The organism is Candidatus Binataceae bacterium, from assembly GCA_035500095.1.
In the GTDB taxonomy this organism is placed as follows: Bacteria; Desulfobacterota; Binatia; order Binatales; family Binataceae; genus JAKAVN01.
Window position 1 is genome coordinate 57,672 of sequence record DATJXN010000089.1, and the last position, 57,221, is coordinate 114,892.

53 protein-coding genes and 2 pseudogenes (2 of these 55 cut by a window edge) are annotated in these 57,221 nt (G+C 64.0%); 30 read left to right on the forward strand and 25 right to left on the reverse strand.

Features of this window, described 5'->3' with window-relative positions; translation table 11 throughout:
- The 6 genes from VMI09_08945 to VMI09_08970 all read left to right on the forward strand — a co-directional run.
- Positions 1–1,617, forward strand: partial view of a cytochrome c biogenesis protein CcdA gene (locus VMI09_08945; GenBank protein HTQ24811.1) — the 3' portion only. The gene continues 375 nt to the left of window position 1, outside the view; the window shows 1,617 of its 1,992 coding nt (coding positions 376–1,992); its start codon lies off the left edge, out of view; its stop codon occupies positions 1,615–1,617.
- Positions 1,618–2,003: 386 nt separating this feature from the next.
- Positions 2,004–4,424 carry a DNA topoisomerase (ATP-hydrolyzing) subunit B gene (gene gyrB / locus VMI09_08950; protein ID HTQ24812.1) on the forward strand — a complete coding sequence of 807 codons (2,421 nt, stop codon included), beginning with the start codon at positions 2,004–2,006 and terminating at the stop codon, positions 4,422–4,424.
- 77 nt (positions 4,425–4,501) lie between these two features.
- Complete coding sequence (gene gyrA / locus VMI09_08955) at positions 4,502–7,054, forward strand: DNA gyrase subunit A (protein ID HTQ24813.1); 2,553 nt, start codon at positions 4,502–4,504, stop codon at positions 7,052–7,054.
- 59 nt (positions 7,055–7,113) lie between these two features.
- Positions 7,114–8,001, forward strand: a complete 888-nt coding sequence (locus VMI09_08960) for a MaoC/PaaZ C-terminal domain-containing protein (protein ID HTQ24814.1) — start codon at positions 7,114–7,116, stop codon at positions 7,999–8,001.
- Positions 8,002–8,057: 56 nt separating this feature from the next.
- Positions 8,058–8,939 carry a MaoC family dehydratase N-terminal domain-containing protein gene (locus tag VMI09_08965; protein HTQ24815.1) on the forward strand — a complete coding sequence of 294 codons (882 nt, stop codon included), beginning with the start codon at positions 8,058–8,060 and terminating at the stop codon, positions 8,937–8,939.
- A gap of 123 nt (positions 8,940–9,062) precedes the next feature.
- Positions 9,063–10,172, forward strand: a complete 1,110-nt coding sequence (locus tag VMI09_08970; protein ID HTQ24816.1) for an S-(hydroxymethyl)glutathione dehydrogenase/class III alcohol dehydrogenase — start codon at positions 9,063–9,065, stop codon at positions 10,170–10,172.
- Positions 10,173–10,235: 63 nt separating this feature from the next.
- On the opposite strand, the gene VMI09_08975 is transcribed toward VMI09_08970, so the two are convergent.
- Complete coding sequence (locus VMI09_08975; protein HTQ24817.1) at positions 10,236–10,961, reverse strand: hypothetical protein; 726 nt, start codon at positions 10,959–10,961, stop codon at positions 10,236–10,238.
- A 133-nt stretch (positions 10,962–11,094) separates the two neighbouring features.
- On the opposite strand from VMI09_08975, the gene VMI09_08980 reads away from it, so the two are divergent.
- From VMI09_08980 to VMI09_08990, 3 genes are read left to right on the forward strand one after another with little or no spacing between them, the layout of a single operon-like run.
- A complete protein-coding gene (locus VMI09_08980) occupies positions 11,095–11,247 on the forward strand; it encodes a hypothetical protein (protein ID HTQ24818.1) in 153 nt (50 codons plus the stop codon).
- 6 nt (positions 11,248–11,253) lie between these two features.
- Positions 11,254–11,652: a hypothetical protein gene (locus VMI09_08985; protein ID HTQ24819.1), complete on the forward strand. Its 399-nt coding sequence runs from the start codon at positions 11,254–11,256 to the stop codon at positions 11,650–11,652.
- Between the two features lie 50 nt (positions 11,653–11,702).
- Positions 11,703–12,857: an acyl-CoA dehydrogenase family protein gene (locus VMI09_08990; GenBank protein ID HTQ24820.1), complete on the forward strand. Its 1,155-nt coding sequence runs from the start codon at positions 11,703–11,705 to the stop codon at positions 12,855–12,857.
- Positions 12,858–12,872: 15 nt separating this feature from the next.
- Here VMI09_08990 and VMI09_08995 read toward each other — a convergent pair whose 3' ends face one another.
- Entirely contained in the window at positions 12,873–13,658 is a 786-nt protein-coding gene (locus VMI09_08995; protein ID HTQ24821.1) for a class I SAM-dependent methyltransferase, read from the reverse strand.
- Positions 13,659–13,688: 30 nt separating this feature from the next.
- Here VMI09_08995 and VMI09_09000 point away from each other — a divergent pair, with 30 nt between their 5' ends.
- From VMI09_09000 to VMI09_09020, 5 genes are all read left to right on the forward strand, one after another.
- A complete protein-coding gene (locus VMI09_09000) occupies positions 13,689–14,315 on the forward strand; it encodes an anti-sigma factor (GenBank protein HTQ24822.1) in 627 nt (208 codons plus the stop codon).
- A gap of 28 nt (positions 14,316–14,343) precedes the next feature.
- A complete protein-coding gene (locus VMI09_09005; protein ID HTQ24823.1) occupies positions 14,344–14,499 on the forward strand; it encodes a hypothetical protein in 156 nt (51 codons plus the stop codon).
- Positions 14,496–15,908: a cobyrinate a,c-diamide synthase gene (locus tag VMI09_09010; protein ID HTQ24824.1), complete on the forward strand. Its 1,413-nt coding sequence runs from the start codon at positions 14,496–14,498 to the stop codon at positions 15,906–15,908. Before VMI09_09005 ends, VMI09_09010 begins: the two co-directional genes overlap by 4 nt.
- Before the next feature lie 70 nt (positions 15,909–15,978).
- Complete coding sequence (gene hemQ, locus VMI09_09015; protein HTQ24825.1) at positions 15,979–16,833, forward strand: hydrogen peroxide-dependent heme synthase; 855 nt, start codon at positions 15,979–15,981, stop codon at positions 16,831–16,833.
- 133 nt (positions 16,834–16,966) lie between these two features.
- Positions 16,967–17,398, forward strand: a complete 432-nt coding sequence (locus VMI09_09020) for a PaaI family thioesterase (protein ID HTQ24826.1) — start codon at positions 16,967–16,969, stop codon at positions 17,396–17,398.
- A gap of 183 nt (positions 17,399–17,581) precedes the next feature.
- On the opposite strand, the pseudogene VMI09_09025 reads toward VMI09_09020, so the two are convergent.
- The 6 genes and pseudogenes from VMI09_09025 to VMI09_09050 all read right to left on the reverse strand — a co-directional run bounded on the left by VMI09_09025 (position 17,582) and on the right by VMI09_09050 (position 23,810).
- Positions 17,582–17,779, reverse strand: a pseudogene (locus tag VMI09_09025) (Rdx family protein).
- 32 nt (positions 17,780–17,811) lie between these two features.
- Positions 17,812–18,375, reverse strand: coding sequence for an arginine decarboxylase, pyruvoyl-dependent (locus VMI09_09030; protein ID HTQ24827.1), 564 nt, complete (start codon positions 18,373–18,375; stop codon positions 17,812–17,814).
- A gap of 93 nt (positions 18,376–18,468) precedes the next feature.
- Entirely contained in the window at positions 18,469–20,136 is a 1,668-nt protein-coding gene (locus VMI09_09035) for a methylmalonyl-CoA mutase family protein (protein HTQ24828.1), read from the reverse strand.
- A gap of 21 nt (positions 20,137–20,157) precedes the next feature.
- Positions 20,158–20,658, reverse strand: a complete 501-nt coding sequence (locus tag VMI09_09040; GenBank protein ID HTQ24829.1) for a biotin/lipoyl-containing protein — start codon at positions 20,656–20,658, stop codon at positions 20,158–20,160.
- 10 nt (positions 20,659–20,668) lie between these two features.
- Positions 20,669–22,213, reverse strand: coding sequence for an acetyl-CoA carboxylase biotin carboxylase subunit (gene accC / locus VMI09_09045; GenBank protein ID HTQ24830.1), 1,545 nt, complete (start codon positions 22,211–22,213; stop codon positions 20,669–20,671).
- 46 nt (positions 22,214–22,259) lie between these two features.
- The gene (locus VMI09_09050) at positions 22,260–23,810 is read right to left on the reverse strand and encodes an acyl-CoA carboxylase subunit beta (GenBank protein HTQ24831.1); all 1,551 of its coding nucleotides are present in this window, start codon (positions 23,808–23,810) and stop codon (positions 22,260–22,262) included.
- A gap of 167 nt (positions 23,811–23,977) precedes the next feature.
- Between VMI09_09050 and VMI09_09055 the strand changes: the two genes are divergently transcribed.
- A complete protein-coding gene (locus tag VMI09_09055) occupies positions 23,978–24,352 on the forward strand; it encodes a hypothetical protein (protein ID HTQ24832.1) in 375 nt (124 codons plus the stop codon).
- A 28-nt stretch (positions 24,353–24,380) separates the two neighbouring features.
- Here the strand turns inward: VMI09_09055 and VMI09_09060 are convergent, their stop codons facing one another.
- The 4 genes from VMI09_09060 to VMI09_09075 form a co-directional block, all read right to left on the reverse strand.
- A complete protein-coding gene (locus VMI09_09060; protein HTQ24833.1) occupies positions 24,381–24,929 on the reverse strand; it encodes a DUF192 domain-containing protein in 549 nt (182 codons plus the stop codon).
- Entirely contained in the window at positions 24,929–26,137 is a 1,209-nt protein-coding gene (locus VMI09_09065; protein HTQ24834.1) for a cytochrome P450, read from the reverse strand. Before VMI09_09065 ends, VMI09_09060 begins: the two co-directional genes overlap by 1 nt.
- Before the next feature lie 92 nt (positions 26,138–26,229).
- A complete protein-coding gene (locus tag VMI09_09070) occupies positions 26,230–27,048 on the reverse strand; it encodes an enoyl-CoA hydratase (protein ID HTQ24835.1) in 819 nt (272 codons plus the stop codon).
- A gap of 22 nt (positions 27,049–27,070) precedes the next feature.
- Positions 27,071–27,934, reverse strand: coding sequence for an LLM class F420-dependent oxidoreductase (locus tag VMI09_09075; protein ID HTQ24836.1), 864 nt, complete (start codon positions 27,932–27,934; stop codon positions 27,071–27,073).
- Positions 27,935–28,106: 172 nt separating this feature from the next.
- Here VMI09_09075 and VMI09_09080 point away from each other — a divergent pair, with 172 nt between their 5' ends.
- The 5 genes from VMI09_09080 (at position 28,107) to VMI09_09100 (ending at position 31,939) form a co-directional block, all read left to right on the forward strand.
- Positions 28,107–28,982 (forward strand): TIGR03620 family F420-dependent LLM class oxidoreductase, encoded by an 876-nt coding sequence (locus VMI09_09080; protein ID HTQ24837.1) that lies wholly within the window; start codon positions 28,107–28,109, stop codon positions 28,980–28,982.
- A gap of 5 nt (positions 28,983–28,987) precedes the next feature.
- Positions 28,988–29,302: a hypothetical protein gene (locus VMI09_09085; protein HTQ24838.1), complete on the forward strand. Its 315-nt coding sequence runs from the start codon at positions 28,988–28,990 to the stop codon at positions 29,300–29,302.
- A gap of 98 nt (positions 29,303–29,400) precedes the next feature.
- Positions 29,401–30,045: a glutathione S-transferase family protein gene (locus VMI09_09090; protein ID HTQ24839.1), complete on the forward strand. Its 645-nt coding sequence runs from the start codon at positions 29,401–29,403 to the stop codon at positions 30,043–30,045.
- A 47-nt stretch (positions 30,046–30,092) separates the two neighbouring features.
- Complete coding sequence (locus VMI09_09095; protein ID HTQ24840.1) at positions 30,093–31,112, forward strand: LLM class flavin-dependent oxidoreductase; 1,020 nt, start codon at positions 30,093–30,095, stop codon at positions 31,110–31,112.
- Positions 31,113–31,180: 68 nt separating this feature from the next.
- Positions 31,181–31,939: an SDR family oxidoreductase gene (locus VMI09_09100; protein HTQ24841.1), complete on the forward strand. Its 759-nt coding sequence runs from the start codon at positions 31,181–31,183 to the stop codon at positions 31,937–31,939.
- 14 nt (positions 31,940–31,953) lie between these two features.
- Here VMI09_09100 and VMI09_09105 read toward each other — a convergent pair whose 3' ends face one another.
- Genes VMI09_09105 through VMI09_09125 form a run of 5 tightly spaced genes read right to left on the reverse strand, consistent with a single transcriptional unit; the run spans position 31,954 to position 36,678 of the window.
- Positions 31,954–33,186, reverse strand: a complete 1,233-nt coding sequence (locus VMI09_09105; protein ID HTQ24842.1) for a SpoIID/LytB domain-containing protein — start codon at positions 33,184–33,186, stop codon at positions 31,954–31,956.
- A complete protein-coding gene (locus VMI09_09110) occupies positions 33,183–34,076 on the reverse strand; it encodes a DUF4922 domain-containing protein (GenBank protein ID HTQ24843.1) in 894 nt (297 codons plus the stop codon). The genes VMI09_09105 and VMI09_09110 overlap by 4 nt, the downstream gene beginning before the upstream one ends.
- Complete coding sequence (locus tag VMI09_09115) at positions 34,073–35,356, reverse strand: glycosyltransferase family 2 protein (GenBank protein ID HTQ24844.1); 1,284 nt, start codon at positions 35,354–35,356, stop codon at positions 34,073–34,075. Before VMI09_09115 ends, VMI09_09110 begins: the two co-directional genes overlap by 4 nt.
- On the reverse strand, positions 35,353–36,141 hold the full coding sequence (locus VMI09_09120; GenBank protein HTQ24845.1) for an N-acetylmuramoyl-L-alanine amidase-like domain-containing protein: 789 nt from the start codon (positions 36,139–36,141) through the stop codon (positions 35,353–35,355). The genes VMI09_09115 and VMI09_09120 overlap by 4 nt, the downstream gene beginning before the upstream one ends.
- A 45-nt stretch (positions 36,142–36,186) precedes the next feature.
- Positions 36,187–36,678 (reverse strand): DOMON-like domain-containing protein, encoded by a 492-nt coding sequence (locus tag VMI09_09125; GenBank protein ID HTQ24846.1) that lies wholly within the window; start codon positions 36,676–36,678, stop codon positions 36,187–36,189.
- Between the two features lie 188 nt (positions 36,679–36,866).
- On the opposite strand from VMI09_09125, the gene VMI09_09130 reads away from it, so the two are divergent.
- Positions 36,867–37,316 carry a nitrate reductase associated protein gene (locus tag VMI09_09130; GenBank protein ID HTQ24847.1) on the forward strand — a complete coding sequence of 150 codons (450 nt, stop codon included), beginning with the start codon at positions 36,867–36,869 and terminating at the stop codon, positions 37,314–37,316.
- Between the two features lie 98 nt (positions 37,317–37,414).
- On the opposite strand, the gene VMI09_09135 is transcribed toward VMI09_09130, so the two are convergent.
- The 6 genes and pseudogenes from VMI09_09135 to VMI09_09160 form a co-directional block, all read right to left on the reverse strand.
- Positions 37,415–38,320 (reverse strand): MBL fold metallo-hydrolase, encoded by a 906-nt coding sequence (locus tag VMI09_09135; protein HTQ24848.1) that lies wholly within the window; start codon positions 38,318–38,320, stop codon positions 37,415–37,417.
- Between the two features lie 147 nt (positions 38,321–38,467).
- The gene (locus VMI09_09140; protein HTQ24849.1) at positions 38,468–39,889 is read right to left on the reverse strand and encodes an alpha/beta fold hydrolase; all 1,422 of its coding nucleotides are present in this window, start codon (positions 39,887–39,889) and stop codon (positions 38,468–38,470) included.
- Positions 39,890–40,002: 113 nt separating this feature from the next.
- A pseudogene (locus VMI09_09145) lies at positions 40,003–41,163 on the reverse strand (AMP-binding protein).
- Between the two features lie 470 nt (positions 41,164–41,633).
- Positions 41,634–42,596, reverse strand: coding sequence for an NtaA/DmoA family FMN-dependent monooxygenase (locus VMI09_09150; GenBank protein HTQ24850.1), 963 nt, complete (start codon positions 42,594–42,596; stop codon positions 41,634–41,636).
- A 777-nt stretch (positions 42,597–43,373) separates the two neighbouring features.
- Positions 43,374–44,261: an alpha/beta hydrolase gene (locus tag VMI09_09155; protein ID HTQ24851.1), complete on the reverse strand. Its 888-nt coding sequence runs from the start codon at positions 44,259–44,261 to the stop codon at positions 43,374–43,376.
- A gap of 85 nt (positions 44,262–44,346) precedes the next feature.
- Entirely contained in the window at positions 44,347–45,432 is a 1,086-nt protein-coding gene (locus tag VMI09_09160; GenBank protein ID HTQ24852.1) for a nitronate monooxygenase family protein, read from the reverse strand.
- Positions 45,433–45,692: 260 nt separating this feature from the next.
- Here VMI09_09160 and VMI09_09165 point away from each other — a divergent pair, with 260 nt between their 5' ends.
- The gene (locus VMI09_09165) at positions 45,693–46,544 is read left to right on the forward strand and encodes a polysaccharide deacetylase (GenBank protein ID HTQ24853.1); all 852 of its coding nucleotides are present in this window, start codon (positions 45,693–45,695) and stop codon (positions 46,542–46,544) included.
- Between the two features lie 70 nt (positions 46,545–46,614).
- Here VMI09_09165 and VMI09_09170 read toward each other — a convergent pair whose 3' ends face one another.
- Entirely contained in the window at positions 46,615–47,916 is a 1,302-nt protein-coding gene (locus VMI09_09170; protein HTQ24854.1) for an LssY C-terminal domain-containing protein, read from the reverse strand.
- 137 nt (positions 47,917–48,053) lie between these two features.
- Between VMI09_09170 and katG the strand changes: the two genes are divergently transcribed.
- Both katG and VMI09_09180 read left to right on the forward strand, forming a co-directional pair.
- A complete protein-coding gene (katG, locus tag VMI09_09175) occupies positions 48,054–50,237 on the forward strand; it encodes a catalase/peroxidase HPI (GenBank protein ID HTQ24855.1) in 2,184 nt (727 codons plus the stop codon).
- Between the two features lie 82 nt (positions 50,238–50,319).
- A complete protein-coding gene (locus VMI09_09180; GenBank protein ID HTQ24856.1) occupies positions 50,320–50,505 on the forward strand; it encodes a (4Fe-4S)-binding protein in 186 nt (61 codons plus the stop codon).
- An 18-nt stretch (positions 50,506–50,523) separates the two neighbouring features.
- On the opposite strand, the gene VMI09_09185 is transcribed toward VMI09_09180, so the two are convergent.
- Positions 50,524–51,336, reverse strand: coding sequence for an enoyl-CoA hydratase-related protein (locus VMI09_09185; protein ID HTQ24857.1), 813 nt, complete (start codon positions 51,334–51,336; stop codon positions 50,524–50,526).
- Between the two features lie 271 nt (positions 51,337–51,607).
- On the opposite strand from VMI09_09185, the gene VMI09_09190 reads away from it, so the two are divergent.
- From VMI09_09190 to VMI09_09215, 6 genes are all read left to right on the forward strand, one after another.
- A complete protein-coding gene (locus tag VMI09_09190; protein ID HTQ24858.1) occupies positions 51,608–53,140 on the forward strand; it encodes an NAD(P)/FAD-dependent oxidoreductase in 1,533 nt (510 codons plus the stop codon).
- Between the two features lie 152 nt (positions 53,141–53,292).
- Positions 53,293–54,459 (forward strand): 4Fe-4S dicluster domain-containing protein, encoded by a 1,167-nt coding sequence (locus VMI09_09195; GenBank protein HTQ24859.1) that lies wholly within the window; start codon positions 53,293–53,295, stop codon positions 54,457–54,459.
- 2 nt (positions 54,460–54,461) lie between these two features.
- Entirely contained in the window at positions 54,462–54,923 is a 462-nt protein-coding gene (locus VMI09_09200; protein HTQ24860.1) for a cyclic nucleotide-binding domain-containing protein, read from the forward strand.
- An 11-nt stretch (positions 54,924–54,934) separates the two neighbouring features.
- Entirely contained in the window at positions 54,935–55,804 is an 870-nt protein-coding gene (locus tag VMI09_09205) for an FAD/NAD(P)-binding protein (protein HTQ24861.1), read from the forward strand.
- 1 nt (position 55,805) lies between these two features.
- The gene (locus tag VMI09_09210) at positions 55,806–56,603 is read left to right on the forward strand and encodes a hypothetical protein (protein ID HTQ24862.1); all 798 of its coding nucleotides are present in this window, start codon (positions 55,806–55,808) and stop codon (positions 56,601–56,603) included.
- A protein-coding gene (locus VMI09_09215) for a Ni/Fe hydrogenase subunit alpha (GenBank protein ID HTQ24863.1) crosses the window boundary here: on the forward strand, positions 56,584–57,221 show its start. The gene runs 646 nt beyond the window's last position; 638 of the gene's 1,284 nt are visible here — the first part of the coding sequence; it begins with the start codon at positions 56,584–56,586; its stop codon lies beyond the right edge, outside the window. Before VMI09_09210 ends, VMI09_09215 begins: the two co-directional genes overlap by 20 nt.

The following is a 57,221-nucleotide window of genomic DNA, read 5'->3' on the forward strand; positions in this document are numbered from 1 at the left end:
TATCCGCCGGCCGAGGAGATCGCGCCCGCGTTCTCCGGCGGCGAGAAGCTTTCAGTCTTCAGCGGGACGATGAAATTCACCGCGCCGCTCAGCGCATCGACGGCCTTCAGACCGGATTCAAACGCCGAGGTCGCGGTAACGCTGGAATATCAGCCGTGCAATGACGCCATCTGCATGCCGCCGGCCAAGGTCAGCGCGAGCGCGCCGCTGGGCTCGATGCAACCGGCGGCTGCGGCGGCTCCGCCGCACGCCGCAATTCAGCGCGCCGGCCTGATCGCCGTCGCCTTCGGCGATGGCGGCGGCGATTCCTCCGGCGCTTCGTCCGGCGTCGGCGGGAGCAACGCGCCGGGCTCGGAGCTGGCGAACATTTTTCTCGCGCACGGGATATTGATCGGACTGCTCGCGGTGCTGCTCGGCGGACTCGCGCTGAATCTGACGCCGTGCGTTTATCCGCTGATCGGCGTGACGATCGCCTACTTCGGCAACCAGGGCGGCGGCCCGCGCAAAATCGCGGTGCTCGCGTGCATCTACGTGCTGGGGATAGCGCTTACGTTTTCGCTGGCCGGAGTCGCCGTGGCGCTGTCCGGAGGGCTGTTCGGCGCGGCCCTGCAAAATCCGCTCGTGCTGATCGCGATCGCGGCGATGCTGCTGGTGCTCGCGGCGTCGAGTTTCGGAATGTTCTCGCTCAAACCACCGCAGTGGCTGATGAAGCGTGCAGGGGCGGCGCGGCCCGGCTACCTCGGTTCATTGGTGATGGGCCTCGGGATGGGCGTGGTTGCGGCGCCGTGCATCGGGCCCATCGTGCTTGGGCTTTTGCTGATGGTCGAACGGAGCGCGAGTCCGCTCTTCGGCTTCACGCTCTTCTTCACGCTGGCGATCGGGCTCGGGCTGCCCTATATCGCGCTGGCACTTGCCGCCGGGCATATCAGGAGTCTGCCGCGCTCGGGCGAGTGGCTCGCATGGGTCGAGCAGTTCTTCGGCTTCGTGCTGGTCGGCCTCGCGCTCTACTTTCTCGACCCGGTGATGCGCGGGTGGCCGATGCGGCTGATGCCATACTACGTGGTCGCGGCCGGAATCTACCTCGGTTTCGTGACGCCGGCGGGGCGCCAATGGCGGCCCTTCCTCGTCTTCCGCAGCGTACTCGGCACGTTCTGCGCTGGCGCGCTGATCTGGATGCTGACACTCGCGCCCGCCAAGCCTGCCATGCAACTGGCGTTCGATCCGTATGACGCCTCGGTCCTCCAACAGGCGCTCGCGGCAAACAAGCCGGTGGTAATCGATTTCAGCGCCGATTGGTGCGTGCCGTGCCGCGAGATGGTGCGGACGACGTTCCGGGATCCGGCGGTCATCAAGGCGGCTTCGCACTTCGTGCGCCTTCAGGCCGACATTACGGACAGCAACAACCGCAACACCAAACTCGCGCTGCGATACGAGATAAAGGGCGTGCCCACCACGGTCTTCATCGACAAGCACGGGCGGATCCTCAAACGCGAGGTCGGTTATCTGAATTCCCGTCGTTTTCTGGCTGATTTGCGTGAAGTCGACGAAATGGACGGTCTGCCCGAGGTTCGTGCAATCCCTCCTTCTGGCTACGTGAGGCTCGCGGCTTCATCTTAGGCATTTTTGGCGCGGATCATCGTTGTTTTGCAGAGCATCAGCATGCCCTGGCTGTCGCGCAAACAGAATTTTATTGAGGCTCTGTCACAAATTCGTAACATAGCCGTCATTCCACACCGCTCGGTTTCGCGATTTTGCGCATATTACCTAAGTTTTTAGTTTTTTGACACGATTTTCAAACCATTGTTTGTTTTGGTGCCGGCAATCCGCGGGTTCACGCGCTCTTTTTCTTTACTTCGACCCCTCAGCGGACTAAACTCTCCTTGTTACAACACTTCATCGATACTTGATGAAAATTCCGATGTTTGGGTTCGCGGATCGCTCTCTGGCGAGCGTATACGGCCTCTGGGATGGTGGTGATCGCGGGGTGGTCTGAGCCTTTTTCTATGGCAAACAAACAATCGCAAGACACTTACAGCGCGCAGTCGATCAGAGTCCTCGAAGGTCTGGAGGCCGTGCGCAAGCGCCCTGGCATGTACATCGGCGACACGGCCGAGCGCGGACTCCATCACCTGGTCAACGAGATCGTCGACAATTCGGTCGATGAGGCGCTCGCCGGCTATTGCAACGAGATCAACGTTGTCATCCTGAGCGACAATCAGATCTCGGTCGAGGACAACGGCCGCGGCATTCCCGTCGACATGCATCCGACCGAGAAGCGCTCGGCGCTCGAGGTCGTGCATACGGTGCTGCACGCGGGCGGCAAGTTCGATCGCGGGGTGTACAAGGTTTCAGGCGGGCTGCACGGCGTTGGCGCCTCGGTGGTCAACGCGCTCAGCGAGGAGTTCGAAGTCGAAGTCCGGCGCGACGGCAAGATCTACTCTCAGCGCTACGAGCGCGGCATCCCGCGGAGCAAGGTCGAAGAGCGCGCGGCGCCCAAGGGCGGCAAGCCGAGCGGCACCAAGACCATCTTTTCGCCCGACCCGAAAATTTTTCCCGAGGTCAAATTCAAATACGAGATTATCGCGCGCTACCTGCGCGACATGGCGTATCTCAACGCCGGACTCAAGATCAGTATCCGCGACGAGCGCACCGGCAAGGCCGAGGAGTTCCACTACGAGGGCGGAATCGCGGAATTCGTCGAATCGCTGACGAGCGGAAGCGAGACGCTGCACAAGGTTATCCGCGTTCACGATCAGCGCGACGGGGTCGACATAGATATCGCGCTGCAATGGACGGATGCATTTCACGAAAGCAATTTCGCTTACGCCAACAACATCCACACCATCGAAGGCGGAACGCATCTGTCCGGATTGCGCTCTGCGCTCACGCGCACGATCAACACCTACGCGCAGAAGAACAACCTGTTCAAAAACAAGGAGATGCGCCTCGAAGGCGAGGACGTTCGCGAAGGCCTGGTTTCGGTCATCAGCGTTAAGCTGCCCGAGCCGCAGTTCGAGGGTCAGACCAAGACCAAGCTCGGCAATTCCGAAGTGGAGGGCCTGGTCTCGGGAGTGGCCAACGAAAAGCTTGGCGAGCACCTCGAGAAGAATCCCTCCGACGCGAAGCGAATCGTGAACCGCGCGATCGAGGCCGCCACCGCGCGCGAGGCGGCGCGCAAGGCCAAGGACCTGGTACGGCGCAAGGGCGCGCTCGATTCGGGCTCGCTGCCCGGCAAACTCGCCGATTGCCAGGAGCGCGACCCCGCGCGCAGCGAACTGTTCATCGTCGAGGGCGACTCGGCCGGCGGCTCGGCCAAGCAGGGCCGCGACCGCCGCATCCAGGCGATTCTTCCCCTGCGCGGCAAGATTCTTAATGTCGAGCGCGTGCGGATCGAAAAGATGCTCTCCTCGCAGGAGTTGCGCACGCTGATCATGGCGCTCGGGATGGGCGTGGCGGATGAAAAGGACGTGGGCAGGCTGCGCTACCACACCGTCGTAATCATGACCGACGCCGACGTCGACGGCTCGCATATCCGCACGCTGCTGCTGACTCTGTTTTTCCGCCAGTTCGTCGAGATCATCGAGGGCGGCCATCTCTATATCGCGCAGCCGCCGCTCTTCCGCGCCAAGAAAGGCAAGCAGGAGCGTTACCTCAAGGACGAAATCGCGCTCGAGGACTATCTGACCGACCTCGGCGCCGAGGCGCTGACGCTGCAGGCGGGCAAGGGCAAGGAGATGCGCGAGCTGCATGGCGCGCCGCTCAAGACCATGGTGCGCCGGGCGCTCCAGCGCGAGCGGATGTACGACGGACTCGCGCGGCGCTCCAAGGAGCGGCCGATCGTCGAGGTGCTGGCGCGCCTGCTCGCCGACAAGCGGGCGAGCGACGAGAGCTTTCGCACGGAGAAGGCGCTCAGGGAAATGGCCGAGGCGATAGTCAAGGAACTCAAGAGCAACCTCACTTTTAAAGTCGATCCGGATAGCGACGGCGCTTTCCGCGCGGTCTTCAGCCACGTGCAAAACGGTGCGACCCCGCCGACCGTGGCCGATCTTGCGCTCCTGCGCTCGGGCGAGCTGCGCGAAATCCGCCGGCTCGACGCCGACCTCGAAGCGCTCAAGGAGCCTTACAAGCTCAAGAGCGGCGACGAGGAGCGCACGGTCGAGTCGCTCAAGGCGGCCGCCGACGCGGTGCTCGAGGCGGGACGCAAGGGGGTCGAGGTCCAGCGCTATAAGGGATTGGGCGAGATGAACCCGGAGCAGTTGTGGGAGACCACGATGAATCCCGAGACGCGCACGATGCTGCGCGTCCAAATCGGCTCGCAAGAGGAAGCCGAGGAGATGTTCCAGAAGCTGATGGGCGATCAGGTCGAGCCGCGCCGCCAGTTCATCGAGGAAAACGCGCTCAACGTTCGCAATCTCGACATCTGACGTCTGCTCCGAAGATTCCGGCGCAGCGCCGATCGCGCGCCGCATACGCAATGTCCTTCCGAGAGGCCTTCGATTAAATGGCTGAGACGCCCAACGGAAACGAACCGCTTCGCAACGAACCTGCCCGGCTGAATATCGAAGACGACATGCGGCAGTCCTACCTGGACTACGCGATGTCGGTGAATATCGGGCGCGCGCTGCCCGATCTGCGCGACGGCCTAAAACCCGTCCATCGCAGGATTCTCTACGCGATGTTCCGCGAGGGGCTGCTCAGCACCCGGCGCTACTCCAAGTGCGCCGGCGTCGTGGGCGAGGTGCTCAAGCGCTACCATCCGCACGGCGATATGGCGGTGTACGACGCGCTGGTGCGGATGGCGCAGTCGTTCAGCATGCGCTACCCGCTGATCGACGGCCAAGGCAACTTCGGCTCGATCGACGGCGACCCGCCCGCCGCCTACCGCTATACCGAATGCCGGCTGACGCGGCTGGCCGAGCGGATGCTCGCCGATATCGACAAGGAAACGGTCGATTTCGTCGACAACTTCGACGGCTCGCAGCAGGAGCCCGAGGTGCTGCCGGCCCAGCTGCCGAACCTGCTGATCAACGGCGCCGACGGAATCGCGGTCGGGATGGCGACCAACATCCCGCCGCACAACCTGACCGAGGTCTGCGACGCGCTGCTCAAATTGCTCGAAAATCCGGCGCTAACGCTCGAGCAGGTGCTCGACATCATCCCGGGCCCCGATTTTCCGACCGGCGGGCTGCTGCTCGGACGCCAGGCGATTCGCCAGGCTTACCTGGCCAAGCGCGGATCGCTCACGATCCGCGCGCTCGCGGTGATCGAAACCGACAAGCGCAGCGGGCGGGGCTCGATCATCGTGCGCGAGATTCCCTACCAGGTGAACAAGACCCGGCTCATCGAACGCATCGCCGAGCTGGTCAACGAAAAGCGCATCGACGGCATCAGCGACCTGCGCGACGAGTCCGACCGCGACGGAATGCGCATCGTGATCGAGCTCAAGCGCGACGCCGAGCCGAAAATCGTGCTCAATCAGCTCTACAAGCTGACCCAGATGCAGCAGAGCTACGGCATTATCATGCTCTCGATTCACGAGGGCCGTCCGCGCGAGCTCAGCCTGCTCGAGATGCTTCAGGCCTTTCTGCTTTATCGGCGCCAGGTGCTGACGCGCCGCGCGCAGTACGAAAAGCGCCAGGCCGAAGCGCGGCTGCATATCCTCGACGGCCTGCTGATCGCGCTCAAGAACCTCGACGCCGTCATCAAGCTGATCCGCGCGTCCAAGGACGCCGAGACCGCGCGCAACGGCCTGATGACTCAGTTCTCGCTCACCCAGATTCAGGCGCAGGCGATCCTCGACCTCACCCTGCGCCGCCTGACCTCACTCGAGCGCGACAAGATCCTTGCCGAGCACAAGGAGACCACGGACACGATCGCGCGGCTCGCCAGGCTGCTCGGCGACGAACGCGAGATGAGCGCGCTCATCGCCAGCGAGATCCAGGACATCAGAAAAGAATTCGGAGATGCGCGCCGCACCCAGATCGTCGAGGCCGAAGGCGACTTCTCGGTCGAGGACCTGATCGTCGACGAAGACGTGCTCGTGACCGTCACGCACGGCGGCTATATCAAGCGCACGCCGCTCTCGCTCTATCGCACCCAGCGCCGCGGCGGCCGCGGCAAGATCGGCGCCTCCACCAGCGAAACCGACTTCGTCGAGCACCTGGTGCCGGTCGGCACTCACGACCGGCTGATGTTCTTCACCAGCAAGGGCAAGGTTTACGAGCTCAAGGCCTACGAGGTTCCCGAAGGCGGACGCGCGGCCAAGGGGCGCTCGATCGCCAACCTGCTGAGCCTCGCCGCCGATGAACAGATGGAAGCGTTCATCCCCGCACCCAAGGAAACGGCAGGCAAATACCTCTTCTTCGCCACCCGCCGCGGGATGGTGAAAAAGACCGCGCTCGACGAATACTCCAACGTCCGCTCCAACGGCCTCATCGCGATCAATCTCGAGGAGGGAGACGAACTGGTCGGCGTCCGCATTACTGACGGCAACCAGCAGATCGTGCTCTCCACCCGCGAGGGCCAGGCGATTCGCTTCAAGGAGGAAGAGGTGCGCGCGATGGGCCGCGCAACCTTCGGCGTCACTGGGATGGAGCTCGAATCCTACAGCGTCAAGGACGGCAAGAATGTAGTCCTGGTCTCCGACGAGATCGTCTCGATCGCGACTTCGCGTGAGGACGAAACCCTGCTCACGGTTTCCGGGCTGGGCTTCGGCAAGCGCACCGCCGCCGCCGAGTACCGCCTGACCCATCGCGGCGGCAAGGGCGTCATCACGATGAACGTCACGGACAAGACCGGCAAGGTGATCAGCGTGCGCCAGGTCGGCAGCGACGACCAGGTGGTGCTGATAACCGACGGCGGCAAGGTGATCCGGCTCGACGTGAGCACCGTGCGAATCACCGGGCGCAACGCGCAAGGCGTGCGGCTGGTGAAACTCGAACCGGGCGAGCGCGTGCGCGCGGTCGCGGGATTGGCGGAACCCGAAGAGGACGAAACCGGCGGAACGGCCAACGGCGCCAATGGCGCGGCGGCGGACGACGACGCCGAGGAGTAGGCGCAAACCGGTTCGCCGGCGGTGGACATCGGGCGCGGCGCAGGCGTAAAGATCGCCTCATGCCGCTCGATTCATCGCTGGTCGGAACCGCCTCCGAAGTGGTCGCGGCCGACGTTGACGTCGCGTGGACGATGGCCTACGCCGCAGGCCTCGGCGACGCCCTGTCCTGCTATCTCGACACGACGCGCGAAGACGGCATCGTCGCCCACCCGATGTTTTCGGTCGCAATCGAGTGGCGCGCGATGATCCAGATAATCCAGGTGCTGAGCGAATCCGGATTTCCGCGCGCCGAGATGCTCCGCCGCGTGCATGCGACCGACGAAGTGATCGTCCATCGCCCGATTCGTCCGCCCGAGCGGCTCTTCACGCGCGCGACGCTCGCCGGCATCGAACGGCGCAAGGCCGGCGCCTATCAACTCACCCGGTTCGACACGGTCGACGAAAAAGGAGCGCCGGTCTGCACCACCTGGTACGGCAATCTCTACCGCGGGGTCGATGTCGCGGGGCCCGATCGGCCGCCGCCGGATGCGCCGGCGGCGCTTGCGCCGTCGGGCAACGCAGCCGCCGCGCACGCGAGCTTCGCGATACCGATCTCGCCGCTCGCCGCGCACATTTACGGGGCCTGCGGGCGGCTCGGCAACCCGGTCAACATCCATACCGACATGGCAACTGCGAAGAAGGCCGGACTGCCGGGAACGATTCTGCACGGCACCGCCTCACTTGCGATGGCGGTGTCGCGCGCGATCGCAGCCGAAGCAGATGGCGATCCGGCGCGCGTCGCGCGGATCCATGCCCGGTTCGGCGCGATGGTGCTGATGCCGTCGGCGATCGAAGTGCAGATTTTCGCGCGGGAGCCGAGCGCCGACGGCAAAACGGTCTTCTTCGAGGTGCTGAGCGCCGACGGCGGACGGGCGATTCGCGACGGCTTCGTCGCGCTGCGCGGCTGACGTGCGGGCGCGCGCCGCGATGGACATCCGGCGTCCAAGCTCTGTAGAAATATCCCATGCCACTTGAATCATCGCTGGTTGGAACCAGAGTCGGTCCCGCGACGACCGAAGTCGACGCGCGCTGGACGATGGCTTATGCGGCGGCGCTCGAAGATTACCTCCCCTGCTACCTCGACACGCGACACGCCGACGGCATCGTCACCCATCCGGTCTTCCCGGTCTGCATCGAGTGGCCGGCCGCGATCGCGCTCCACGACAAGATGCGCAGCTCGAAGCTCGCCCACAGCGAGGCGGCGCGCGGCGTTCATGCAACCTACGACGTCACGCTCCATCGCGCGATCCGCCCGCCCGAGCGGCTGACTACGACGCTTACGCTCGCGGCCGTGCAGCGGCTTAAGCCCGGGGCGTACGAGTTGATGCGCTTCGAAACGGTGGACACGCAGGGCCGGCCGGTCTGCACGACCTGGTACGGCACGATCTATCGCGGCGTCGAGGTTGACGGCCCCGACCGTCCTGCCGCCGACGCGCCGGCGCCGCTTAAGGCTCCCGGCGCGGGCGACACGGCCCGCGCGGAAATTCCGCTCGCGATTTCCCCGGGCGCCGCGCACGTTTACACCGAGTGCGCTCGCATCTGGAACCCGGTGCATACCGACAGCTCCGTCGCCGCCGCCGCGGGCCTGCCCGCGATCATTCTGCACGGCACGGCCACGATGGCGATGGCGGTGTCGAAGATCGTCGCCGCCGAAGCCGGTTACAACCCCGAGCGCGTGCGGCGTATCCATGGGCGGTTTGCCGCGATGGTGCTGATGCCGTCGATGGCGACGGTGCGTATCAACTCGCGCACGCCCGCAAGCGGTGGCGAAGCGGTCTCGTTCGATGTTCTGAATGCCGACGGGAGCCGGGCGATTCGCGACGGAATGGTCCTGCTGGGCGAGTAGGACGGCAAGCGCGCGGGGCGCGTTGGCGTTTTGAGATCGCAAGCTCCGCTTGCAGGAGTTCTTCCGAAGATCGCAAACTTCGCCGAGGCCCTCCAGCCGCGTCTCCGGGAAAATGGTGAAAGAATGAAGGTTAAGGCAGCTGTCGCACATAAAGCCGGCGCTCCGCTCGAGATCGAAACTGTCGATCTCGAGGGGCCGAAGCAGGGCGAAGTGCTGGTCGAAATCAAGGCGACCGGCGTATGCCATACCGACGCCTATACGCTATCGGGCAAAGATCCCGAGGGGTTGTTTCCTGCGATTCTCGGCCACGAGGGCGCGGGCGTGGTCGTCGAAGCCGGCGCGGGCGTGACCACGCTGCACCCCGGCGACCATGTCATTCCGCTCTACATCCCGGAGTGCCGGCAATGCCCGTCGTGCCTTTCGGGCAAGACCAATCTCTGCACCGCGATCCGCGAAACCCAGGGGCGCGGCGTGATGCCTGACGGCAAGAGCCGCTTCTCGCTCGGCGGCCGGACGCTTCATCACTACATGGGGACATCCACGTTTGCGAATTTCACGGTCGTGCCCGAGATCGCGCTCGCCAAAGTGCGCGAGGACGCTCCCTTCGATCGCATCTGTTATATCGGATGCGGCGTTACGACCGGCGTCGGCGCCGTGATCAACACCGCCAAGGTTCAGGTCGGCGACACGGTGGTGGTTTTCGGTCTCGGCGGAATCGGGCTCAACGTGGTGCAGGGCGCGCGGATCTCGGGAGCGCGCATGATCGTGGGAGTGGACCTCAATCCGGCGCGGCGCGCGATCGCCGAGAAGTTCGGCCTCACGCACTTCGTCAACCCGGCCGAGGTGCGCGGCGAACTCGTGCCGTACCTGGTCGATCTGACCGGCGGGGGCGCCGACTTCGCCTTCGAGTGCGTCGGCAACGTCAAGCTGATGCGCCAGGCGCTGGAGTGCTGCCATCGCGGATGGGGCACCTGCGTCATAATCGGTGTGGCCGGCGCGGGCGAGGAAATTTCGACCCGTCCCTTTCAGCTCGTTACCGGACGCTCCTGGAAAGGCACCGCGTTCGGCGGCGCCAGAGGGCGGCGCGACGTGCCAAAAATTGTCGACTGGTATATGGAAGGCAAAATCAACATCGACGACCTCATCACGCACACGATGACGCCCGACCGGATCAACGAGGCCTTCGACCTGATGCATCGCGGCGAGTCGATTCGCACGGTGGTAAGGTTCTGACGCTTATCGGGTCGGCGCGCCGGCATGCCTGCGATGCGGCCGCGCATCTATGCGTCGTGCGGTTCAGGTGCGGCTGAGAGTCATCCGCTCCGCGATCGCAGAGGCCAGCGAGGCGGTGGCCCATGCGGCGGCCGGCGCCGCCGCCGCTCCGACGGCGGTCCCGATAAAGACCAACCAATTCACTTCCATCCGTTGCCGCGCGATGCTCAGCGTAAGACCGACCGCGCCCGCGCACGCCGGAATTCCCCACCACGCTATTTCGGCGATCACGATCGATCCCATGACACGGCGCGTCCCCGGCCGCAGCATCGTTCCGGCCACCGCCGCGACCATCACGGCCAGCATGAAGTCGGCGGCGAAAGTGCCGAGCCATAGATGGGGCGGCGGCCACAAGAACATCGGCAGCCCCCTGGAGGCGGTGAATTGCAGCAGGGCGCCTATTCCGAGCGCCGCCAGCGCGGCGATTCCAGCGGCGGCGGCGCCGCGATGCCGAAGAACAAGCGCGACGACGATGGCGAGAAACAAAATCGCCGCGGAGATCGCGAAGGCGCCCGCGTATTCATGCCGGCGCTGCGCTATGTCCCGGTCCGAAGGCGGCGTGTCGTCGCTGGAATTGTCCTGTGCCGCCGACGCATCCACAGAGCTGAGAATGACGCCCGACCCGGTGGAGTGAAGTAACTCTGCCGGCGCGGCGGTTAGACTGTGTGCCAGCGCTGGTGCGCGCCCCAGCACCAGCATCCCCACCGCCATCGCTATTGCTCCAGCTATCGCCGCAAGGCCGCGCATCATACGCCAAATATCCACTAGCACAGAGGCCGTGGCAATCCCTTCCGGGAGGCTCTTGCCAGACCGTTAATGGACTTGCGGGCGGGCCGGGGTATAGTTTTTAGACGCGCCCTTTTGCGGCTGGTGGGAGGCGATCATGGCCTGGATTCGCACGATCTCCGAGCAGGATTTCATGGATCGGGTGACTGACGCCCTTGGCGTCGAACTCGACCCGATGCTCCTGCAACTCGCGCGGCCGGCGCCCGCGGGCGAGGTGCTGACCGAGGTCGTGGCGCCGAGGCGAAGCTGAGGCGCGATGCAACGCAAGCCGCGGCTCGCATATAACGAGATGATCGCAATCGCACTCGCCGCTTGCGCGATTTTTCTCGCCGGATGCTGGAACCGCACGCCGGCGCAACAGGAGTATTTCGACGCGCTCAAGCGCGGCAACTCGGCTCAGGCGAGCCAGCTCTGGCTGCAGATGACGCCCGACCAACGCGCGCAGTTCGAACGCGGCGAGGGCATCCGGCCGAGCGTATCGCACGGCGACGTGCAGCAGGCGATCGATGAGCACTACTCCGAGCAGGACGACGACGGCTCGACGCCCAAGCAGGTCGAACTGGCGCCGCCCGGCGGAGGTCTGCAGGATCTGCCCGCTTATCTCAAGAGTAACGGCGCTGACGGAGCAGAACCGCCCGCGCCGCTCGGACAATAGCCGCCTGCTCGTGGCCGAATCGAATCAGCAACATTGAGGACAGGCTTACGATGGAGTTCGCGTTCAACCCGGACCAGGAGATGCTTCGCCGCACGCTCGCGGACTTTGCCGCGCGCGAGCTTACCCCAGCCTACGCCAGCCGTGACAAGGATGAAGACCTGCCGCGAGCGCTCGTGCGCAAGCTCGGCGAACTGGGACTGCTCGCGCCGATGGCCGAGCAACGCCACGGCGGCCAGGAACTGGATTACGTCTCGCTGGGTATCGCGCACGAGGAGGTCGGCCGCGCGGATTTCAACGCGGCCTACGTGCTGCTGCTCTCGGGGCTGGTCGGCGCGATCGTCGCCGCGCGCGGCGACGATCGCCAGCGCGCCGAGTACCTTCCGCCGATTTGCCGCGGCGACGTGGTAACCGCGCTCGCCGTGAGCGAGCCGAGCGGCGGCTCGGATGCCGCGCATATCCGCCTGCAGGCGCGGCGCGACGGCGACAGCTACGTGCTGAACGGCGAAAAAACTTCGATCTCGCTAGGTTCATGGGCGGACACCGCCCTAGTGATGGCGCGCACTGGGACGCTCGAACAGGGCGCGCACGGCGTGAGCGCGTTTTACGTCGATCTGCGTGCCCCCGGAGTCAGCCGCGCGCGCTTTCGCGATCTTGGGACGCGCGCGATCGGCCGCGGCCAGCTTTTCTTCGACGAGGTGCGGGTGCCGGCGGCCGCGCTTATCGGCGCCGAGGGCGCGGGCTTCGTCCAGGTGATGCAGGGTTTCGACTTCAGCCGCTCGCTCATCGGCCTGATGTGCATCGGGGCCGCCCAGCAAAGCGTTGACGAAACCGTCAGGTACGTAGCCGAGCGCCAGGCCTTCGGCACCGCGCTCGCGCGCTTCGAGGGTGTGTCGTTTCCGTTGGCCGAGGCCGCGGTCAAGTTGCGCGCCGCGCGCCTGCTCTGTTACGAGGCGCTATGGATGCGCGACCTCGGCCAACCGCACGGATGGCTTGCGGCGGGATGCAAATGGTGGGCGCCGGAACTCGCGGTCCAGGTCATCCATCAATGCCTGCTCCTGCACGGCCATCTCGGCTTCAGCCTCGACCTACCGCATCAGCAGCGTTTGCGCGACGTTATCGGGCTCGAAATCGGCGACGGCACCGCGCAGATCATGAAGAGCCTCGTGGCGCGCGAAATCATCGGCAAGACGGCGCGCCCGTACTAGGCGCGTGCCGCGCTGCTAGCGCGGGAGCCGCGCGAGGAAACGCAGCCGCATGTAGTCGGCCGTCCAGCGTCCATTTTCGTCGCACAGCACCGGCCTGAGCATCGCGATAACCTCGTCGCGTGCGGGCGCACGCTCGGGCGCGGGCAGCCAGCCCAGGAACGGCGCCGCGAACGTGTCGAGCCATCCCGCCATGTCGGTCGGCAACGGCGTCGGCCGCGGAATCAATTCAATATATTCGACGGTGAAACCGCCGCGCTCGAGCCGCGCGCGATAGTCGTTGACGGTCGGAAAATACCAGGGGCTCGTGGCCATGCGGTCCACGCCGCGGCGCTGGAGCACCGCGATCAACGCAACCGTAATCGCGGCCACGCATCCGTGACCGCCCATCTCGCCCGCGAAGCGGCCGTCCGGCTTGAGCGCGCGCGCGACGCCCGCGATCACTGCGTCGGGATCGTCCCTCATCCAATGCAGCGCCGCATTGGAAAAGGCCGCATCAAACTCGCGCGCGAAGGTAAGCCGCGCGCCGTCGGCAACGCGCGCGTCGAGTCCCCGCCTTTGCGCCGCCGCGACCATCTCCGCTGAGGCATCGACGCCCACCACGACCGCACCCGCGGCGGCAATTTTCTCGGTCAGCACGCCGTCGCCGCATCCGAGGTCCAGAATGCGCTCGCCGGCAAGCGGCTTGAGCAGATCGAGCACGGGCTGCCCGAGCGCCGGAACGAAATGAGCGTGCTCGGCGTAGCGCTCCGCCTTCCAGCGCTGCGCGGACGGCGAACCTTCGGCTGATTGTGGAATTGCCATGATCTAAACATATACTGGGAGAGTGCCAAAGTGGACACGCCCGAAAACATAGTGCCCGCCGCATCGCCGGCGCGCGGGGTATCTCCGGTATGGCGCGGACTGGCCTTCCTGACCCTCGCAGCCGCGGCGGTGCTGGCGCTGCTGGCGACTAAATACGCGGCGGCGCTGCGCTACGACTCCATCACCGACTCCGCAGAGCGCGCCGCGCTCGACGACCGCATCACCAGCCTCGAGCACGACGTAGTCGCGGCGCACAGCCAGATCGCCTCGCTGCGCCAGCAATTGGAGACGAGCGGCAAGAGCGTGCAGGCGGCGCTTATGCCCGACTCGCGGATCATTCATCTTGCGCCGCTAGGCGCGGTGCCTAACGCCAGCGCCGCGATCGCCGAGACTCCGCTGAAGAGCGAGGCCGTGCTGCTGGTCAGCGGGCTTCCCGCGCCCCCTGCGGGCGAAAGTTATGAGCTTTGGTGGATCGGTGTGCACGGCGAAGCGATCAAGGCCGCGACCTTTCATCCCGATCAGAATGGGGCGGCGATCGCCGACGCGACCCTGCCGCCGGCGTCCGCACACGTAGTAGCGGACGAAATCACGCTCCAGCGGTCGCAGAGCGCCGACAAGCCGGACGGCACGATCTATTTCAGAGGCGCCACCCAATAGCGCTTTTGCGGCGCATCCTCCGAATCCCATGATCGGTGGAGTTGATCACGTCGTGATCGCGGTGCCTGACCTCGCGGAGCATCGCACCGAGCCCACCCTTCACGGCTACGGCGCGGCGCCCACACTGCTTGACGCCGCGCGCACGCGCGCGCGTGCATTCTGCTATAAGCGGCCCGCTCCATGAACTCCCAATCCATACCGCGCCTGCTGATTGCCGCGACCGGCAGCGGCGCGGGCAAGACCACTGCGACGATCGCGCTGATCGGCGCATTGCGGGCGCGCGGAATGCGCGTGGGCGCGTTCAAATGCGGCTCGGACTATCTCGACCCGACGTACCATCGACGCGCCGCTGGCGCCCCCTCGCACAATCTCGACGGCTGGATGATGGATCGCGCCTCGGTGCTCGCGACCTTTGCGCGCGCCGCCGCGGGCGCCGACGTCGCGGTGATCGAAGGGATGATGGGGCTGTTCGACGGCGCGACACCGACCAGCGATGAAGGCTCGTCGGCGGAGATCGCGAAGTGGCTGGCGGCACCCGTGCTGCTCGTGGTTGACGCTTCTGGGATGGCCCGCACGGTGGCGGCGGTAGCGCACGGCTTCGCTCGCTTCGACCCGCATCTGAAACTCGCCGGCCTCATCTGCAATCGTGTCGGCGGCCGCGGCCATCTCGATTTGCTGCGCGCGGCATCGGCCGAAGTTCCGGTGCTCGGCGGATTTTCGAGCGAAGGGCGCTTCGCCTTTCCGGAGCGTCATCTTGGACTGCTCAGCGCTGACGAGAAAACTGTTGCGCAGCAATCGTTCGACGCGTGGGCTGAATTGGCGGAGCGATGGCTCGACCTCGACGCGATCGTGGCGATCGCGAAAAGCGCGCCGCTGCTGAGTGTCCCCCAGATAGCCGAGCTATGGCCGCGAAGCGGCGCGCCGGGGCCGCGATGCCGTATCGCCGTGGCGTGGGACGACGCGTTCCATTTCTACTACGAAGACAATTTGCGCCGCCTTGAAGCGGCAGGTGCGGATCTGGTGCATTTCGCGCCAACGCGCGAGGCCCGGCTGCCGGAAGTTGACGGGCTTTACTTCGGCGGCGGCTATCCCGAGGCGCTCGCCGCCGACCTTTCGGGCAATGAAGCGATGATCGACGCGGTGCGCAGCTTCGCACGGAAGGGCGGGCCGATCTACGCCGAGTGCGGCGGCCTGATGTATCTGAGCGAGAGCATTCGGACGCTGGACGGGCGCTCGTGGCCGATGGTCGGGCTGGTAGCGGGCGAGGCGGTGATGTCCGAGCGCCTGCAAGCGCTCGGCTATGTCGAGGTCGAGACGCGCGTGGAATCGGTCCTCGGACCCGGCGGGCTGCAGATGCGAGGCCATCAGTTCCGCTACTCGACGCTCACACCGATTCCAGAGCGGATGGAATGCGTGTACGCGGTGCGTCCGCGATGGGGCGAGGCGTTCGTCGAAGGCTACCGGACGGGCAACGTGCTCGCTTCCTACGTGCACATCCACTGGGCGTCGAACCCGAAAGCAGCGGAGGGGTTCGTTAACTCCTGCGCCGCCTGGCGCGCGCAAAATCGCAGGCCGCCGCCGGGAGAAAGATAGTCCTGTACCGGCCGATCCGGTGTTTGCGCCCCGCAAGACATCCGGGCCGCGACATTCTAGAATCGCTCTCATGGCTGACGACCGTTCACATGGATCATTGACGCTCGAACACGAGGCGCCCAACACGCTCGAGGGCTGGAGCGTGCTGCATCAGGTGTTCCGCCTGCGGCGCGGCGCGCTCGGCGCGCTCGACGCCGGACGGCGCGAACGAATTCTGCGCCAGGCGGCCGCCGCGATCTCCGCGATGGAGCGGCGCGAAGATGGCGAAAGCGCAGTCTTTTCGGTCCTGGGACATAAGGGCGATCTGCTCGCGATCCATTTCCGCCGGACGTTCGACGACCTGGAGCGCGCGCAGGCGACGCTTGCGGCGCTGGAGCTCAGCGCGTTTCTCGAACAATCCGGATCCTATGTCTCGATGGTTGAGATCGGGCTCTACGAGGCCACAGTCGCCTTGAACGCGCGGCTCGCCGGCGAAGGCCTGCGTCCGCATTCGCCGGAATGGAAGCGGGCGGTCGACGAAGAGATGGCCGCACAGCGCGCGAAGATGGCCTCGCGCCTATGGCCTAAAATTCCCGAACGCCGCTATCTCTGTTTTTATCCGATGAACAAGCGGCGCGCCGGAGCCGACAACTGGTACCAGTTGCCGATCGACGAGCGCCGCCGCCTGATGCATGAGCACGGAATGATCGGCAGACGCTATGCAGGCCAAGTCACGCAGATAATCTCCGGGTCGGTCGGCTTCGACGACTGGGAATGGGGAGTCGATCTCTTCGCGGACGATCCACTGGTGTTCAAGAAACTGGTCTACGAGATGCGCTTCGATGAATCGAGCGCGCGCTATGCCGAGTTCGGCCCGTTCATCGTCTCGATCCGGCTGGACGCCGACGATCTGCAGCGTGCAACTTTCGGCCATACCTCAGCCTGAGGGGCGCCGCGTCGCCGGTTTCAACCTTTCAACGCTTTCACGCACGCCGCCTCGCCGGTGTTATATCGACACGCGCGGCGCGGCCGCATCTTGTTCGGCCGCGCCAATTTTAGCCGCACAAAAGGAGAAGCCCGTGACACCCCAGGAGTTCGCGCAGCATCTGAACCGTCTGTACGCCGGCACGATGATGCAGGACATCGAGATGCTCCATGCGGGAGAGGGGTGCGCGCGCGGACGACTCGAGTTCAAGCCTGATCTGCGGCAACTCACCGGGCTGTTCCATGCCGGAGCGATCATGGCGCTCGCCGATACGACGGCGACGGCGGCGGCGATGTGGGAGGTAAATCCGGGCGGCGAATTTCGTCCCGAGCTTTTCCCGCTCTCGATCCAGGTTTCGAGCAACCTCATCCGCAACACGGATCGCGGCGCTCTCACTGCGGAGGCCGAACTGGTTCATCGCGGCCGGAGCACGATCGTCGCCGACGTCCGCGTGCTCGACGATCAATCGCGGCTGATTGCAAAGGCAACCGTCACGCTGCTCGTGCCGAAGCAGCCTGCGCGCTGAGGTACGACGGAAGGGGCTGCTGACCCAAGGCACCTCCCGAGGCCGTCAGTTGCGGAATCTGTCGGCCATGCGCCGCAGGATCCCGGACCGTCCGCCATCGCCAGGTTCATCGGCGGCGGCGCCCGCCGATGCGCTCCCGGCCGATGCTTCGGCGCCCGGTTTCAAGCGGGCGAAAATCTCTTCGACCTCGCCATCGGTCGGAAAACGGCCGGCCTCCGCCTTGGAAAAAATCACCTGGCCATCCATCACGACGTCGAACTGGCCGGTTTTGCCGGGCCTGACTTCGGCCTCTTCGCCGAAGCGCTTATGGAGCGATGCGGCCAGACTGACCGCGCGTGGCTTGTAGCCTCAAGCCGAACAATAGAGAATCACTGTCGCCATTCGAAAGTCTCCTGCCTCAGTTCACCATCGACTCACTTGCTCTCGGGAAAATCGACGAACACTGCCGCCGCCACCACCGAGGTCCACAAGCCGTCGCGGTCGCCGATCGCCGATTGCGTGGCGTTGCGCGTGGTCACGATTTTGTCCGAGACGCGCCAGACGTCCTTGCGCTCGTCGTAGCTCGAGTTGGGATCGAATTCGACACCCAGGATCGTCGCCAGCATCATCGCCGCCAGATCTTCGGCGTAGTCGCCGGCCTTCTGGTCGGTCTCGCCGAAGCTGTGATGCTCCGAGAGATAGCCGTACTGGCCGGGATTGGCCGGAATTGCCACGCCCACCGAGGCGGCGATGAGGCGATGGGGCTCGTCGGTTGCGTTGTCGCTCATCACGGCAAAAACGATCTGGCCGGGCTTGAGATACTTGAGTCCCTCCTGCGGCGTGATCAGTTTGCAGTAGGGCGGAAAGATCGATTGGACGCGGACCAGGTTGTACTCGGCGATGTTGGCCGCGCGCAGGGCCATCTCGAACGAGTTGAGCTTCTCGCGATGCTTGCCGACCCCTTTGGTCAGGAAAACTCCCTTGGGAAAAGGCCCCATCTACGCGCTCCCTTTAAGCCGCCCCGTTCTGGCTCACTCAATAAGCGTAGCAGCAAGCTTTCGCGCGATACACAAGGGGGGAAGGATAGCGGCCTAAACGACATTCACCGGCTGGTACTCGCCGAACACGCGGCGCATCGCGTCCGAGATTTCGCCGAGCGTCGCCCAGTTGCGCACCGCATCGACTATCGCCGGCATCAGGTTGCCGCCGTCGCGCGCAGCCGCCTCGACCCGACCGAGTGCGTCGCGCGTGGCCGCAGCGTTGCGCTCGGCGCGCAGGCGCGAGAGCCGCTCGCACTGCTTGTGCTCGATCTCGGGATTCACGCGCAGGAGGTCGATCGGAGGCTGCTCGCCCGAGGTGAACTGGTTCAACCCGACTATTATGCGCTGCTTGGATTCGATTTCGCGCTGATACAGGTAGGCGGCCGACTGGATCTCGCGCTGCATATAGCCGCGCTCGATTGCGGCCACGGCGCCGCCGAGGTCGTCGATCTTGCCCAGGTACTCGACCGCCTTCTTTTCGAGCTCGCGCGTGAGGCTCTCGACGTAGTACGAGCCGCCGAGCGGATCGACGGTATCCGCCACGTCGGACTCGTTGGCGATAATCTGCTGCGTGCGGAGCGCGAGCAGCGCTGATTGCTCGGTGGGCAGCGCCAGAGCCTCGTCGCGGGAATTGGTATGGAGCGATTGCGCACCGCCCAGCACTGCGGCCAGCGCCTGCAGCGTCACCCGCACGACGTTGTTGTCGACCTGCTGCGCGGTGAGCGTTGAGCCCGCGGTCTGCGCATGAAACCGCAGCATCATCGAGCGTTCGTCGGTCGCGCCGAAGCGCTCTTTCATGATGCGCGCCCACAGCCGGCGCGCCACGCGGAACTTGGCGATCTCCTCGAAGAAGTTGTTGTGCACATTAAAGAAGAAGGAAAGGCGGCTCGCGAAGGCGTCGATTTTGAGCCCGGCCTTGAGCGCCGCTTCCACGTATGCGATTCCGTCGGCGAGCGTAAACGCCAGTTCCTGCGCCGCGGTCGACCCGGCTTCGCGGATGTGGTAGCCGGAGATCGAGATCGTGTTCCAGTTGGGAACTTCCCTGGTCGCGAACGCGAAAATGTCGGTGATAATCCGCATCGATCCGCGCGGCGGATAGATGTAGGTCCCGCGGGCGACGTACTCCTTGAGCACGTCGTTCTGGATCGTCCCGTTGAGTTTGTCCCAGCCCACGCCGCGCCGCTCCGCCGCAACCAGGTAAAGCGCGAGCAGGATCGACGCGGTCGCATTGATGGTCATCGACGTCGAGATCCTGTCGAGCGGGAGCTGATCGAGCAGCGTCTCCATGTCGGCGAGCGCGCAGATCGAAACGCCGACGCGTCCCACCTCGCCGCGGGCTAATGGATGATCGGAGTCGCGGCCCATCTGGGTCGGCAGATCGAAGGCGACCGAGAGCCCGGTCTGCCCGTGCTCGAAGAGGTAGCGGTAACGGCGGTTGGATTCCTCGGCATCGCCGAAGCCCGCGTACTGGCGCATCGTCCAGAGCCGCCCGCGATACATCGTCGGCTGGACGCCGCGGGTGAATGGGTACTCGCCCGCGAAACCGAGGTCGCGCAGGTAGTCGAAGCCGTTCAGGTCGGTCGGGTCGTACTCGCGTCCGACGTCGATGCCGGAACTGGTGGCGAAATGCTCGCGGCGCTCGCCGCCGCGCTTGAGCGCCGGCTCGACCTTGCGTTGCTCCCAGCGCTTGCGCTCGTCTCCGATACCGCCGTCGGACATGACTGTGGCCTCCGGTCCCGGCTATTCGATGATCGCCAGGACCTCGCCCTTCTCGACCGTCTGCCCCGCCGCGACCCGCACTTCGATCACCTTGCCGGCCTTGGGCGTTCTGATTTCGTTCTCCATTTTCATCGCTTCGACGGTCAGCACGCCGTGCTCGGCCTCGACCTCGTCGCCCGGGTTCACCAGCACGCTGACCACTCGCCCGGGCATCATAGCCTTGAGCTCGACGCGCCCGCTCAAAGCGCGGCCGGTTCTGGCACGCGTGGCGCGCCGCTTCTCGTCGATCAGGTTGATGCGCCATGCGCCGGCGCGCGAGCTTACGATCAGCTCTTCGCCCTCGGGCGTAACGTCGAAGTCGAACGAACGGCTCCCGATCAAGACTGAAAACGAGCCCGCGCCGACGCGCCGCAGATCGAGTTCGAAGCGTTGATCGCCCAGCCGCACCGCGCAGGAATTGGCGTCGATCTCCTCAAAGTCGAATTCGTGTTCGATGTCCTGCAGCGTGGCCAGGTAGCGCATGGTCGTTCTCTTAGCGTCTCAAAACGTCGAGGCGGCCGAGCGTCTTCCATGCCGAGCCGCCGCGAGCCAATCCGCGTGCCGCACCGGCTGCGGCCTCGGAAGCGCGGCCGTTGCCCAGCTTCTGCGCGGCAGCCGCCGCCGCCAGCGCTGCCGCGATGAATTCCGGATCGCCGGCCTGCTCGCCGGCCGGACCCTCCGCCGACAGCTCTGCCGGATGGTATTCCTGGCCGATGAAGTTGGTATCGTATTCGCCGCCGAGGAACACCGGATGGCTCATCAGCCAACGATGGAAATCCAGGTTGGTGGTAAGTTCGCCGGCGATCACGAACTCGCTCAGCGCGCGGCGCGTCCGCGCGATCGCCTCGGCGCGGTCGCGGCCCCATACCACGAGCTTCGAGATCATCGGATCGTAAAACACGGGCACTTCGGCGCCCGCGTAAACGCCCGCGTCGTTGCGCACGCCGGGACCGCTGGGCCATCGCAGCGTGTCGATCCTACCGGGCGCCGGGACGAATCCGGCCGCGGAATCTTCGGCATAGATGCGGCATTCGATCGCCCAACCGCGCTGGCTCAAATCCTCCTGTCTGAAGGGCAGCGGAGCACCGGCGGCGACCTCGATCTGCGCCTTCACCAGGTCCACGCCGGTGACCATTTCGGTGATCGCGTGCTCGACCTGGATGCGCGTGTTCATTTCGAGAAAGTAAAAATTGCGATCGGCGTCGGCCAGGAATTCGATCGTGCCGGCGCCGACATAGCCAACCGCCTGCGCCGCCTTGACCGCGACCTTGCCCATCGTACGGCGCATCGCCGGCGTGATAAACGGCGACGGCGACTCCTCGACGACCTTCTGATGGCGCCGCTGAATCGAACATTCGCGCTCGAACACATGCACGGTGTTGCCCGCGCGATCGGCGAATACCTGGAACTCGATGTGACGCGGGCGGCTCAGATATTTCTCGACGTAGAGGCGGGCGTCGCCGAACGACGACTTCGCTTCGCCGCCCACGGAGCGGATCGCGGAGACCAGCTCGGATTCCTTCTCGACGAAGCGCAGGCCCTTGCCACCGCCGCCGGCCGCTGCCTTGAGCATGACCGGATAGCCGATCCCGGCCGCGGCCGCGCGCACCTCGTCCTCTCCGGCGAGCGTTCCCGGCGAGCCCGGCACGACCGGCACGCCCGCCGCCGCCATCGCCTTGCGCGCCTCGACTTTGTCTCCCATCGCCTTGATCGCCTCGGGCGACGGACCGATGAAAACGAGCCCGGCTTGCGCCACCGCGCTCGCGAAGCCGGCATTTTCGGAGAAGAAGCCATACCCAGGATGGATAGCCTCGGCGCCGGTCTTTTTGGCGGCGTCGAGAATTCGCTCGGTTTTGAGATAGCTTTCGGAGGCTGGCGACGGACCGACGGCGACCGCGTAGTCGGCCTCGCGCACGTGCAGTGCGGCGCGGTCGGCCTCCGAATAGACGGCGACAGTTTCGATTCCCAGGTCGCGGCAGGCGCGGATCACGCGGACGGCTATCTCGCCGCGGTTCGCAATCAGGATTCGCTTGAACATCGTCCAGTAAAGTTTATCGCGTTCGCCGCCCGGCAGGCGAGCGCGTTCACAGCGGGATATTGCCGTGCTTGCGCGGCGGATTGCGGTCGCGCTTGTTCTCGAGCGCTTTGAGCGCGGCGATCAGTCGCGGCCGGGTATCGCGCGGGATCAGCACCTCGTCGATATAGCCCAGTTCGGCGGCCTTGAAAGGATTGGCGAAGGTTTTGCGATATTCCTCGACCAGCCGTGCCTTCTCGGTCACCGGATCCTTGGCTTTTTCGATCTGATTGCGAAAGACGATATTGACCGCGCCGTCCGGGCCCATCACCGCGATCTCGGCGGTCGGATAAGCAAAGTTGAAGTCGCCCCGGATGTGCTTGGACGACATCACGTCGTAGGCGCCGCCGTAGGCCTTGCGCGTGATCACCGTGACCTTGGGCACCGTGGCCTCGCAATAGGCGTAGAGGAGCTTCGCGCCGTGCCGGATAATTCCGCCGAACTCCTGCGCGGTGCCGGGCAGGAAGCCCGGAACGTCGACGAAAGTCACCAGCGGGATGTTGAACGCATCGCAAAAGCGCACGAAACGCGCGGCCTTGACCGACGCATCGATATCGAGGCATCCGGCGAGATAGGCCGGCTGATTCGCGACCACCCCGACCGAGTAGCCGCCAAGGCGCGCGAAACCGATCACCATGTTTTGCGCGAAATCCTTCTGCAGCTCCATCAGGCGGCCGCCGTCGACTACGCGATGGATTATGTCGCGGATGTCGTAAGGCCTGTTCGGGTTCTCGGGGACGATCGCATCGAGCGTCTCGTCGCGCCGATCCGCAGGATCGCTCGAGGCCGCAAAGGGCGCGTCCTCGGCGTTGTTGAGCGGCATGTACGCAAGCAGCTCGCGCACCGCGAGCAGCGCGCTCTGATCGTCGGCCGCCTCCAGATGGCACACACCCGAGCGGATCGAATGCGTGTCCGCGCCGCCCAGGTCCTGCATCGAGACTTCCTCGTGCGTGGTCGCCTTGATCACGTCGGGTCCGGTGATGAACATGTACGAGGTGTCGCGCACCATCACGACGAAGTCGGTCATCGCGGGCGAATACACCGCGCCACCCGCGCAGGGTCCCATGATGCAAGAGATCTGCGGCACCACGCCCGAGGACATCACGTTGCGCAGGAAGATGTCGGCATAGCCGGCGAGCGACACCACACCCTCCTGGATCCGCGCGCCGCCCGAGTCGTTAAGCCCGATCACGGGGCATCCGGTCTTCATCGCGAGATCCATCACCTTGCAGACTTTTTCGGCGAAGGCGCCCGACAGGCTGCCGCCAAAAACGGTGAAGTCCTGCGAAAAGACGCAGACCTGCCGCCCCTCGATAGTGCCGTAACCGGTGACCACGCCGTCGCCGGGGATGCGGCGATCGCCCATCCCGAAGTCGTCGCAGCGATGAGTTTTGAATTTGTCCAGTTCGATGAAGGAGCCGCGGTCGAGCAGGAATTCGGCCCGCTCGCGCGCCGTTAAGCGGCCCGATTCGCGCTGGCGGCGCAGGCGGTCCTCGCCGCCGGCGAGCTCCGCCTGGCGCGAAAGCTCGTGCATCCGTTCGATATTCTCTTTAACGCTCATCTCAAAATCTCGCGCAGCGAGCATGATATGGTGCGCTTGAGGCGGCGCGCAAGCGGATTTGCGCGTCTTCGGACGAGTCCGACACCCGGAGACCGCCTCGCGCAAGGCGGGGCGAACCGCGTCTTTGCGGGCCGTCGCGCGCGTACCATAATGAAGCGAATATAAGCGTGAAAAGGGGCGCACCTGTGATTGACGACACGATGGCGGAGCGGATGGTGGCATGCGGATGGCTCGCCGCGAGCGCCGCCGGCTTCCTCATGATCGCGATGGCGTTTTATGCCCCAGCCGGCGCGTTAAGACTGGTGTACTTCCTGGGAGCCGCCGTGCTCTTTGCGCTCGCTTACGGGATTTACCGGCGAAGCCGCGTTTGCGCGATAGTCGTACTGGCCAACCATTTTCTCGGCGTCGTGGGGCTTGTTTTTCAGCCACACGCCGTACCGCCTGTCCAGATCGCAATTGCGCTCGTGCTCGGCGTGCTCTACGTGCTCGGCGTGATCGGCACGTTCGTCCATCAGGCGCGTCTCAGCCCGGCGGCGGCTTAACCGCCTACCGGCCCGGCAGCTTGACCGCCTACTGGCTGGTGTGTGGATCGAATCCGATGAAACTCATCCCGTCGCCCGCGCGCACGCCGTGTCGCGCGCAAAATCCGCCGTTGACCTCGAGCACGTAGAGCGCCAGCGCGTCGGGGCCCACCGGCCGCTCCGAGTACGGCGTGGCGTTCGCGACGATACCGACTACGGCGCCCGCCGGGTCGGCGAAAATCATGTCGAGCGGGATTTCCGTGTGCTTCATCCAGAATTTCAACCGATCGGGGGCGGGAAAGATGAAAAGCATGCCGGCGTCTGCGTCCAGATGCTGACGATACATCAGGCCGAACTGGCGCTGCCCCGGCGTCACCGCCAGTTCCACGCTCACGGCGGCTTTTCTGGTCCCGTCGGACGCGCTGATTACGACTTTGGGAGCGTCGGCCGCGTCCAGGGCGGCCGTCAAACCAAGCATGAGGAAAGCGAGCGCCAGGATCGCGCCGGGCAAAGCCGGCCACGGCCGGTCAGGCGCGCGGCGTACCGCCGAATCGCCCGACTTCGCTCGCCGGCTCGATTCGCCCATGATGACCCGCATCACAGGCTTATTTCGAGCGGCAGCGAGGCGAGCCCGCGCAAAAAGAACGACCCCTTGTAGGCGAGCGGCGCCTCGGGCGCGGCCGGCCGCATTCGCCTGTAGCGCGCGAGCAGAGCGCCGATCGCGATCGCCCCTTCCATCCGGGCGAGCGGCGCGCCGAGGCAGAAATGGATCCCCTCGCCGAAAGCCAGATGGTCGTTCGGGGAGCGCGCGATATCGAATTTTTCGGGCTCGCTGAATTGCGCCGGGTCGCGGTTCGCGGCCGCGAGCAGGACGAAAATCAGCGAGCCGGCCGTAACCGTGGTGCCCGCGATTTCGGTGTCCTGGCGGATGTATCTCATCGTCGATTGCACCGGACCGTCGTAACGCAGCATCTCTTCGATCGCCGACGGCATCAGTTCAGGCGAGCGGTAAAGGCGCTCGAGTTGGTCCGGATTGCGCGTCAGCGCCAGCATCCCATTGCCAATCAGATTGGTGGTGGTCTCATTGCCGGCGAGGAGCAGGATGACCACGAACGCGATCAGTTCGGCTTCGCTCAGCGCCTCGTCGGAGCCTTCGTGCGCGGCCACGAGCACGCTTACGAGGTCGTCGCCCGGATTGCGGCGGCGCTTTTCGATCTCGGCGATGAAGTACTCGCGCAGCGCCGCGAACGCATCGCGCACCTTCTGCGGCAATGGCATCCCGGGCGGCGTGTTGTCTGACTCGATCACCGTGTCCGACCAGTGCTTGAACATCGGGTAGTGCTCGTGCGGCACGCCCAGCATGTGCGAGATGACCATCACGGGCAGCGGGTTGGCGAGGTCGGCCATCACGTCGAACACGTCCTTGCCGGCGGCGCGGTCGAGCAACAGGTCGGTGAACTCGCGGATTTTGGGCTCCAGTTCCCGGATGCGCCGGGGTGTGAAGGCGCGGCTCACGAGGCGGCGCAGCCGCGTATGGACCGGCGGATCGGAAAACACCACCCGCGGAGCGTCGCCGAAGACGCTGATGCGCTCTTCCAGAAAGGGCGAGCGGGGCGGCACGCTCGAGAAGCGTTGATGGTCGCGCAGCACTGCGACGCAATCGGCATAGCGCGCTAGCAATGCCATCGGCAAAAAAACATTCAGCTGCCGCGGCGGCCCCGTCATCAGCGGCTTGTAGTACGGGTAGGGATTGGCGCGGAACGCCTCGTCCCACGGGTTGAAGTAGATCTGCTCGGCTTCGCTCATGCGGCGGCACACCCTCTGCGCCCGCGACGGACGTGCCGCTCATTGTAGCCTGCGGGCGGACGACGCGAACAGCAGCTTGCCGCAAACGTATCTCAGCGGCCGGCGAAGCGCGGCTGGCGCTTTTCCATGAACGCCCGCACGCCTTCGCGATAGTCCTCGCTATCGAAGCATCGCGAGACCATCTCGGCGATCGTCTTGAGGTCGCGGTCAGCGCCATCCTTGAGCCCTTCCCGGATCGCCGCCTTCGCGGCCGCCATCGTGAGCGGCGCGTTGGCGGCCAACCGTGTCGCATACTGGCGGACCTGGTCCTCCAGTTCCGCCGGCTCGACCAGCTTGTTGAGCAGGCCCATGGCGTAAGCCTCGTCGGCGTCGAAGATACGCGCCGACATCAGGATGTCGCGCGCGTTGGCCGCGCCACACACACTCACCAGCGACATCACGCCGTCGAGCGGATAGGCCAATCCCAGGCGCGCCGCCGGAATCCCCAGGCGCGTGCCGCGCGCTCCGATACGGATGTCGCAGGCAAGCGCGACCTGCAGGCCGCCGCCGATGCAGATGCCGGCAATCATCGCGATAACCGGCTTGGGAGAGTTGGCGATCGCGCTGGTCGCATTGCCCGGCGCTTCGCGATAGATCCGCGCCTGCTCGGCATTGGCGCGCAGGCTCGGAAACTCGGAGATGTCGGCGCCGGAGATGAAGGCCTCGGGCGTGGCGCCGCGCATGATGATCACGCGCACGTCGGGGTCGTCGCTCAGTTCGGCCACGCCCTTGACGATCAGCTGCCAGGTGCGCAGGTTGAGCGCGTTACGCACTTGCGGGCGGTTGAGGATGAGCCATCCGAGCGGCGGCTCGTGGCGCACCAGGAGCGGCTCGGGTTCCGCGGCGACCGTTTTTGCTACCTGCTCGCTCATGTCTCCTACCTTGTGCGGCCGCCTAGAGTCTGGCCAGGACTTCGTTCGCGATCTTGTCGAGTTCGCGCGTGAGACCGTCGGCGTCGAAGGCCGGCGGCGAGATCACGACGCGCGAAACTCCGATGTCCCTGAGCGGCTTGATCGCTTCGAGGTTCGCGCGCGCCGCGCACGAAAGTTCGATCGCCGCCGGGTCGCGGCCGGCATTGCGCGCGGCTTCGCGCATGATCTCGAACAGGGGCGTGAGCTTGTCGGCCTCGCCGAGCGCCGGAAAAAATCCGTCGCCCATCCTGCCCGCGCGTCGCGCCGCGGCGGGCGAATGGCCGCCGACGTGGATCGGCACGCCGCCCGATTGCACCGGCTTGGGGAAACTCTTGAGCTCGTGAAAATGAAAGTGCTTGCCGTGAAAACTGGCGGTATTTTCACGCCACAACTCGCGCATCGCCGCGATCGCCTCGTCGGTGCGCGCGCCGCGCTGATGGAAATCCAGGCCGAGCGCGTCGAACTCCTCCTTGAGCCAGCCGCTGCCGATCCCCAGGATAACGCGGCCGCGCGAGAGAACGTCGAGCGTAGCAGTCTCCTTGGCCACGTAGAGCGGATGGCGCTGCGGAAGAATCAGGATGCCCGTGGCGAGCCGGATGCGGCTCGTGATCGCGGCCGCGTAGGCGAGCGGGAGCAGCGGATCTTGAATCGCGACGTCCTCGCCGCCGGGAAGTTTGCCGCTGCGCGCGTAGGGGTACGGCGTCTTGTAGTCGTGCGGGATAACCACGTGTTCGACCGTCCAGATGGACTCGAAGCCGCGCTCCTCTGCAGTTTTAGCGAGATGCGCCAGCAGTTCAGGCTGGGCGAACGGTCCGGAATTGACGAACATCAGCCCGAGCTTGATCATCGTGATAAACGCCTCACCTTTTCGATGCTTCGATGCATGTCCGGCGAACTTCCGGGCCGTCCAGCTATCCCCATCCTTCTAACCCAGCTTGCGCGTCGAGGTAAACCGCGTGCCAGGCCGAGCGGCGCGTGCGGCTTGTCCGGCGCGTGCGACCGGGTTAAGTAGATTGGTCATGGACATCACCAAATACGGCATCTGGTTTTTTTACGACGGGATGACCGCGGCGCAGAGCGCGGACTTCGCGCGCACGGTCGAAAAACACGGCTATGGCGCGCTCTGGATTCCAGAGGCGGTCGGACGTGAGCCCTTCGCGCACGCCACGTACATGGCGGCGCGCACGGAGCGGCTGGTCTTCGCGACCGGCATCGCCAACATCTATGCGCGAGACGCACAGACCATGGCCGCGGCGGCCAAGACCGTGGGCGAGCTTTCCAACGGCCGTTTTATGCTCGGGATCGGAGTCAGCCACAAGCCGCTCGTCGCTAACCTGCGCGGCCATAGCTACGACAAGCCGTACAGCTACATGCGCGAGTACCTGCCCAAGATGAAGAGCGCGCTATATCGTGCGCCCGAGCCCAAGGAGCGGGTGCCCGTGGTGATCGCCGCGCTGCATCCCAAGATGCTCGCGCTATGCGCCGCCGAGGCGGACGGCACTCATACCTATTTCGTACCGCCCGAGCACACCGCTAAGGCGCGCGCCGCAATCGGTCCCAAGCCGCTCATCTGCGTCGAGCAGGCGGTAGTGCTCGACACCGACGCGGCCAAGGCCCGCGCGACCGCTCGCGAGTATATGAAGACCTACGTGCCGCGCCTGCCCAACTACACCAACGCGCTCAAGGCCCTGGGCTGGGCGGACAAGGATTTCGAGGGCGGATGCAGCGACCGGCTGGTCGACACGATCGTCGCCTGGGGCACGGAGACGCAGATTCGCGACCGCGTCGAGGCGCATCTCAAGGCCGGCGCCAATCACGTGTGCATCCAGCCGCTCAGCACGGCGAATCCTCTGATGCCTGACGAACGGGCGGTCCAGGCGCTGGCCCCGCGCTAGGCGCAATGCGCGCGCTAAGCGGCAGGCGCGCTGCGGGTGCGGCCGCAGCGTTGGTGCTCGCGGCACTCGTCGCGAGCGGATGCGGCCCGTCGGCCGAAGAAAGCGCGCAACAGGCCGAGGCGGCGGCGGCACAGGCCCGGGCCGCGTCGGAACGCGCGCAGGCCCAGGCCGCGCTCGCGCAGCAGGAGGCGGCCGACGCGCAGCGGCGCGCCGACCATGCAGCTCAACTCTTCCAGGCGGCGACAGCCGAGTTCAACGATGCGGCGCGGCGGCTCGATAAGTACCAGCGCGACCAGGAGCAAGAGGGCAACGACCGCTAGATACGACGATGCGGGCGGCAGCCCGGGTCGGCTTGCCCAAGCGGCCGCGCTCTGGGATAAGCGGAGAGGGTCGTAAACAGGACAAGGTGATTGAGAAAATGAAGCTCTACAACATGAATCTCTCGAATTTCGCCTCGAAGTGCCGCATCGCGATCTACGACAAGGGGCTGAATATCGAGATTGCGCCGATCCCGGGCAACAACCTCAAATCGCCCGAATACCTCAAGCTCAATCCGCTCGGCAAAACCCCGGCGCTCGACGCGGACGGGATGATCGTGAATGAATCGGAAGTTATCAACGAATACCTCGAGGAGAAATTTCCCAATCCGCCGCTGCTGCCCAAGACGCCCGAGGGCCGCGCGCGCGTACGGATGCTCACGCGCTTTCACGACCTCTACCTGGAACCGCCGCTGCGCGCGCTATTCGGCCATCTCAACCCCAAAAACCGCGACGAAAAAATCGTCAATGAGCGTCTAACCGAGTTCAATCAGCGACTGGACCAGCTCGAGGCGATACTCCCCGCGAGCGGATTCGCCGCCGGACAGGAATTCACTCTGGCCGACTGCGCGATCGCGCCGACGATGTTCTTCGCAACCAACATGCTGCCGGGGTTCGGCGCCAAGCCGGCGCTCGAGGGACGTCCCAAGTTGGAGGCATGGTGGACCCACGTGCAGACCCGGCCGTCGGTCAAAAAGGTTCTGGCCGAGATGGGCGAGGCGCTTGCCGCAATGATGAAGCGCTAGCGCTTCCCTCGCCGGGTCATCCCCGCGCGAAGGCTGGAAAATCACGCTTGAAGCTGTCGGTTCTCGATCAATCGCCGGTGCCCGCCGGATCGACTCCGGCCGACGCGCTTCGCAATTCTCTCGAACTCGCGCGTCTTACGGACCGCCTCGGTTACGAGCGCTACTGGATCGCCGAGCATCACGCGATCAGCGCGCTTGCAAGTCCGGCGCCGGAAATCCTCATCACGCGCGTCGCGGCTGAAACGTCAGGCATCCGGGTCGGCTCGGGCGGCGTGATGCTGCCGCATTACAGCCCGCTCAAGGTCGCGGAAACTTTCCGCATGCTCCATGCGCTTTACCCGGGCCGCGTCGACCTGGGCGTCGGGCGCGCGCCCGGCGGCACCCCGCTCGACACCTTCGCGCTCCAGCGCTATCGCGGCCAGCAGCTATCGAGCGACGATTTCCCGCAGCAATTGCTCGAGCTGCTCGCCTTCCTGAACCGCGATTTTCCCGCCAAGCATCCGTTCAGCCGGCTGACCGTCTCGCCCGACATGCCGGGATGCCCGGAGGTCTGGCTGCTCGGCTCCAGCCTGTGGAGTGCAGCGGCGGCGGCGCGATTCGGGTTGCGCTACGCGTTCGCGCATTTTATCGATTCCAACCCGACCCGCGCCGCGCTGGAGCACTATTTCGCACATTTTACCCCGTCTAAGGACTTGGCGGCGCCGTATGGGATGGTTTCGCCGGGCGTCGTTTGCGCCGAAACCGACGCGGAAGCGGAGCGTTTGCTCACCAGCGCGCGTCTTTTCCGCCGCCGCATCCGCCAGGGCGACGTGCGTCCGATTCCGACCCCCGAAGAGGCGATCGCAGAGCTGGGAGCGTCGCCCGGACCGCCTTCGGCCGACCTTGGCGACTGGCCGCGCTACTTCGCCGGCACACCAGAGCGGGTCCGCGACCAGCTGATCGACATGGCTGGCGTGCTCCACGTCGAGGAACTCATTATTGTCACCGTCGTGCATGACCATCGCGCCCGTATGCGCTCGTACGAGTTGCTTGCCGAAGCTTTCAATCTCGCTCCGCGCGCGGCATAGGGGCTGAAACGGCTGTCGCGCGAACTCTTCGGGAGTGAGCCGACTTCCAGCGGGGAGAAATCGAATATATGAGCTCAGCCGGCAAAATCGCTATCGTAACCGGCGCGGGAACCGGGATAGGCAAGCAGGCTGCGCTCGCCCTCCTTAGGGAAGGCTACTCGGTAGTGCTCGCGGGGCGGCGCCGCGAGAAGCTCGAGGCGACGGCAGCGGAAAATACGGTTGCCGGCTCGCGAGCCCTCATCGTGCCTGCCGACGTGGGCGATCCCGCTTCGGTTAAAGCCCTGTTCGCGAAAACCAAAGAAACCTTCGGACGCCTCGATTTGCTGTTCAACAACGCAGGCGTCGGCGCGCCCGGCATTCCGCTCGAAGACCTCACCTACGAGCAATGGAAGTCGGTAGTGGATATCAACCTGACCGGCGCCTTCCTTTGCACGCAGGAAGCGTTTCGAATCATGAAGAGCCAGGAGCCCCGCGGCGGACGAATCATCAACAACGGCTCCATTTCAGCCCACGCGCCGCGGCCTAATTCCGCACCTTACACCGCCACCAAACACGGGATGACGGGGCTGACCAAGACAACTTCGCTCGACGGCCGCAAATACGACATCGCCTGTGGTCAGATCGATATCGGCAACGCCGCGACCGAGATGACCGCGCGGATGAAACACGGCGTACCGCAGGCCAACGGAGCGCTCGAGATCGAGCCGACCTTCGATGCCGGGCAGGTCGCGCGCGCGGTGGTCTACATGGCGAGCCTGCCGCTCGACGCCAACGTGCTGTTCATGACTGTGATGGCGACCAAGATGCCCTTGGTCGGCCGCGGCTAGCGTCGCTGCGGAAATCATAGGCTGACGGTGGTCCCGCGATAGTAGTGCGCCAGGATTTCTGTGTAAGTGATGCCCTTGTTCGCCATCACCGCGGCGCCGATCTGACAGAGTCCGACGCCGTGGCCCCATCCCGCTCCGCTCAGGATGATGCGCCCGGGCTCGTTGTCCACCACGAAGGCGGAGCTGTAAAGATGCGTGCGCGAGAGGGCGCGGCGGATTTCAAGCTCCTTGCCGATGATGACGTGATCGCGCTCGCCGGCGACCTTCAGCTTATATATCCTGCCTGACGGCCCGCGCGCGAGCGCCTGAAGATCGCGAATCGGGCCGAGGTCCACGCCGAGCCTGGATTCGATCAGCGCCGCCAGTTCTTCGGGACTGTATGTGACGCGCCAGCGATAGAAATCGCGGGTCTCCTGATCGAATCCGGGCAACACGCGGGCGAGGAGCGCCGAATCGTCCGTGTTACAGTAGGCCGACGGGCTGGAACGTATCCATGCCTCGGAGCTCATCGAGCGGGATTGCGCCGGGCCGTCGTAAACGGATTCGAGATAAGGAACATCTTCGTCTTCCCATGCGGTCGCATAACGTTCGGTCATTCCGCCGCAGGACTTGGAAAATCGCGCGTCGCAAATAGCCCCGTTGTAGCGCAGAAACTGGCCGGCGGTCGCTTGAACCGCCGCGGTCGCGGCAGGCGCGAACGCCTTGGTGATGCCCTGGTAGCGCTGGCAGTGGTCGTCCGCGCATACGTCGAAATCCGGATGGGCTTCGCGGCCGTACCAGCGAAGAATTTCGTGAGAATCGGGACGGCGGCCCGGCCTGGTCCCGGCTTTAGTCCGGGGGCGAGAGGGATTTGCTTTCGGAAACCACAGCCAACTGCGCGAAATCACGGCATGCGCTTTCAGCAGCTCGAGCGGACAGGACGCGCTCATCTCGGACGAGATCACGCTCGTCACATACTCTTCGAGCGGAACCTCGTTAATCACCGTGAGTCCGCCCGCCCGCCGCGCGAGCCGAAAGGCTCCGCGAAACACCTGGCGCTCCCTGCGTTCCCAATGAAAGCCGATCCCGATTGCGACGTCGTCCAGCGCAAACGCGCACGACGATGGATCGGACGGGATCAGCGTAACTTCGGAAGTGAATAGATGACGTCCGGGACTGTATGGCCTACCGGAAGTGTCGGTGAAATTTCCACTCAGATCGATTTCGACCGCGGAGCGCCCCTCGATCAGCCCTACCGATACTTTCAACGACCGCTCTCCAGCATGGCTGCGACCTCGCGAAACTGGCTGTCACGCAAGGTGACCTCGCGAAAGATTGCGGCAATCGCACGCCCGGTGATTTTTTCGAAATCGCGCTTGAGCGGCACGACAAATATCCCGCACAAATCGATCGTCGCCGGACTTACCGTCAGCTCGCCGGTGTAAAAGACCTCGGGCCGATGCTTTCCGCGCGGGAACAGGTACGCAATCCATTCGCCGCGCTCGTGAAAGACCGCGAGGTTGACCAGCGGCTCGCCGGGTTTGCGCGTCACTTCGATAAGCAGCTCGAGCGCGCGATCCATCCGGTCGGTTAGCGCCGATCGCTCCCGTCCACGAAACACCAGCACATTGCGGCCGTAGTTCGGCACCGTTGCACCCGTCAAGCCGGCGGTATCGCTCGCGATGGGAAATAATACGCGCGAGCCCGCCTGAAAATGCATATGGTCGGGCGCGGACGCTCCGCATTCCGGACCATTGTAGACCACGAAATATCCGGGCAGGGCCGCCGCAAGGTCGAGCATATTGCCGAAGCGGTTCGCGAGGCGCTGTGCGCCGTGCTCGCGATGAGCGATCGTCAGATGGCGATCCACGATCGGAAAAGGATTGCAGTAGATCGTGAAGTCCTCGCCGAAACGCAGGCCCTCCTCCTCCGGCGGCAGATTTCGCTGGCATAGAAAGCAGGGGCGCTTGGCGATCGATTCCCGGTCCACGGGCGCAGTCGTGCTGGTAACACGATGCGGGATGTGGCGGATGAAGACGTCGAACCAGTCGATCCGCACCGGCCGGGTCTCAGCCCGCGCGAGACCCTCCATACCCTGCGCGAGCTGCGGCCACGCCCGCTCCTGCCGCCTGAACAGGTCTTCCAGTGCGTCGATCATCTGCGCATCCGAGCCTGGATCTCGACAGTCCGGAGCCAGTCCTTGTAAAAATCGTAACGGTTCGCGACCTCGAGCGGCAGCGCGCTGTCGCTGTTGCCTTCCCAACGCCGGCAGAGATAGACGGAGTCGTAGATCCTGCCGATCTCGTAGTCGCGGCTGATGCGCAGCGCTACCGCGTAGTCCTCTCCGTAGCTGACGTTGGGAAATCCGATTCTCCGCAGGACCGACGTATCGAACGCGCGCGGCGCGCCGAGACCGTTGATGCGAAGCGCGTTGTTTCTGCCGTTCTCGCGGCTCCATTCGCGATGGTCGACAAGGCCGGGCGGAATCTCCTTCAAGGAAAAATCGACCAGCGTGTAGGCGCCGACGACCATCGCATACGGTCCCGCCTCGAGCTCCGCGACGATCCGCCGCAGGACCCCGTCATCGGCGTAGAGATCGTCGGAGTCAAGCTGAACCGCGTATTGCCCGCAGGCTTCCGAGTAGATCGCCTCGTTCCAGCATCCGCCGATTCCGAGGTCGCGGCGCGCGGGAACAATGTGCGTGACTCGCGAATCGCCGACGGTGCGGAGAATTTCGGTTGTCCGGTCCGTCGAATGATTGTCGACGACGATCAGGTTGAATTCGAAATCCGCGCTTTGAGCGAGCGCGCTTCGTACGGCGTCGAGAATGGTGCGCTCGCGATTGCGGACTGGGATGACGACGCTGGCCTTTACCGGAAATGCCCGCGCCGGAGCCGGAGCCTTCTCGAAACGCGGACTGAGCCATGCACCGATGCGTTTAAGATGCGCGGTCGCGATTTGCTCCATTTCAACCTGGTAGTCGCGGTTTCGCGGATCGACGTAGTCGAATTGCGCATGACCCGCCGCCGGCGCATCGGCCACGCTGCAGAGCGGCTCGGGAATCCGCATGACGGCGCGCCTCTCCGAGATCCTGAGCCGCAGGTCGTATAGCCCTCCCCACCTCCAATCCGGCTGGATTCCCGACTCGCGCGCGGCCTCGACCGACACGCCAACCACCGGGCCGAAGTCGAAGCCGTCTCGGATACTCCCGCGCTGATAGTCGATGCGAGGACGGCCCACGGCGTCGCCGTAAACCCACCCGGCGCCGGTCGCGCGGATGACCTGCGCCATGCGGTCGAACATGCGCGGTCCGGGCTCGATCTTAATCCGCGGATTGCCGATAAAAAGGACATCGGATTCGGCGGCATCGACGAGCCTCTGGATACTTGCCGACGAGTAGTCGTCGGGATACGCGATCCCCGGATATGCGATTTTCACCTTGCACCCCGGTTCTTCGCGCCGCGTCTTTTTAGCGAGGAAGGATTTCGCGCACCTGAGTTACCAACCGCAGCGCGCCGCCCCATCCCTTGCGGCCGCATCACGATGACGCCGGCCATCCGATTCGCCTTTAGAAACTCGGCCAATTCCTGCTCTACCACGCCGCCCTGGCTGCGCGACGCGTGACGCATGCGGGGCCGCGCGCCGTCGCGCACGATGATTCCGGCATGAAAGACGTCGAGATTCCTGCGCGTGGACGCGAAAAACATCAGATCGCCGCTCTGCAGATATTTTGCGGCGCGCGCCAATGACCCCTTCGGCATACATTTTACCCGCATCCGCCGCGCGGCAAGTCCAGGCAACACGTTCAGCACCCGTTCGCGGTCGATAACTGGCACGGCCGGCATTGCGATCGGCCTGATTACTCCTTCGCGTACGTTGTTGCGAATCCAGTCAGTCACATAATGGTTTCGCCGTTCCCACTCGATGCGTCCCCGATCGTACCTCATCCTTCGCAGCCATCTGCTGAAGTCGCCGACGCAGGAAGCCAGCGCGAGGGCCAGGACCGTTTCGATGAAGGTGACACAGTCGAATGCGTCCAGCGATGCCGTGAACACTTCGGCCTGCTCGGCCGAGCCAATCAGCGGGTTCGATTTGTACGGATAACCAAGGAACAGGCGGGAGAGAATATCGATTCGTCCGCTGATGGAGGGGTCGTCCTTTCCCTTCGATAGAAGCTGCTGCGCGCGCCGGCGGTTAAGACCTCGTGGATGCGCCTGCTTCATCGAATCGCCATTGTAGCACGCGCTGTCGGTGCTTGAGACCTGGGGCTACGAATCGGGCGGCCCGAGCAGCAGCGCGAAGCCGCCGGCGTCGTGAAAGTCCGGTTTGTCGCCCTGATGGAGCAGCGCCCAGTACGAGAGCCGCCCGTCGTCAGCCTCGATAACCGCCGCGAGGCCGATACGCAGGGGCGCGCTTGGATGAATGGCCGACAGAGGATTGAGCCGCACGCGCGCATCCAGCTCGAGCCGGCTGCCGTCGGAGCGCACGTCAATCCGCGGGCGCATCGTCCCGTCCGCGAGCGGTCCGCCCGCTCGGTAGCCGGAGAAGGCATAGACGGTCCATTCGCCCGACGGGGCGAAATTGAACTCGTGGTATGCCGGTTGCCCTTCGATGGCTATGAAGACTTCGAAGCAGGTGTGACGCCAGAGATCGGTCGCGATGCGCGGGGCGTGCGCCGCGGGAACGCGGATTCGGCCGAGGTCGCCGTCCAGGCGAAAGTCTGTTCGGAGTTCAGCGTCGGCGCCGGCAGATCGGCTCACGCGTACGCTCAGGGCGCGCACGGGATCAGGGCGTGCCGAGGGATGACACAGGAGGTCGATCCGGTGTTCGACGGCCATAAATTACTATGAGAACTTTACACCAATGCGCTGGAATTGGAGTAGTGTTTGCATGGACGTTGAAGGAGAGCGGAGAGCGGCCTGACGGCTGCGACTCCGGCGAGAACTCAATGAGCAGAAATTTCAAATTTGAAAGCCACCTCAACGCGGACCTCTCATGCCCTCCGGTCGCGGCGCGGCAAAAACTGGACGCCCTCGGGATCAAGGTCAGCCGCGACCAATGGCTCGCGCTCGAGATGGGCGAGCGGCGCAAAATCAACGACCTGCCCGCAGAAAGCGACTCCGAGAAGCGGGAGTTTGCCGAATTCGTGAACGAAACTGTGAAACGGCGCTCCGGCACGCCGCCATCCCGACTCACCCTCGAACAACAAACGGCCGCAGTACCGACGAAGGCCATCCCACAAGCGATCGCCGACAAGGCGCGCGAACATGGCTTCCAGCTCGACTCGGCGTCGTGGGCCAGGCTCGATTACGACCAGCGCTACGTGCTGCTCAAGTTTGGCGGCGACGAGCGGCGCCGCAGAAAATTCGCCGCCGCGCTCAAGGAATTTCTCGAATAGCTTTGGCGCCCGCGATCGACCGGATAGCGAATTCGGTCTCGCAATACGACTCGGCCCGCATCTGTGCGATCTGCGAAGCGGCCCCAAGGGACCCGCGCTTACGTGTAATACTGGATGTTGGCCCCTTCCGACTGAAGACGCTTGCCCGCCTTTCGCGCGGCCACGTGCTTGTACACGTTGCTCACGTTCCACTTGTTCAGCCGATCGCTCATCTCGAACAGCCGCTGGCCGATCGGATATGGGTCCAGCCGGGTAACGTCGAATTCCTGCTCGAGGGCTTCCTTTTCACTCATCCCCTTGTGGACGAAGCCTTCGGCCAATTCGATCCAGTTCTCGATGATCTCCGCCTGGCGTTTGAGATAACTCTTATCGCACGGCTCCCCATGCCCCGGAACGATCGTTTCCACGTCGAGCGCTTCGATGCGTTTGAGCGCCCCGAGCCATTCCCACGGATCGGCTTCCTGGATGAAGGTCTTGCACTTCTGGAACACGTTGTCGCCGGTAAAGACGACGCCCTCTTCCGGCAAATAGATTGAAGTTTGTGGCGCCGTGTGACCAGGCATGTGAATGATCTTCACCGTGTGATTTCCGACATGCAGCGTAAGCTCATCGTTGAAAATACGCTTCGGTGGATTGGACGGCGGGAAATCGGGATGGCCCATCAGGAAGACGCTGTCAGGGTCTTCTTTTTTCATCCGTTCGAGGCGCAGCTCGGGTGTGAACATCTGGTTGAGATACTGATCGAAGCAGGCCTGCAGCTTGACGTGGCCGATAACCTCAACGTCCGGAAAGTAGGCGTTGCCCAGCGTGTGGTCGGCATGGGGTTCGGTGTTGACCAGATGGCGGATTGGTCCTCTTTCCTGCAGCATTTCGCGCCATCGCATCGCGTCGATCGGCTGCTGCGGAGAGTCGATCATGACCACGCCGTCGCTGGTATGCAGGAATCCCGGGTTGCAGCCCCAAAAATAAACCTCGGTGAAGACATTCTTGCCGACTCGTCTCATCGTGATCTCCTTGGGCGTCTCTGCGGCTGAAAGCCTTGCCGCGTACTATTGCGCAGCTATGGCATCCGGCGCCAGCGCCACGAACGGTCTCGATGCGTCCGCAACGGCGCTCGCGTCAGGGAGGGAGGGCCAAATCTGGTCGCATCATTACGATGCTGCGGCGCAAGCGCGAGCGGCGGCGCGGGGCTCGGCACTATCAAGGAATGTTGCACGCGCCGTCTGCAGACGTTCGCGCAGTTTCTCGGCCACGATGCCCACGTGAGGCTCGATCAGCATTTCGCGATGAGCTCCGGGAAACGGGAGCGCCAAATCCAGATCGATCACTTCGAGCCCTTCAACCGACTCGTCATCCCAACCGCGCAACGGTTCGAAATGGTATAGCGCCTCGGACGGCTGGCTCTTCAGCCGTAAAAGGGCTACCGGCCCGCGATAGGGTTGAAGGCGATGGCGGCGGCGCGCGGCGCCGGCGACATCGAGCCAATGGGAGTAGCGGATGCGCTGCTGAGCGACTCGACCGCTCAGGCGGTGCGATAGAAACCGCAACCGCAGCGCCCACAAACGAGATAATTCGCGAACGACCTTTGACCAGCCGAAATCCGGCGCCTTGGGATAACGGTTGCCGAAAAGGCGGAACAGACGAAAACGCAAAGGAGCGTCCCATCGTAGCCGCGGATACCCTGGCCCGAAGGTATCCAGCAGCGCGACCAAAGCGACCTTCTCGCCCTCAAGCCTCAACTGCTGTGCGATGGCCAGGGCTACCACTCCGCCAAACGAGGCGCCGCCGAGGAAATAAGGTCCGCGCCCCTGTACTTCCCGTATTGCACGGACGAAATAATCGGCCAACTTGTCAACGCTGCGAAGCGGCGGTTCTGCGGTGTCGAGAACGGGCGGCTGCAGGCCGAAGAAGGGATGCTCGCCGCCAAGGCGACGAGCGAGCGGCATCAACGCAAGCACGCCCGTGCCGGGGGCCGGCACGCAGAAAAAGCCGGGCCCGTCGCCGTGGGGCTGCAGGGTAGCGACCGTCGGCCATGACGGCGACCAATCGGCGTCGCGCAGGATTGCCGCCTGGCGCTCGACGGTGGCCGCGCCGAGCAGGAGCGGCAAGGGCAAGGATTTCCTCGACAGGCCTTCGAGCCGCGTGATCAGCTCCAGAGCGAGCAGCGAATCGCCGCCCAGCTCGAAAAATTCGTTGCGGACACCCATCGGCCAGACACCAAGCACCTCTGACCAGATACGCGCGATCAGCAGCTCGTCGGGGTTGCGCGGTAGCACGAGGTCGTCACCGATGAGTTTCGGTTCGGGAAGGGCGCGACGATCGAGTTTGCCGTTGTCCATCGCCGGCAGCGCGTCGAGCCGCACGAAGGCCGCAGGGACCATCTGCGCCGGAAGCCTCTGCGCAAGACGCCGCCGCAGCTCCGCCGGAGCCGCGTCGCCTACTACGTAGGCGACGAGCCGCGTTTCTCCTGACTGATCGTCGCGGCCCACCACCACCGCCTGGCGCACCGACGGATCAGCCATCAGCTCCGCTTCAACCTCGGCCGTCTCGACGGTGAAGCCGCGAATCTTCAACCTGGATTCGCTCCGTCCCAGATGGACGAGGCATCCGTCGGGCAACATGACGCCGTGGTCGCCGGTGCGGAACTGATGGCGCCCGTCGGCGCATCGCAAGACCACCGCGGCGGTCAGTTCGCGCTTTCTCCAGTATCCGCGAAAAAGATAGGCGCTGCGGATCGCGATTTCACCGGCGTCGCTTCGCGGCCCTTCTCGTCCAGCAGGACTATCTCCGTAGCGGGCAATTCGTAGCCGACCGGAACCACAGGTCCGTCGCAGGACGTGCGGTGATCGGCGAAGAACATCCGCACGATGTTCATCTCGGTCGTACCCAAACTGTTGAGCAGCAGGGTCCGCTCCGAACAACACTGACGGTAAATCTCCAGGTCGGATTGCGCGAGCGTCTCGCCGGCGAGCCTCAGCAAACGCAGGGTGTCCGCGCCTCTGCTCACGGACAGCGCCCCGGCGAATCGCCGGAAGACCTGCGGAGTCGCATGACAAACCGTAATTCTCTCGTCCGCCATCCAGGCAGGCAGATTTGTGAACCCGTGCAGGGTCAAATCGTAAGAGTGCAGCGAAGCCCCGTTCAACAGCGCGCCGAAGATGTTCGACGCCGAAGCCCCAACATCATACGAGCCAAGCAGCGAGAACCGGTCATCCTCGGCGATATGCACACCGTTCGTGTACTTCATGACGTTGTGCAGCACACAGCGATGATTCTGCACGACGCCCTTGGGAACGCCCGTCGATCCGGAAGTATAGAGAATGTAGGCAAGCGCGTCGGGAGCAATCGCCAGTTCCAGGTCATGTTCCGACAAGTGCCCGCCAAGACTATCGACCAGCAAGGGCGTGGCCGCGGCGCCCGCGGCCTCGCGCGCCAACGGAGCATTGAGCCGATTGGTCAAGATCAGGTTTGCCTGGGAATCCTCCAGGAGTGTCTCGAGCCTCGCGACCGGCAGCCGTGGAGTCAAGGGGACCTAAAAACGTCCCGACTTGAGCACCCCGAGCATCGCCGCGATCGCCATCGCTCCCTGCTCGAACAACAACGCAACCGGCCGGCCGTCAGCCGGACCCGCCTCGGGTATCGCTCTCGCGATCCGGTTCGCCAGACGGTTCAGCTCGCTATAGCTCCAGCGCAGGCCTCCATCGGCCATCGCCAGCGCAGAAGTGCGTCGCGCCGCTTGCGCCTCGAAGCGTGCGGAGATCGACTGCTCAATTTCAGCGCGCTCAAACCGCCCGAAGGCATTGCACGGCCCGGGATGCCGCAGTGAGTTAGAAGGTGCGCGGTTCAATCAGGTTGCCGATGCGTTTTTCAAGCCAGGCCGACGATCGAACCGAGCAAATCGATTCTCCTCCCGATATTGCTATGTTCAACCCGAGGCCGCTTCGTATTGCACGAGCGATATTCTCGCGCTTTCGACCAGGAGAATGGGTGAGAGGGCCAACTCCAGTTCGTCAAGCGGCCCGGGCGCACTGCGGGCCTATAGACGCTGCCGGCTTCACCGACTTGCGCCACCTTTTCGAGCATTACCCGGTTCACCTGATCGATCACACTCCGGCATAGCCATAGTCGCGGTGCCACCCTACGCAAGACATTGGCGCACCATGGCGCGGTCATCTTCACGTCATTCAAACCACCTGTAGCCTCGGCCGATTGCTCTCTGGCGGCATCTTCCACCGCGCCTCGCCACGCAACATGGAGGCTGGCACAGTATTCCCCATCGGCGATTCCCTCGTCTGAATGCAGGAAGGACGAGACCGCCTACTTTTCTGGCGCCCTCGCGTAGCGGGCGCCAGGATGCCGATCGGGCAGATGCGATCGTCCCGATCCGAACAGCTTCTCCCGATACGTCCCCTCTCCGTATTCGGTTTGCATGAGCCCGCGCCGTTGCAGCACCGGTACCACGCCCTCGATAAAATCCTTGAAGGTTCCGGGCGTGATCATGTAAGCGAGGTTGAATCCGTCCGCGCCCGCCCGTACCCACTGCATCAGATCGTCGGCGACCTGCTCCGGTGCGCCGATAACTACCGGGCCTCCCCCGCCGATCCCTACCGCCCTGGCCACGTCCCTCACCGTCCACTTCCGGGTCGAGCCGCCCTGGGTGAAACCTTGCAGCAGACTTCGAATCGCATTGGTCTCGATGTACTCGACCGGCTGATCCGGCTCGAACCTGCTGAAGTCGACTCCGGTCCATCCGCCCAGCAGGGCCAGACCGCCTTCGTAGTCGACATATTCGAGGAAGTCGTCGTACTTGCGCCGAGCCTCGGCCTCGGTTGCGCCGGTGATTACTTTCAGGAACATGAAGAAGAGCAGATCCTGCGGGTCTCTGCCCTCTTTTCGCGCCCGCTCGCGCGTATCGCGGATACACTCGGCGACCACCTCCGGCGTCGGGCCGGTCACGAATACGCACTCCGCGTGGCGCGCCGCGAACTGCCGTCCTCGCGCCGACGCCCCGGCCTGGTACAGCACCGGTGTCCGCTGCGGGGACGGCTCCGATAGATGGCATCCGTGAACCTTGAAGTTCCTGCCCTCGTGATGGATGTCGTGAATCCTGGCTGGATCGGCGTAAATCTTTTGCCGCCGATCTTCCAGCACCGCCCCGTCTTCCCAAGCTTGACTCCCAGAGCTTGTAGCAGACTTCGAGGTATTCGTCGGCGAAGTCGTAGCGTTCGTCGTGATCGAGGAGTCCGGTGCGGCCGAAGTTGCGTCCGGAGCTTTCGAGATAGGAGGCGACGACGTTCCACGCCAATCTGCCCTTGGTCAGGTGATCGAGCGTTGAGATCTGCCGCGCGAAGGTGAACGGATGACTCTGCAACACCGAACTCGTGTACGCGAACCCGAGATGCTCCGTCGCCAGGGCCATCGCCGGGATTAGCAGGCTCGGATCGTTCACCGGGATCTGCACTCCGCCTTTGACAGCGACGTCGCGGCTGGCGCGAAAGACGTCGTAGACGCCGATAACGTCGGCGAGGAAGAGCCCGTCGAACTTGCCACGCTCCAGCATCTGCGCGAGATCCACCCACGCCCTGAGATCTCTGTAACGATCCATCTGATCTTCGGGATGCACCCACAGGCCGGGCGACTGATGCACCACGCAATTCATGTGAAACGCGTTGAAGTAGATTCGCTTGCTCACGGTCCACGCGGCCTTTTTTGGCGCCGGCTTTTTGGTGCCGGCCTTGCGCGTTCATTTTGCGGATGGCCATTCCAACCCTGCTTTGCTGATGGAATGGCCGGGAGCTATTCTCGACCGCATGCGCGCAGCTTCCAAAAACTCGCGGCCGCAGGGGACGCGCCGCCCGAAATGTCCTCAATGCGGGTCAACCGCGGCGCGTCCGATCGTTTACGGCTTGCCGGGCAAAGACCTGCTGCAGGCAGCAAACCGTGGCGACGTCGAGCTTGGAGGCTGCTGCATCATTCACAACGCTCCCGCGTGGGAATGCCCCGACTGCAGTCACAGATGGTAGGCCCGGCCCCACTCGACAGCCTCGGCACCGCTGATCATTCACGGAGGTGTCGGCCGAGGAAATCGCTAATGACTCCGCCGATCTGCTCGACGTGAGTCTCAAGCGCGAAGTGGCCGGTATCATAAAGATGCACTTCGGCATTTGGGTTGTCGCGCTTGAATGCTTCGGCGCCGGGAGGGAGAAAGAACGGGTCGTTCTTCCCCCATACCGCCAGCAGCGGGGGCCGTCGGAATCGGAAATACTCCTGGAACTTCGGGTATAGCGCCACGTTGCTCGCATAGTCGAGGAACAGGTCGAGCTGAATCTCGTCGTTCCCGGGCCGCGCGAGCAGCGCCGAGTCGAGCGTGTAGGATTCCGGCGCGACCAGGGCCTCCTCGCTCACGCCGTGAATGTATTGGAACTTGGTCGTCTCGGGTTTGAGGAACTCCCGTAGCGCCGCGCGATTGGTTTCGGTCGGCTCCTTCCAGTACTTCTGGATTGGATTCCAGCCGTCGCTCAATCCTTCCTCATAGGCGTTGCCGTTCTGCGAGACGATCGCCCTCACGCGTTCCGGATGCCTCAGGGCGAGGCGAAGCCCGACCGGCGCGCCGTAGTCGAATATGTAGAGCGCGTAACGCCGCAAGCCGATGGCTTCGGTAAAGCGATCTATCACATCGGTGAGATGTTCGAACGTATATTTGAATTGAGCCCGGTCCGGCGCGTCCGAAAAGCCGAAGCCCGGCAGATCGGGAGCTATGATGTGATAGCGATCGTTGAGCATCGGAATGAGGTCCCTGAACATATGCGACGAAGTAGGGAAACCGTGCAGGAGCAAGAGCGCGGGAGCCTTGCGGTCGCCGGCCTCACGATAGAAAACCTTTACGGCGTCGGCGCTGGCGCTGCGGTAACGAACCTGATAGCTGCTTGTGTTGATCGTGGCCATCGGTGTTTCCTCCCTTGTTAACGGAGCCGGGTAACGACAGACATCAAACGTCCGTTGGGACCACTTAGGGGCAGCGGAGATATGATTACATACGATCCAGCGCCTCAGCGGCCAGCGCGCGGGTCAGCTCACGCGCCACAAGGCCGCGCCGAGCGAGCCGCACGGCCTGACCGGACCAGAGATTCATAAAATCGCGCGAACCTGCCGGCTCGGATTTGGCCCTAAGCGGTGCGATCGCGCTGCTCGCCAGCGGGAACTCCGGCGCGGACGGCGCCATCGGACCGACTTCCAGCATCAGCCGGTTGGCGATGCCTCGCGCGGGGCGACCGGTGAACACATTGGTGACCATCGTGTCGTCATCGGCGGCGCTCATGAGCGCCTCGAGATGTAGCGCAGGAACTTTGGCCTCGGGACAGAACAGATATGCGGTGCCGATCTGAACGGCCGAGGCGCCCAGCGCAAACGCCGCGACGATCCCGCGACCGTCGGCGATTCCCCCGGCCGCGATGACCGGTATCCTGACCGCGTCCGCGATCTGCGGCACAAGCGCGAAGGTTCCGACCTGCCGCCCCATATCGTCCGAGAGAAAGTTCCCGCGATGGCCGCCGGCTTCGAGACCCATCGCGATGACCGCGTGGCAACCATGCGCCTCGAGCCATCGCGCTTCCCGCACCGTCGTCGCCGAACCGATCAGGCGGGCTTTCGTCGCCTTGATACGGCCGAGCAAATCGGGAGCAGGCAGGCCGAAATGAAAGCTGACAACCTCAGGCTTGAACTCCTCCAAGATGGCGCATGATTCGGCGTCGAAGGGTCTGCGGGAGGGAGGAGCAAGTGGAGCATCCGGATCCAATCCGAGCTCAAGATAGTAGGGTCTCAGCTGCTCGCGCCACGCCTCCTCGCGATTCGTATCGGAGGCTGGCATCCTGTGACAGAAGAAATTCAGATTGATCGGCTGTGAGGTGCTGGAACGTATCGTTTCCATGGCCGCGCGGATCTCGGCGCTGCCCAGCTGCGCGCAGGGCAGAGAACCCAATCCGCCGGCCTCGCTTACCGCAATCGCCAGCGCGGCGGTTCCAGGGCCGGCCATCGGCGCCAGCATGATCGGCAATTCGATTCCGAACAGGTCCAGGATGCGCCGGTCAGGCCATGCTTTTCCTTTTGAAGTTCCCATGCTCCTTCTCCGGGGTTCGCTTCGCAGGCGGGAACTTGAGCATCGACATCGAGAATGGATGATCCTATGGACCGGATTTTCAAGGCAAGCACGCCGAAGAAAGACCTCCGTCGCAATCGGTGCTCTTCGCGATCCGTGCGGTTCGCCTGTGCCCGCCCGCGGAGGCCGACGCTGCTCCCAAACATCCTTGCAAATCAAAGCACTCTGCGCGTATGCGTCATGAGTGACAACAACTTCCAGCAACTTCAGGGGAGGATTTTATGGCGCAGGTATGGGGCCGGGTTAAAATCCCCGCCGGAAAGAAGATAGCGGTCAATCTCGGTTGTGATTTCGATGCTCAATCGCTGTGGATTTGCCTCAACCGCATCTCGCCTGCCTACATGTCGCGGGGCGAATTCGGCGCCGAGGTCGGGATGCCGCGCCTGATGCGTCTGTTCGAAAAACACAAGGTGCGCAGCACTTTCTGCATTCCGGGCCATACCATCGATACGTGGCCCGAGCTGTGCCGTGAAATCGCCGCGGCGGGGCACGAAATCGGGCATCACGGATACGCGCATGAGAACCCTCAGCCATTGAAACTGGAGGAGGAAATCAAGGTGATGGAGCTCGGGCTCGCGGCGCTCGCGCGCATCGGCGTCAAACCCCGCACCTACCGGGCGCCGTATTGGGACTTCAGCGAGAATACGCTCGGGCTTCTGGAGCGCTACGGTTTCGACATCGACAGCAGCCTGCTTGCCAACGATTTTCATCCCTATTGGATTCGCCCTGTGGAGGTACATACCGACCGCGGGAACGTGTTCGGTCCGCCAAGCCGCATCCTGGAGATTCCGGGACAATGGTTCCTTACCGATTTTTCGCAGGTCGATTTCATCCCCGGATTCCAGGAGGGGATGCGTCCCGCACATGACCTGCTCGACCGCTGGAAGGCGATCTTCGACTATGCGGTCGCCAACGAGGAGGGCGCCTGCTACGCCTTCGTCGTCCATCCGCAGTCCATCGGACGGGCGCACATGATCACGCGGCTCGAAGAGCTAATCGTCCATATGAAGGAGAGAGGAGCCTGGTTCGCAACGCTGAGCGAAATTGCCGAGGCCACGGAACGCGCGGTCTAGGCTCGGCTCGACGGGAACCCGTCGTACGCCGACGCGAGGAGTGGACGGTGCGATGCCTTCGGGCCAACGCTCAATCGGTTGCCGCGATACTCCCGGTTTTCCCGGCCGCCCATGAAAGAAGCGATGGCGCGGTGCGTGTTCGAGAGAGCACGGCGACCGCGCGCAAACCGTCGGTAAAATATGGATCGCCGGTCAGATTGCGGCGCGGGGCGGTGGAAGGCGCGGCCTCGACGCCGGAGACGAACCCTAGGCGGGCGACACGGCCGGAGGCCCGCAACCCGTCCAGGACATAGTCGCGCGCCTCATCCACGTCGGGATCGATCAGATGGGTCGTGAGGTTCCAGGTTTTGGGCGTGAAGCGCACGCCGATGTCGCGGCTGACCTGGCCGATCCACACCGGTTCGCCGCCGAAGCGAACGTCAGTGGTCCAAAGCCGCAGGTGGAGGCGCTGGTTCAAACGCAGGCGCGCGCGTTGTAGCGCAAAATCCTGCTGGCGTCCGCCGATATAGAGCGGGCTCACCGGGGAATAGCGATAGCGTGACTCCATCAGGAAGGCCCTGGCGGTTTTCCAGGCGGTCGCGAAGGTCAGCGATTCCGTTTCGTCCCATGCGCTCAGGCATTCCTGGATCGACGCGCGGTCTCCGACGATCACGAGATTGAGCGGGTCGCCCTCCATCGTTCCCCGCGCGTTGCTTGTGCATCGCGGCTGCCGCTCGAGCCAAAGCTGCAGCGCCGCCTCGTCGAGTTCGCTGGTCTTGTCCACTCCCGCGGATGCCGGATGAGGAAGTTTTAGCCCGGGCACTTCGACCATGAAGGGGAAGTCGAACGAGTAACTGCGGCCGAGCAGCCGTACCTCGACGCGCTTCATCCCTTCGTCCAACGGAGTGAACAGGAAGCCGTTGACTTTCTTCCCTGGCGAGATCACTCCGGTAAGAAAGCCGACCGCGCGGAATACCTCGTTCATGCGCCGGTTTGCGGCGCGTGCACCCAAGAGCTTGAGCGGCAAAAGTGGCAGGAGCGGCAGGACCAGCCATCCAAGCATTCCGAACGCCATCAACCGCCTGCCCATCGCGAAGTGCGCGAGGTGTGCCGCCTCGAGTGGAGTGTAGTAGTCGGGATCGAGCTGGAGGCGGTCCAGCCACAGGGGTTCTTCCGTGCCATTCGCCACCTCCAGCCAGACCGCCTGGAGACCATAGCGCGCCAGGCGGACTCCGAATATCCGCTCGGTTTCCGGATCACTAGGCACCGCAACAGTCGCCTCGACCCCGCGCTCGCGAAGCGTGTTGGCCCGCTCCACGAACGATCGCTCCTCCGGATGCGGCTGGTAGTCGATGGTCAGCCAGCGAAGTGAAGCGAAGATACGATTTGACATCCCCCTCTCGTCCTTAACCGAGCGTCCAGACTATAGCGCAAATGACGGGCCTCAGACCTCACGCACCTGTCTGTCAGCCGCAACATGCTCTGCCACAGACCCTTTTGAGTCCTATGCACCGCGAAAGCTGACGTACTATGCTCGCGGGAGCATCAAACAAAGCCGATCGCGATCGGAGGCCAACATGGCAAGCGAAAGTAACTGCCCGTTCACGGGCGGCACCCGCGCACACAACCAACCGTGACTGGTGGCCGAACCAGTTGAACCTTCAAGTTCTCTGCCGGAACTCCACCCTGTCCAATCCGATGGGCGAGGAGTTCGACTACGCCAAGGAATTCAAGAGCCTCGACCTCAACGCGGTGATCAAGGACCTTCATGCCTTGATGACGGACTCACAGGATTGGTGGCCAGCCGACTATGGCCACTACGGCCCGCTCTTCATTCGGATGGCGTGGCATGGCGCAGGTACCTATCGCATCGCCGATGGCCGCGGCGGCGCGGGATCCGGCCAACAGCGTTTCGCCCCGATCAATAGCTGGCCGGACAACGCGAACCTCGACAAGGCGCGCCGGCTGCTTTGGCCAATCAAGCAGAAATACGGGCGCAAAATTTCATGGGCCGACCTGATGATTCTCGCGGGCAACGTCGCGCTCGAGTCGATGAGCTTCAAGACGTTCGGCTTTGGCGGCGGGCGCGTGGATGCCTGGGAGGCTGAGGATATCTACTGGGGACCCGAGGGCAAGTGGCTGGCAGACGAGCGCTACAGCGGCGACCGCGATCTTCAGAATCCGCTCGCCGCGGTACAGATGGGCCTGATCTACGTAAATCCCGAAGGGCCGAACGGCAAGCCGGATCCCCTCGCCGCGGCCAGAGATATCCGCGAGACTTTCGGCCGGATGGCGATGAACGACGAAGAAACGGTCGCCCTGATTGCCGGCGGCCATACCTTCGGCAAAACCCACGGCGCCGGCGATGCGACGCTGGTGGGCCCGGAGCCGGAAGCCGCCGGCATCGAGGAGCAAGGCCTTGGCTGGAAGAGCACCTTCGGCACGGGCAAAGGCCGTGACGCGACCACGAGCGGCCTGGAAGTCACGTGGACCACGACGCCTACCAAATGGGGTAACGACTTCTTCTCGAACCTTTTCGGCTACAAGTGGGAACTGACCAAGAGTCCCGCCGGCGCGCATCAGTGGAAACCGAAAGATGACGCAGGTGCCGGCACGATTCCGGATCCGCAGGATCAATCAAAACGGCGCGCGCCATCGATGCTGACCACCGACCTCTCGTTGCGGTTAGACCCCGCTTACGAAAAGATTTCACGGCGCTTCCACGAGCATCCGGATCAGTTCGCGGATACGTTTGCGCGGGCGTGGTTCAAGCTGACGCATCGCGACATGGGCCCGATCGCGCGCTATCTCGGCCCGCTCGTTCCGAAGGAGCAGCTGCCGTGGCAGGACCCCATTCCGGCTGTGAATCATCCTTTGATCGGAGAGCAGGACGTTACCGCTCTGAAGGCGAAAATCCTCGCCTCCGGCCTGTCCGTTTCCCAGCTGGTCTCGACGGCGTGGGCGTCGGCATCGACTTTCCGTGGCTCGGATAAGCGCTGTGGAGCGAACGGCGCCCGCATCCGCCTCGCCCCGCAAAAGGACTGGGAAGTAAACCAGCCGCCCCAGCTGGCGAAGGTGTTGCAGACGCTCGAATCGATCCAGAAGGAGTTCAACGCTTCACAGTCTGGCGGCAAAAAGGTCTCGCTTGCGGACCTGATCGTTCTCGGCGGCTCTGCGGCGATCGAGAAAGCCGCGAAGACGGCTGGGCATGACGTAAAAGTCCCGTTTCGGCAGGGTCGGATGGACGCGTCGCAAAACCAGACCGACGCCGAATCCTTCGCGCCGCTCGAGCCGACCTACGACAGCTTCCGCAACTATCTCCGCGGCGAGCGGCGCCTGTCGGCTGAGGAGCTGCTGGTGGATCGGGCGCAGTTGCTGACGCTGACGGCGCCCGAAATGACGGTCCTCATTGGCGGGCTGCGCGTGCTGGGCGCAAATGCCGGAAAGTCCGCGCACGGCGTCTTCACCAAGCGGCCGGAGACGCTGACCAACGACTTCTTTGTCAATCTTCTCGACATGAACACGCAGTGGCAGCCGTCGGCCGGCTCTGAAGGCGTGTACGAGGGGCGCGACCGCAGAATGAACGAGGTCAAGTGGACCGCTACCCGCGTCGACCTGATCTTCGGTTCGAATTCGCAGCTGCGCGCCCTCGCGGAAGTCTATGCGTGTACGGATTCGAAGGATACGTTCGTGAAAGACTTCGTCGCGGCGTGAGCCAGGGTGATGGACCTGGATCGCTTCGACCTCGCGTGACGACTGCGCAAGGGCCAAAAGCTAAATCAAGAGGTGAACCGTCATGGCCTTGGAAGTGACTTGGGATAGCAAGATCTGTATTCACTCGGGCAATTGCGTGAAGTCTCTGCCGCAAGTCTTCAAGGTTGAAGGCGGCAAATTCGTAATCGACCCTGCGGCCACCGACGAAGCGCGGGTGCGCGCGACCGTCGCCGCCTGCCCGTCGCGCGCGCTCAAGATCAAGGAGTAACTGCGCGGAGCAGGTTGCCTACTTCTTGATGCTGCCGGCTTCGCCCGGATACCAGGCGGGCTTGCGCTTCTCGAGGAAGCTTGCGAGTCCCTCCGCGCCTTCCGGCGTCATGCGCTTGAGCGCGTGCATGCGCGCAAGCCGCTCCGCCAGATCGTCGCCGAGCGCCGCCCGGCCAAGCTCGAGCGCACAGGCTTTGGTCTGGGCGATAGCGTCGGGACCGCACATCAATAAAGCGTCGATCATCGGCGCCGCCGCCTCGTCGAGTTTGCCCACTGCGGAGACTTCGTTCACCAGCCCGATTTCCTTCGCCTGCCGCGCGTCAAACCTCTCTGCGGTAAGCGCATAGCGGCGGACGTTGGCGAGCCCTATCCGGGCGTTCAGCTGGGGGATGATCGGCGCCGCGATCAGTCCCCAGCGGACCTCGGTAATCGCAAAAATCGCGTCCTCGGCAGCGATGACGATGTCGCATGCCGCGACCAGGCCGACCCCTCCGCCGAAGCATCCACCGTGCACCAGCGCAATCGTCGGTTTCGGGAACTCGTTCAGGCCCCGCACGGCGTTGGTGGTATTGGCGGAGGCCTTAAGGTTCGCTTCCGGCGAGAGTTTGCTCGTCTCCCTGATCCATTTAAGGTCGGCGCCCGCCTGGAAGTGCCTGCCGTTGCCGCGGATCACGACGATTCGAGCCTGCGCGTCGGCGGCGAGCGCGCCGAAAGTTTCGATCAGGCCGAGTATCATCTCGCCGTTGTAGGCGTTGTTCACGTCGGGCCGATTAAGCGTAACCGTGGCCACGCCGCTGCGATCGACTTCAGCCAGTACCGTATCTGTGGTCATCGCTTTCTCTTGGTCAGCTTCGGACGGATTTGTCGTATCTCCGACTTTGGCGCTGAGTTAATCAGGGAGAGGGCAGTGGAGGAAAGTCTCGGCGATGTGAGGATTCGCGCGATGCGCCCAAACGGACCAGCATTGTGGCCGCCGGATACATCCACGCAGGATGGTTCTGGGAGCATGCGCTAGAACCTCGAGCATCTCTAACTCGTGCCGGGCTCGTTATTTGCTTGGGAATTAAAAACAGACCCATGCCTTCGAACGACGATGGTGCTCTATGATTAATTCCGACAACAGGCCGCGGCGTATCGCGATCATTGGGTCCGGCTTCGCCGGACTGTGCTTGGCGATCCAACTCAAAAAGCGCGGGGTGGAAACTTTCACGTTGTTTGAAAAGGCCGATCGCCTGGGTGGTACCTGGCGCGACAACACCTACCCCGGCGCATGCTGTGACGTGCCCGCGTTTTCCTACTGCTTCTCTTTCGAGCAAAAGACCGACTGGTCGCGGAAGTGGGCACCGCAATCCGAGATTCTGGAATACATGGAGAGCTGCGCGCGCAAGTACGATCTCGGACGCCACATCCGCCTCAATACCGAGATCGCGGCTGCGCGCTGGGACGCAAACGAAGGTGTTTGGCGGCTGAAAACCGCACGCGGCGAGGAAATAGTCGCCGACGTGCTGGTGAGCGGAACGGGTCAGCTCAACCGGCCGTTCATCCCGAAAATCGAAGGCCTCGAGAATTTTAAGGGGCTGTCGTTCCACTCCGCGCGCTGGCGCCATGACGTCGATCTGACTGGCCTCAATGTCGCTGTGGTGGGCAACGCCGCAAGCGCAATCCAGTTCATCCCGGTGATCGCGCCCAAGGTCCACCGGCTGACCATCTTTCAACGCAGCGCCAACTGGATGGTGCCGCGAGGAGACCGCGCATACACCGAGGTCGAGAAGCAGCGTTTCGCCCGGCATCGCCCGCTCGCGCTGGCATACCGCTGGTTTATCTATTTTCGCCATGAGATCAACTGGCCGATCTTTCGCCGTGTCAGGTTTTTCGCGGATCGTGCGCAAAAGATTGCCGAGCGCTACCTGCGCTCGACCGTCAAGGATCCACAGCTCCAGCAAACCCAGATTCCTGATTATCCTTTTGGCGGCAAGCGGATGCTGATTTCTGATGACTACTTCCCCACGCTTAACCGCGAGAACGTCGAAGTGGTCTTGAGCCCGATCGACCACGTCACCCAGGACGCGGTCGTGACCAAAGACGGACGCAACGTTCCGGCCGACGTCATCGTTCTGGCGACCGGCTTTCAATCCACCTCGTTTTTGGCGCCGATGGAGATAGTGGGGGCCGAGGGGCGTTCACTTGACCAGGAATGGCACGGCGTTCCAAGAGCCTACCTTGGAATCACGGTCGCGGGATTTCCGAATCTCTTCCTGATGTATGGGCCGAATACGAACCTCGGCCATAACTCGATAATTTTCATGATCGAGTGCCAGACCAATTACATTCTTGGATGCCTGGATGAAATGGATTCGCGAGGTCTCGCCTCGATCGACCTGCGCCGCGACGTGATGGAATCTTTCGACGCTCGCGTGCAGAAGGAGCTGCAAGACACGGCCTGGGCGGCAACCGGTAAGAGCTGGTACAAAAACGACGACGGCCGCATCACGAATAACTGGTCCGGCAGCACCATCCGTTACTGGTGGAAAACCCGCCGGGTGGACCTCTCGCTCTATCGTCAGAAAGCTCGCATCGGCGAGGCCGAGCGGGCGGCCCAAACCTTTGCTAGCAGCGCGCACATGGCGGCAGACTGAAAGGGTATCGCTCGTTGAGAAAGCGCCACTGGCTCCCGGTACCGCTGCAACCCGCCCTCGGCGACGGCGTTTGACGCAGCCTGGTGCCGGGGGGATGCTATGTTTCGAGAATGAAGCAAAAGCCGTCGCTGACCTGAGCGCGAGCCCTGCCGATGCCAGTTCAAAACGCGCCCGGACCGCTACTCGTCGAGCGCCATGCGCTTTCGGACTTGTTTCGCGGCATCCGCGCGCGCGGCTACGAGATCGTCGGGCCGACCATCCGCGACGGCGCCATAGTTTATGACCATTTGAATGACACCGACGCGCTGCCGATCGGATGGACCGCGGTCCAGAACCCCGGTTCTTACCGGCTCGAGCGGCGCGCCGATGACGCCGTATTTGGATTCGCGCTCGGGCCGCAGTCGCCCAAGAAATATCTCTTGAAGCCTTCGCTCAGGCTCTGGCGCGCCACCCGGGATGAACACGGCGCCGTCAGCGTCGCGGTGGATCGCGAGATGCCCCCGCGCCTTGCGCTGATCGGATTGCGCTCCTGCGAGCTTCACGCTATCGCGGTTCAGGATCGCGTGATGACCGGCGGCAAGTACGTCGATCCCGATTACGCTGCCCAGAGGAACAACCTCCTGATAGTCGCCGTCAATTGTATGGAGGCCGGCGGGACCTGCTTTTGCGTATCGATGGGCACGGGTCCGCGCGCCGAATCGGGTTACGATCTTGCGCTCACTGAACTTATCGACGGCGAGACGCATCAGTTTCTGGTCGAGATCGGCAGCGAGACCGGCGCCGCGCTGATGGAAAGCGTGCCGCATCGCCGTGCCGATGCGTCGCACGCTGCAGCCGGCGCGGAAGTCAGCCGCCGGACCGCCGCGTCGATGGGCCGCGCGCTGGAGACCGAGGGAATCAAGGAGCTGTTCTACGCCAACCTCGAGAATTCGCGCTGGGACGAGGTCGCGTCGCGATGCCTCGCCTGCACCAACTGCACGATGGTCTGCCCCACCTGCTTTTGCACCACGGTCGAGGACCGAGTCGACCTCTCCGGTACCTCGGCCGAGCGGGTGCGGGTATGGGACTCCTGCTACACCATGGATTTTTCGCATCTTCACGGCGGCAGCACGCGCAGTTCGATCAAGGCGCGGTACCGCCAATGGCTCACGCACAAGCTCGCATCATGGATCGATCAGTTCGGAACCTCGGGATGCGTCGGATGCGGCCGCTGCATTACATGGTGCCCGGTGGGCATCGATCTCACCGAGGAGGCCGCTGCAATCCGCGCCGGCGACCTGCGCCGCGCGCTGCCCGGCCCGGTAAAGGGGGAAGACTGAACATGGAAACGCTCGAGCGGCTGCTGCGCGAACATCCCTTCCTGAAAACCATGGAGGAGCGCCATCTGGCATTCATGACCGGATGCGCCGCCAACATGCGCTTCGCTGCCGGCCGGTTCCTGTTCAAAGAAGGCGACCCGGCCGACGCGGCGTATCTGGTGCGCGAGGGGCGTGTTGCGCTCGAGGTGCACGCACCGGAACGCGGCAACACGCTGATTGCCACTATCGAGGCGGGCCATGTCTTCGGCTGGTCGTGGTTGTTTCCACCGTACAGGTGGAATTTCGACGCACGCGCGGTGGAACCTGTCCGCGCCTTTGCGTTCGATGGCAATTGCCTGCGCAGCAAATGCGAGGCCGACCACGATCTCGGCTACGAATTGCTCAAGCGCTTTTTGCAGGAGATCGATCGCAACCTCGAGCGCGCCCATCTCCAGTTGCTCGACGTCTATCGCGCCAATCCGTAGGCGCTCCGACCGTGTCGCCGCTAACCAGCGAAGATCCTCGATCAGGCGCGCCGGCCAACGACCCGATGGTGCCGCGGTTTCTCACGATTGAGCGGGTGGTCCGTGAATCGGCCGACACGGTGACGCTGATGCTCGCCGACCCGCACGCGCGAGAGGGTTTCGCTCCCGGACAGTTCAACATGCTCTACGTGTTTGGCGCCGGCGAGTCGGCGATTTCGATCAGCGGCGACCCGGCGCGGCCGGAGCATCTCGTACACACGGTGCGCGCGGTCGGCAGCGTGACGCATCCGATGGCGGTGATGAAGCGCGGCCAATCGATCGGGGTGCGCGGGCCCTTCGGCTCGGGCTGGCCGATAGGAGAGGCGGAGCGCCGCAAGGCCACTATTCTTCTGCTCGCCGGAGGGATCGGTCTGCCGCCGCTGCGCCCCGTGCTCTATCACTTCCTGCGCAAGCGCGGCCGCCGCAACCGGATTGCCTTGCTGTACGGAGCACGAACTCCCGGCGATTTGCTATTCACGCGCGAACTCGAGCGCTGGCGGCGCAGCGGCCTTGCCGAAGTGCAGGTCATCGTCGATCGCGGGGAACCATCGTGGCAAGGACGCGTCGGCGTGATAACCGACCTTCTCGACTCACCCCAGTTCGATCCCGCCAGCACGATCGCGATGACCTGCGGGCCCGAGGTGATGATGCGCGCGGCCGCGCGCGCCCTGCTCGTGCGCGGAATCGCCGCACGCGACATTTACATCTCGATGGAACGCAACATGAAATGTGCCATTGGCATATGCGGGCACTGCCAGTTTGGGCCGTCATTCATCTGCAAGGACGGCCCGGTGATGTCCTTCGACCACGCCGCTCCGCTGCTCGGGGTGAGGGAAATCTGACATGGCCGCCGCACAACGCATGCGCAAACTCAAACTGGCAGTGTGGAAGTTCGCCTCGTGCGACGGCTGCCAGTTGAGCCTGCTCGATTGCGAGGACGACCTGCTCGCGCTCGCGGACCGCGTCGAGATCGCGAACTTTACCGAGGCCAGCAGCGCGACTGTCGGAGGCCCCTACGATCTCTCGCTGGTCGAGGGTTCGATCACGACGCCCCACGATGCCGAGCGCATCCGCGAGGTGCGCCGGCAGTCGCGCCGCCTGGTGACGATCGGCGCGTGCGCCACCGCCGGTGGAATCCAGGCGCTGCGCAACTTCGCCGACGTGAAGCAATTCGCATCGATCGTCTACGCCGCTCCGGCGTATGTCGCGACGCTGGATCGCTCCACGCCGATCGCCGCGCACGTTAAGGTCGATTTCGAGCTGCGCGGCTGTCCCATCAACAAGCTGCAGCTATTGGACGTGATCTCATCGCTGCTCGCGAGCCGCACGCCTTCCACCCCCGCGCATCCGGTCTGCGTCGAATGCAAGCGCCGCGGCACCGTATGTGTGATGGTCGCGCGCGGCGTGCCGTGTTTGGGACCGATCACTCACGCGGGCTGCGGCGCGCTCTGCCCGGCGTACGCGCGAGGATGCTATGGATGCTATGGGCCGAGCGATCGCCCGAACATGGAATCGCTCATGCGACAGTGGGCCGAAGCGGGCGTCAGCCGCGGCGAGATCGTCCGCGTCCTGCGCACGTTCAACGCCGCCGCCGAGCCGTTCGCGGCTGCATCGATGCGCCATGAAGACGATCAAGGTTGACTACCTCGCGCGCGTCGAGGGCGAGGGCGCCCTCCGCATCCGTTTCAAAGGCGACCAGGTGCGCGACGTCGAACTGCGCATCTTCGAGCCGCCACGTTTCTTCGAGGCGTTTCTGCGCGGGCGCTCATATCTCGAAGTGCCCGATATCACCGCGCGCATCTGCGGCATCTGCCCGGTCGCCTACCAGATGAGCAGCTGTGCCGCGATTGAGGATGCGGTCGGGGCTACAATCGCCGGAGCGCTCGCCGACCTGCGACGTCTCATCTACTGCGGCGAATGGATCGAGAGTCACGCGCTGCACATGTTCTTACTGCACGCGCCGGACTTTCTCGGCTATCCGGATGCGATGACGATGGCGCGTACGCATCGCGAGATGGTCCAGCGCGGATTACGCATCAAGAAGACGGGCAACGCGCTGGTCCGTTCGGTCGGCGGGCGCGAGGTGCATCCGATCAACGTCCGCATCGGCGGATTTCATCGCGCCCCCGAGCGCGGCGAGCTCGAGGCGCTAATGCCTGAGTTGGCCGCAGCCCGCGAGGACGCGATCATCGCCGCCGACTGGGTCGCCGGCTTCGATTTTCCGGATTTGTCGCGCGATTACGAGCTGGTCGCGCTTCG

Coding starts and splice junctions, on each gene's coding strand:
- katG (HTQ24855.1), top strand. CDS start 48,054: ATGCTCGCGGGAGCATCAAACAAAGCCGATCGCGATCGGAGGCCAACA.
- VMI09_09170 (HTQ24854.1), bottom strand. CDS start 47,916: ATGTCAAATCGTATCTTCGCTTCACTTCGCTGGCTGACCATCGACTAC.
- VMI09_09130 (HTQ24847.1), top strand. CDS start 36,867: ATGAGCAGAAATTTCAAATTTGAAAGCCACCTCAACGCGGACCTCTCA.
- VMI09_09120 (HTQ24845.1), bottom strand. CDS start 36,141: ATGAAGCAGGCGCATCCACGAGGTCTTAACCGCCGGCGCGCGCAGCAG.
- VMI09_08985 (HTQ24819.1), top strand. CDS start 11,254: ATGCAACGCAAGCCGCGGCTCGCATATAACGAGATGATCGCAATCGCA.
- VMI09_09190 (HTQ24858.1), top strand. CDS start 51,608: ATGATTAATTCCGACAACAGGCCGCGGCGTATCGCGATCATTGGGTCC.
- VMI09_09030 (HTQ24827.1), bottom strand. CDS start 18,375: ATGGGGCCTTTTCCCAAGGGAGTTTTCCTGACCAAAGGGGTCGGCAAG.
- VMI09_09085 (HTQ24838.1), top strand. CDS start 28,988: ATGCGCGCGCTAAGCGGCAGGCGCGCTGCGGGTGCGGCCGCAGCGTTG.
- VMI09_09160 (HTQ24852.1), bottom strand. CDS start 45,432: ATGGGAACTTCAAAAGGAAAAGCATGGCCTGACCGGCGCATCCTGGAC.
- VMI09_08980 (HTQ24818.1), top strand. CDS start 11,095: ATGGCCTGGATTCGCACGATCTCCGAGCAGGATTTCATGGATCGGGTG.
- VMI09_09090 (HTQ24839.1), top strand. CDS start 29,401: ATGAAGCTCTACAACATGAATCTCTCGAATTTCGCCTCGAAGTGCCGC.
- VMI09_09005 (HTQ24823.1), top strand. CDS start 14,344: ATGATCGGTGGAGTTGATCACGTCGTGATCGCGGTGCCTGACCTCGCG.
- VMI09_09065 (HTQ24834.1), bottom strand. CDS start 26,137: ATGAGCGAAGCCGAGCAGATCTACTTCAACCCGTGGGACGAGGCGTTC.
- VMI09_09100 (HTQ24841.1), top strand. CDS start 31,181: ATGAGCTCAGCCGGCAAAATCGCTATCGTAACCGGCGCGGGAACCGGG.
- VMI09_09110 (HTQ24843.1), bottom strand. CDS start 34,076: ATGATCGACGCACTGGAAGACCTGTTCAGGCGGCAGGAGCGGGCGTGG.
- VMI09_09195 (HTQ24859.1), top strand. CDS start 53,293: ATGCCAGTTCAAAACGCGCCCGGACCGCTACTCGTCGAGCGCCATGCG.
- VMI09_09135 (HTQ24848.1), bottom strand. CDS start 38,320: ATGAGACGAGTCGGCAAGAATGTCTTCACCGAGGTTTATTTTTGGGGC.
- VMI09_09080 (HTQ24837.1), top strand. CDS start 28,107: ATGGACATCACCAAATACGGCATCTGGTTTTTTTACGACGGGATGACC.
- VMI09_09040 (HTQ24829.1), bottom strand. CDS start 20,658: ATGCGCTACCTGGCCACGCTGCAGGACATCGAACACGAATTCGACTTT.
- VMI09_08995 (HTQ24821.1), bottom strand. CDS start 13,658: ATGGCAATTCCACAATCAGCCGAAGGTTCGCCGTCCGCGCAGCGCTGG.
- VMI09_09185 (HTQ24857.1), bottom strand. CDS start 51,336: ATGACCACAGATACGGTACTGGCTGAAGTCGATCGCAGCGGCGTGGCC.
- gyrA (HTQ24813.1), top strand. CDS start 4,502: ATGGCTGAGACGCCCAACGGAAACGAACCGCTTCGCAACGAACCTGCC.
- VMI09_09165 (HTQ24853.1), top strand. CDS start 45,693: ATGGCGCAGGTATGGGGCCGGGTTAAAATCCCCGCCGGAAAGAAGATA.
- VMI09_09075 (HTQ24836.1), bottom strand. CDS start 27,934: ATGATCAAGCTCGGGCTGATGTTCGTCAATTCCGGACCGTTCGCCCAG.
- VMI09_09200 (HTQ24860.1), top strand. CDS start 54,462: ATGGAAACGCTCGAGCGGCTGCTGCGCGAACATCCCTTCCTGAAAACC.
- gyrB (HTQ24812.1), top strand. CDS start 2,004: ATGGCAAACAAACAATCGCAAGACACTTACAGCGCGCAGTCGATCAGA.
- VMI09_09010 (HTQ24824.1), top strand. CDS start 14,496: ATGAACTCCCAATCCATACCGCGCCTGCTGATTGCCGCGACCGGCAGC.
- VMI09_09070 (HTQ24835.1), bottom strand. CDS start 27,048: ATGAGCGAGCAGGTAGCAAAAACGGTCGCCGCGGAACCCGAGCCGCTC.
- accC (HTQ24830.1), bottom strand. CDS start 22,213: ATGTTCAAGCGAATCCTGATTGCGAACCGCGGCGAGATAGCCGTCCGC.
- VMI09_09155 (HTQ24851.1), bottom strand. CDS start 44,261: ATGGCCACGATCAACACAAGCAGCTATCAGGTTCGTTACCGCAGCGCC.
- VMI09_08960 (HTQ24814.1), top strand. CDS start 7,114: ATGCCGCTCGATTCATCGCTGGTCGGAACCGCCTCCGAAGTGGTCGCG.
- VMI09_09035 (HTQ24828.1), bottom strand. CDS start 20,136: ATGTCCGACGGCGGTATCGGAGACGAGCGCAAGCGCTGGGAGCAACGC.
- VMI09_09050 (HTQ24831.1), bottom strand. CDS start 23,810: ATGAGCGTTAAAGAGAATATCGAACGGATGCACGAGCTTTCGCGCCAG.
- hemQ (HTQ24825.1), top strand. CDS start 15,979: ATGGCTGACGACCGTTCACATGGATCATTGACGCTCGAACACGAGGCG.
- VMI09_08970 (HTQ24816.1), top strand. CDS start 9,063: ATGAAGGTTAAGGCAGCTGTCGCACATAAAGCCGGCGCTCCGCTCGAG.
- VMI09_08965 (HTQ24815.1), top strand. CDS start 8,058: ATGCCACTTGAATCATCGCTGGTTGGAACCAGAGTCGGTCCCGCGACG.
- VMI09_08990 (HTQ24820.1), top strand. CDS start 11,703: ATGGAGTTCGCGTTCAACCCGGACCAGGAGATGCTTCGCCGCACGCTC.
- VMI09_09180 (HTQ24856.1), top strand. CDS start 50,320: ATGGCCTTGGAAGTGACTTGGGATAGCAAGATCTGTATTCACTCGGGC.
- VMI09_08975 (HTQ24817.1), bottom strand. CDS start 10,961: ATGATGCGCGGCCTTGCGGCGATAGCTGGAGCAATAGCGATGGCGGTG.
- VMI09_09210 (HTQ24862.1), top strand. CDS start 55,806: ATGGCCGCCGCACAACGCATGCGCAAACTCAAACTGGCAGTGTGGAAG.
- VMI09_09060 (HTQ24833.1), bottom strand. CDS start 24,929: ATGCGGGTCATCATGGGCGAATCGAGCCGGCGAGCGAAGTCGGGCGAT.